We start from the raw sequence: 57671 nt of genomic DNA, 5'->3' as shown, positions 1-57671 counted from the left end.
TATTTTTGGTCTTCGCCTCTTATGATGGAAGTATAAATTTTACGCCTTAAAAGATTATTTTCAATAAAATTTCCACAAACATGTGGTAAAAAAATGATACACAGATCATACACCTTATTTTTAACGTTATTAAAAATTAATTACCCCCCTGATACCATAAAATATAATAACCTGAAATTCAAAACATTACCACACTAACAACCTTAATAGTGTAGCTATGTCGTATGTCATTTTTTGGAAATTTTCATCATTATTGGATATGTTTGTGATGTGAAAAATATACATCGAATCAAAAAGTAAAAATTTAAAATAAGCCAGCAATTTAATCAACTTAACAGTCTCCCTCTGCACCCAGAATTAAATTTAATAAAAAGTAAAAAACAGAAAAACATCAATGGTGAAAAACTGCAGAGGTGAGATTTTTTCAAGACTAAACAAGTAATATCAACCCAAAACACTAATGAAAAAAAAGAGGCCTAATAACACACTACTTTTATGATGATACAGTATCTTGAGCATAAAGATATTTTATAACATTATTTGTTTAGCTAAAAGAGACTGCACTCTATGTTGCGGTCTCTTATTTTTTACTGACAAAAAGCTCCCGTCATTAGAGATATTGATAAAAAAAACAACTGTATACGTAAATACAGTTGTTTCGAGAGATATTTATACCGGTATTCCGGGTACGATTTATTTATTTCCAATAGTTCCAGACTGATCCGTCAAATACCGCCAATGTTTTACTCGCCGTATCATAACACATCATTCCGGGATATGGATTTTTCACATTAAGATGTGGTGTATTTATCCGGGGCAGGATCATGGCTTTATTGGCCGATTCAAGCACCAATACCCCATCTGCAGTACTGGCTGGCTCTCCTATAACAACCCCCTTCCCTAGCTCTGGTGTCCCGTTTACAACAACAGCAGTTGAGCTTCCTGCATCCGATAAAGGCTTCCATACATCATTTTCATATACTTTAACTTTATTATCCGATGTATCAAAAACAAATGTTCCATTAACCAGTGATCCGGTAGCAGCTCCTGATGTAGCCGGAAGGATCAATCCTTTTGTATTCCCGGGTACATTATTAAAATCCAGAACTGTACTTCCACCATCAACGGTCTGTTTACCTATAGCTACCTGAGCAAATGATACATTAAAAAAGATCAGAGCGGCTGCTATACTTATATTTTTTATATTTTTCATTCGATTGTCTTATTAGGTTAATCATTACAGCTTCTTTCCACACACTTCCACTCAGTGCCGTTGTATAATTTTATACACTTGTCCTGAATGTCATACAACAGCATTCCCTCTTTCGGTTCTGCAATAGCATCTCCGGGTTGCGGTGTCTGGCTTACATGCTGAACTCTTGTCACCACAAATCCTTTGTCTTTTGATTCCATAGCCAGAAATCCGTTAGGAATATTCTCAGGCCATGAGTTGTTTTTCTGTTGTACTGTGATTCCGAATTTAGTAACGCCATCCGGAGTTCCTGTTGCTCCCGGTTTCGTACAGAACCCATCAAGTTCATCAATAATTGTAGGTGCATTACCACAACTATTTTTATCATCAGATAATCCTTCCGGCCAAAGTGACGGACAGGTGGCGGATGTAGCGTTTGGGCCACAGAAACTTGCGTTTCCCATACCAAGTCCTGTCACATTTCCCATAGCAATAGCCACAATCTGACTATCATCACTGATAATAGCATTTCCACCGCCACCACTTACATCAGCTTTCGCAATACAATAAGCTTTTCCGGTAGGAATTCCCACATATTCAACAGAGGGGTACGTGGTAGACTGCTGTGTAAATGTTCCACAGATTTCCACTACACTGTTTGTTCCCATCTCTATGACAGAAGTGGATCCCGGAGAGTTTCCAAAAAATGTAGGATCTTCCTGAACTACGGAACCTACAAGAGATAAAAATGATTTGGTTCCCAATTTAATTTTTGAATTCTTTTGGGAATTAAAGGCTCCTACTTTAACGGTACCTGTAGATTTCACACTTGCCCCATCACCAATCTCCAGAATTCCTTCAACCTGAATACTATTAGACTGCAGTTGCCCGGATTGAATGATCAGTGTTGCTCCGTTTGGAATACTAATATTGGTACTTACATTAAGATTCCCATTAAGACAATATGTAGTACCGGCAAACATGGGCTGTCCCGTATAAGCCGTACACTGTGCACTGGCTGCACCATAGAAAACAACCATTAATAAAAATAGTATTTTTTTATTAATAGGGCAAAAAATTAAGTTATTCATATATTTTTAAAGTATTTTAACAAATTATTCACGGTTTAAGGATAAGTTTTTGAAATTTCAACATACGGGAAATCTAATAAACAATTAAGATACCAAACAAGTGTTTAATTTTTTTATAATTAGACAATCTTTGAACAAGACAACTATTTCCAAACACGGCCAAAAACATCTGCAATCAGCTATACTACAATAAATTAATTCTTTTAAAAGTCATTTATATGTAAGAGAAATTTTATAATATTTAAAATTTAAATGTTAATTTTCTTATATAATTTAATCGTGTTTAATAAACAGAATTCTGTATTTTTAATAGTATTATTTTCATATGCAAAAGTTGAGACAAAGCTTTCAATACACTACTCTACACAGATACTACACCCCCGACTTTCTCTTTAAATACAGCATTCAGGAAAGAATCTTTTTTTATTTGATCAATCAGTCTGATTGTAAAAACAGAATGACCCTGACTTAAAAAAATTGCATTAAAAAACGTAAATTTGCACCATGAATAACGATACCATTTGTGCATTGGCCACTGCCAACGGAATAGGTGCTTTAGGCATTATCAGAGTTTCAGGAAATGAAGCTTTACCTGTAGTTCAAAAAAGTTTTCCGGCTAAAAAGCTGGAGAAGCAGAAATCCCATACTATTCATTACGGTTATTTTATGGATGGTGAAGAAGCTATTGATGAAATTATGCTTTCCATTTTCCTGGCACCAAAAAGTTTTACTACTGAAAACTCTGTAGAAATTGCTTTTCACGGCTCACCACATATCGGAAAACGTATTCTTGAAACCCTTATTAAAAATGGGGCGAGAATGGCAAAAGCGGGAGAATTTACGCTTCGTGCTTTTATCAATGGAAGAATTGACCTTTCGCAGGCAGAAGCTATTGCAGATGTGATTGCTTCCGAAAATGAAGCTTCCAGAAAAGTCGCTATCAACCAGCTAAAGGGTGGAATTACCAATGAAATATCGTTATTAAGAACTGATCTTTTAAATTTTGTTTCTTTAATTGAGCTGGAACTTGATTTTGCTGAAGAAGATGTGGAATTTGCAGACAGAAGTGCTCTGAACGGGCTGTTAGATAAAATTGAAGTCAAATTAGATTCTCTGATTGAAAGTTTCCAATACGGAAATGCTATTAAAAATGGTACTGCTGTTGCCATCATCGGAAAACCCAATGCCGGCAAATCTACCCTTCTGAATGCTTTGCTGAAAGAGGAAAGGGCTATTGTAAGTAATATTGCCGGAACCACAAGAGATACTATTGAAGAGGTGCTTCATATTAAAGGTCATGCTTTCCGTTTGATTGATACAGCCGGTTTGCGTGAAACAATGGATGAAATTGAAGCTATTGGAGTAAAAAAGGCTAAAGAAAAGGTAGAAAATGCCAATATTTTAGTTTATCTGGCTGATGCTGCTACTGAAGATTTTTCTGAGGATATAGACATGATCCAGTCTTTATTAAGAGAAGATCTGAAATTAATTATCTGTGCGACAAAGATAGACGAGGTTAGTCCAGCAAAATATGAAACGGTAGAAGATATTTTCAGAAACGCCATTTCTCACGAGTTTGACTTCATCAAGATCTCTGCGGTTGAAAATCAAAACATGCAGGATCTTAAAAATGAGTTATCATCTTACGTTGAGCAATTAAAATCGGAAGAAAATAATGTGGTGATTACCAACCAACGTCACTTTGAAGCTTTACAGAAGTCTTTGGATGCTGTAAATAAAGTAAAAGAAGCTATTTCTTTCCAGATTTCTACAGAATTGCTGGCTTATGAATTGAGAAATGCTTTGGAACATCTTGGTGAGATTTCTGGTGAGGTTACGAATGATGAAGTATTGGGGAATATTTTCTCGAAATTCTGTATCGGGAAATAGAATTCACAAATAATGTACAAAAAAACTTAGTAAAACTGGAAATTTTTGAAATACAAGATTTAGAATATTCCATAACCATTAAAATAAAAAACTGAGATTACGGCCCCAGTCTTTAGAATAAATCCTTTTATAGTAAATTGCATTTTTACATAGTGGGAAGTTCGTCTATTTTTGGAAAACCATTTTCACCATAGCGTTCCGTTTCCAGCAATGAAACGGATTGCCATCCCTTCATGAAAAATCCCATCCCTTCTATTAAATTCATAACATCATCATTCCATCTTCCAAAATCAGGAAGACTTGATTTCAATACCATAAACTCACTCATATCAACGTCATGCAGACGTATGGTTTCTTCCAATGCATCTTCCTTGGATAGCTGATAATGATGCTGCAAAGCTTTTACAACATTAAAGTAAATATCACCACTTTCCTCATCTTTCAATAAAGACTGTACATCATTGAAGTATCCGATAATTCTGGTAGTGAGAAGGTAGAGTCTTTTTGATGGTTGGGTGTCTGTAAATATCCTCCGGTAATGTAACCTCATTTTGAATTTCTATCGTCTCTATAAATGCGCAGATCATCAGATTCCTTACTCTAATATTGAGCAGATTACCGATAGATGGAAAAATCCTGTTTTTCTTATAAAGTACTTCCATCTCTACACCGTCGAAATACTCATTCAAGGTATCGGCAAACCGGTCTATGGAGGTTGATGGAATAAAGTACATAAACTCCCTGCGTATTGCATCCAGCTGATAACCAAGCGGCAAAAGAGATTCCTCAGGACCTGTTTCACCTTTAAGAATGGCAATTGATAGTCTTTGGGCATTCCTTACCTCAGCAGGTGTAGCCATTTCATACATATCATCGTTATACATAGACCACAACATAAATCGTCCCAAGGGAAGAAAACGTTCAAAGCTTTGGGTTTTAGGCCACCAACGGGCAAACATGAACCCTGTTTTCGTACGTTTGTATTTTTCCCTTGTTGACGCTGGTATCAAATCCCTCAGCTCACCATCAATCCATTGGTTATCTGTTATTTCTTGCAACCGGTTGGCAAATGGACTGATCAGATCAGGAAATGGGTAGTTGAAACGTTCTCTAAGAATTGTTTTGATTTTCATATTATATTTTTTGGTTATTATGCTGTTCAAAATTTGCAATCATATTTTTGAATCATTAAAAAACAGCCTTGTTAAAAAACTTAACAAGGCTGTGGTATTAAAAACTTTCAGTTAAAAAGCTTTGTTTGAATTTAGTCAGGACATGCCTGGATAGAGATACAATGCCATGCCATAGAAGTCTCACCCTCTTTCTGAGTGTATATCTTCATACATTTGTTGGTCGTATCATATACCATCATTCCTTCAATAAAGCTGGCTGCCGGGATACCCACCGGATTGCCGGATGCATCAAATGCAACCCTGTTAGGAACGAAACCTTTGGTCTTCGCTTCCAGAGCAAGCCAGCCTCCTTTTCTTACCATAGGCCAGTTATCGGAGCCTGCTCCTGCTCTGCCTAATGCGGTAATTCCTACTTTAGTGTCCAGTGTGGTTCCTGTTAAGATACCCGGCTTATAGCAGAATGGCACAATACAGGCCGAAACAGAAGCATTCTGGGCACTTCCAATAGCCTGACCGGTATTAGCAATGGTAGGAATTCCATTAGCGTTTACGGTATTACCAAGGTTCTTGATAACAGGCCCTGCAGTTCCGGTATAGCCACTTCCTGTATTACCGCCAGGCATTGAAGAATCTACAAGATTGGCTGTAGTGAAGCCTCCTGCACCTTCGATGGCGTCAGGACACCCGTCTCCGTCAGAATCCAGATCAAAATAATCAGGGATACCATCGCCATCGGTATCGCAAGTCTTATGAGCAAATAAACTATAAGCTACAGCATCACCTGCTCCAAAATTATTACTCGTAATGGTAAAAGACGTAACCAGCCCATTGCCAACACCTCTCAGTAGAATTCCTTGGTCATTTACGGCTCCCAATGAAGAAATAGTACCGGCTGTCTCATTATAATTCATACTGTTCATTGCTGTTGCACCGAAATTAGTTGTCGTATCCTTTACAAGCCATCCACTTGCATTACCACCGTTTATTTGCACTGTGTAGATTGCTCCTGAAGAGTTATTTGGAGAAGCACCATCTACATCGTCTATATAAAAAGCGAGTTCTTTTGCAGGAACCCCTGTTGAGAAGCTATAGGTAATGCTTACAGAGTTATTGTTATGAGACTTGTAAATTCTTTGTGTAGCACCATTACTGTTGATATAAAAATGATCATGACCATCATTAAATCCTGGTGCAGTTTGCAGCGATGTACCTACTGAAGTTACGGTCAAATTAGAGGCTGTATCTCCTTTCCATGCTCCGCTTTCATTTTGAGCATAATATCCTCCGCAGTTTTCATCAAGATCCAAAATACCGTCATTGTCACTATCCTGATCACACATATCCGCAATACCATCTCCGTCAGAATCCGGACCGGTACAAGAGCCTGGAAGTGCAACTAACCCACACATATTCACAAGACCTGTATTATATGTGTATTTTTGGAAAGAAGGAATACCGGTTGTACCATTTCCTATAGTTCCATAACTACTTTGCCCTACAAAACCAAAATATGGATTGCCATTTTTATAATTCATGGCAAACAATCCTCCTGTTTCTACAGCAATGATTTCATCATTTAATCCCATTCCGTCTGTATTGGTTGTATTACCCGGCATATAGGTAGGGCCATAACCTGATGAATTATTCGTAATAGCCTGACCTAATTTATATGCGTGATTACTTCCCCAGCCCCATTGTTTTCTATCGCTGGTCAATACATTTATTGATGGGAATGAATCAGCAAAAGCAGAATGTTCACCCGGTGATATCCATGTGATATTACCACCCAAAGTGTGACCACCAGAGGTAGCTGTTACCTCTTTCCATACATTGCTGGCGGTTGTAGTACCATATCCCAGAATTTGATAATCATTTCGCCCCATAGCAAATAGCTTTCCATTGGTCGCCAAAAGAAAATAAGAAGTATTTCCTGCCATTCCGATCATTTTTGGCGTTATCCCATCAGGAACAACTACTTCTGTTGCAAAAAGTCGATCTGTTCCGGAAGAAGCATTATCGGTACCGTCACCAACGTAAGTGTGTTGTCCCCACGTGTAAAGTTTGCCTTCAGAAGTCAAAGCGAACTTAGCATTATTACTGCCACGTACTGCCACCACATTGTCCAGCGTTTCTGTGGCAGAGGTCATGATACGGTGCCAGATTCTGGTGTTGGCAGTAGTCGCCGGCATACCATCTCCGTAAGCATATTGACTTGCAATACTCGACAGCATCCAAGCTTCACCTTTACAGGTTACAATAGCTAGTCCAATTTCATTACCAAACATCATCTTCACGTCCGTTGGTGCAACCCCAGGAGGCAAACCATCTGCTTTACCATTAACTGTTACTTTGCTAAATGCAGGTGTACCCTGATTTGTATCTTTATGAACTAAATTAATAAGGTAGCCTCCGCCTCCCCACGTGTAAAGCCCGTCTGTAGTTAATAATGCCGAATTTGTAAGGGCATGATTACCTGTAATTGCAACTTTCAAAGGTGTACCAGTATAGGTAAAACCATTTGCCGGTGTAATAGCCGTCGGAACTAAAAGATCCAACGATAAATTTGAATTAGAAGGAGAAGTCTTAGGTGATGCTACATATCCCCAAATCTTAAACGTACCGTCTTTTTCTTTTGCCATAACTGCAATATCTGTTGCAATCAGGTTATCATATTCTATGGTATTGGGATTATTTGCATTAAGGAATGCATTGTCGTTACAACCGCTTACACAAGAGTCTGTAAGCAGACCTGCAAAGGTAAAGAACTGCCCGTCCGCTAATGTTACATTTGCAGTATTATATACCACACCATTTACAGTAACCTCTGCAGCCATTGGTGTAAAGGTGTCAGTTGCTTCAAAACTTTCATCCGGAGACTGTACCAGATATAAATTTTTCACTCCTTTTGGCCATGCAACCGTAACTGTACCTACGTTTCCGGAGTTTTGTACTTTCCAAATGGCTTCGAAACGGTGATTGACTGCACCATTAGGACCTGTATAAATCAATGATGTATTTGTCATAAGCTTTTGCGTCAAACCATTATCACCAGTCATCAGGTATTGTAGGTTGTTTGCCAGATCTGTACTGTTATCAGCATTTGTATTTGCAAAACCTGTGGTAGAAATAACCAGCTTTTGTGATGCGTTTACACTTCCTGACTGTTTCTGGTGTAATGCGGAAATATTGTCTCTTGCAATACCGAAAATGTTGTTATTATATCCGCTGTTAAGCGTTCTGTTCCATACAATATCACTATTTGAAGCAAGATAATTTTCTGCTGAAGTAACGCCGTTCTTTACAGCAAGATAAGTGTTTACTCTCGACTGCTCATCAGGTGTCAATAATTGTTTGTACCAAATAACTTCCATAATATCACCGGAGAAGACCCCTGCTCCCGTCCCATAGGTACTGTAACCTACTCTTAGATTCGGACCGTCAAACTGGAATCTGTTGGCGGTACTGGCGGCATTCGAAGTTTCATATAAACCATTTAATCCTAACTTCATTTCACCGCCTGCATACACTGCTTCACCCCCACTTGCTATTCCGTTGGTAGCACTGGCAGAAAATACACTTGAAGTATTTAAAACAAACGGTGTTGAAAAATTCTTACTCGTTGCTGTAGCTTCGTACTCATAAAAATTAGGGTATCCTAATCCGCCACTAAGCAGCATGGCAATGGAAGGGTTTGATCCATAACCGGCACCACCGTTTGTGCCTATACCTGTGATACGACCCGTAGCAGCAGTAGTTGGTCTTACTGCAGAAAATATGGAATAAGAAGTAAGATTAGTTCCGCCGTCCGGATTTAACTGTGTATTTGGATTGTGGAAATTTTTAGTTGCGCTGTAATCTGTGGTATAAGGATGGAAATTGTGTGCTCTGTCAGCAAGTGAAAGTGTCCATGTTCCCGCAGCAGGAATGTCATCAGCATTTGCAGAATGATCTTTCCACGCCGTAGCAATATTTCCCGGGTCATCTGATCTTACCCAGAAACCTGAACCAACAACACCTCCCGGAGCATAAGCAAATCCGGCAAATGTAAAATACTGACCATCGCTTAAATTAACTGTTGCTGTGTTATAAACGACCCCGTTTACAGTAACTTCAGCAGTCATAGAGGTAAAGATATCCGTATCATCAAATATTTCATTGGATGACTGTACCAAATGAAGATTTGAGGCTCCTTTAGGCCAGGCTACGATTACCTGACCAACAGTACCTGTATTCTGAATTTTCCAGATCGATGCAAAACGAATGTTGGTTTCTCCTCCTGGCGCTGCAGCATTCAACAATGGAGTAGTAAATGACTGTTGCAATCCGTTATCTCCTACAATAAGGAATTGTCCGTTTGCTAAAGTATTGGTATTTGCTGCATTTGTATTTGCCAAAGAATTTCCTGCACCTATTATCAGCTTTTGGTTGCTGTTTCCACTTCGGGATTGTTTTTGATAAAGTGCTGAAATATTATCTCTTGCAATACCAAAAACGTTGTTATAATAGTTATTGTTAGCAGATCCTCCCCAAACAACGACACCTGCAGAACTGAGATAGTTTCTGCTTTGTTCTTTACTCAGTGTTTTTCCGTATTTGATGGCAAGGTAAGATTCTACTTTATTTACTTCATCATCGGTTAACTTATTGGAAAAGATAATCATTTCATTCTGTTGTCCGTTCAGAGGTACTCCGTCTGCACTTCCACCGATCATCAGTACATTACGTGTAGCGGCGGTATTTACATTTGAAATTCCGGTATTAAAAGTCTGATGAAATCCGTTTAGGGTAATATTAACAGCATTGGTTCCTGCTGTTCCTGCTCCGTTTTCCCAGGTTCCACCACCAATATAAGAACCATTGACCGTGTAGGTACTTTGAGCGCCAAATTCAGTAATTACCGGATAGAATAAAAATTTGTTCCCTGTATAGCTGTATAGACCCGGATCATCTGTTGTATTTGAGGCCCCTGCCGCTCCAAATCCAAACATTGCTGCCAGACCTGTTGTATTCCCTGCAGAAAACAATGCCCCCTTACTTCTGTCAAGGATATATCCTGTGGCATCTGCCGGAGCATACTGCAGCCACTTTTGAGTTCCGTCGTAACTTACTGTCGGGTTGAAGTTAGCCAGTGTAGCTGTGTTTGAAAACTGAGGGCGGTATGCTACTGTAGATTGGGATAATGGGAAAGGTTTATTATTAAACTCATTCCATTGCTGTATTGCAGCATTATCAGCAGCTGCAGTTGCACCATTATCCGAAAACAGGTTTGCAGAACCGTCTGCTCTGTACCATGCAGCAGCAGTTACCCCTCCGGGAGCAAATTCGTATCCTGCCAATGTGAAGAATTCACCATCTCCTAAATTAACTGTTGCCGTATTGTAAACAACTCCGTTTACAGTAACTTCGGTAATCATCGGTGTAAAATTATCTGTATTGTCAAATACTGAATCCGTTGACTGTACCAGGTAAAGATTAGCAATTCCTTTCGGCCAGGCTACCGTAACATTTCCAACGCTGCCTGTATTTTGTACTTTCCAGACTGATTCAAAACGGTAATTTGTTTCTCCATTTGTTCCTCCTGTATAAACTAACGGTGTGCTCAGCGCCTGTTTTAAACCGTTATCCCCCACAAGAAGGAATTGGCCGTCTGTAAGGGTATTGGTATTGGCTGCATTTGTATTAAATAATCCCGTTCCGTTCCCAATGATGAGTTTCTGATCCTTATTCTCACTTCTGGATTGCTTTTGGTGTAAAGCGCCGTTATTGTCACGGGCAATACCAAAAATATTGTGTTGATATAAAGCATCAGAATTCCATACAATACCATTGGTAGAGTTGAGATAATTCCCGGAAAGTGTTGTACCATATTTAATCGCTAAATAAGACTCCAGGCGGTTTTTTTCCTGGTTGGTAAGGATGTTCTGGTAAATAAGAACCTCATTAAGCTGTCCATTGAGATATCCCCAATCAGTATCACCACCTATTCTGAATTGTCTTGCCGTATTGACTGTATTGACATTTCTGAAATTGTTACCAGAATAAAAGGTATGTGTTCCATTCAGTGAAACTGTGGCTGCACCATATGTTGCGGGACTGGTTGTACTTGCTCCGTTTTGCCACGAAGAACCTGCTACAAATGAGTTTTTGTAGGTGAATGCATTTGTTGAAACAGGAGTATAATTACTCCCATTTTCAGCATACATCAACAAATTAAACTGACTGTTATTCGACGTATGGAGACCTGGATAGTCCATATCATCATTAAATCCGATTAATCCCGACCCTAATGCTGTTCCTAAAAAATCTGAGTTCATGAAGCCTGCAGAATAGAAGCTTCCTGAGGCCCGGTTTATAATTTCGTTTCCGGTTCCGGGATCACATTCCATCCAGTGGCTGCCTGTCCTTGTAAATGTTACTGTCGGATTAAAATTGGCCAATGTTGTGCTATTGGAATAAACCGGTCTTCTTGCCGCTGTTATCTGTACAAGATTTCTTCCGGTTCCCAAATAATCATTCCATTGGTAAACAGAAGCATTATTGGCAGCAGGCGTGGTTCCTCCATCAGAGAAAACAGAGGCATCTGCTCTGTACCATGCCGTGGGAGACGCTACCCCCCCGGGCGATTGCCCCAGCACAAATAATGTGGGCAGAGCCATACAGATGGTTAATAAAATTTTTTTCATAAGTATATCATTAATAGTTTTTAATGGCTTGTCATGTCGAGTTAGGAATATTTGAATCACATACTCCTGAAAACTAAGGTTTCCAGAAGGTCCATACTGTTCCGTTATACACTGCAAGTTGTTTTTTTATGGTATCATAAGCCATCATTCCAGGGGCGGGGTCGATGATGTTGAGGTGTGGACTGGCCATTTTGGGTAATATCATGGCCTTGTTGGCATCGGATAAAACCAATATTCCTGGAGTGCTGTCTGTAGCAGCTGCTGATCCGATGACTGATTTCGCAGTTGTAGATTCAGTTTTGTTGGTCTGGATTACAATATTGGCGGTTCCTGTGTTGTCCACACTCAAATCCGTCCATGTACCGGAATCCTTTAGGTATTTTACTTTGTGGTCGGTCGTATCATAAATGATTGTACCATTTTCAGTGATTCCTGCCAGATTTTCCACATAAGGCAAAATGAGTCCGCGATTTTCTGTATCTGCAAATTCCAAAGATACAGAAGCATTAGTGACGGTCTGTTTTCCTATGGCAATTTGAGACTTTACAGTGCCCGTTGCAGCAAGTATAATTGCCATGGGCAGAAGTAGTTTTTCCATGATTTTTAAATAGGTTTATGAGAATGAATGTGCTCTTTCTTTAAATTATTATTTCCAAAATGATGGCCTATTTCTATAGATTCATTTCCGATCAACGTCAATGCATTGCAGTTTTGTCTTCTACCATTATATACACGGAGATGGTCCAGAGTTCCAACTGAAAGAATAAATGCAAAATCTTACCTGTTCGCATCAGTTGAATTGGCGAATTACAGAATAATCATGAGGAAATTTTATTGAATAAAAAGCGATCTGAAGACTTCTTAGGCGATAGTCGAATATAAGACAGGTGGAGGCCTGTTGAAATTTTGAAATAATCTAAAACTTGAAAGAGCCTGGCTTTTACTGAATTTCTTCAGAAAGACATCACGAAGACAGATCAGGACCGGCATTGTGTCAGCAGGAACAGGCAGAAAAAATTTCATGGTATGATTGTCGGGTCTAACAATCTGCATATCACCATCAGAAACAGCCAGTAATGATGATTTTTCTGATGAATCTCCCCTCCTGAAAATTATTTCTGTTCTCTTGTTATTATTAACAGGCTGAGAAATGATTTCTTTTTTCTTTTGTTTTCTTTTATTGGATGTAAAGCGTACCTTTTTTTTGGACTTTTTTCTTACCTTGTCTTTTGTGACATGTGAAACATATACTTTTTCCATCCCTGAAATTATAGTACCTTCTGAAATAAATAAGGAAGTGGGTGGCGTAGACAGTTCCGATGAAGTGGTTTCATGTGTATAGGCAGCCGAAATAATCTGAAAGTTGACGAACAGGAATAACAGTAAGAATAATCTTCCCCCTACAATTGAATGCAGAGAGAAGGGATGGTTCATCATGTTATTTAACCTATTTTACAATTTTACAATACTTATAATCAACCATTTAATTTCATTATATTTTTTTAAGCTCAGAGTATAAATTTCCCAAATAGGTATTTGAATTTTGATATTCATATTTCATTAAATATACATAAATGATAATTGTAAATAATATTAAACCAAGTAAGCCTGATTGTTGAAATACATCATGAAAAATGAAAACTGCAAAGTAGAAGCATAAAACCTTCTCTTATTGATGAAACTGTAAAAAATACTTCTTAAGCTTGAAAATTTGAGACTTCAAAAATATCTGCAAAAGGATTGAGTCTTACCCGGATGGCTAACACCTAAGTATCTTTCACGTGGATATGGACCAATACTGCTTTTAATAAAAAAGAGGTATATCAATGATAAATGTTATCATTTTTTAAGGAAGTTGACCTATATCTTAATTATATTAGCGTAGTAAAAAATTGTCAGATATTAAAGAACAACTGCCATAACTTTTCACAAGAATCAAATATAGCAGAAGGTCATTATTTTAATATTCAAAATGATTTAATAATAGAACGAAAAGATAGAAAAAATTAAATTACTGAACAGTTCTTATTTGAATTAGACAGACATTTAGCAGATCTGCAATCTGGTGAGGTTGATATGGCTTATGAGATTAATGACTTTGCCAAATTGTTATTTATCAATCCCAATCACCTTAGCGATACCGTAAGTGCAGTTTTAGGAAAATCTCCCTGTGCACTGTATGAAGAAAAACTTCTTGATATTGCAAAAGAATTTATCATTCATACCGAAACTCCCATCAATGAGATAGCTCTAAAGTTAGATTATGATCCATCTAATTTTACAAAATTTTTTAAACGACATACAGGAATGACTCCTGTTCAATTAAGGAAGTCGTTTCATAAAAAATAACCCTCATCGTAAAAGGGTGCAGTTATCCATCAGGGATGGTGTTTTTCTATTATTTATTTCACTGATGATATAAAATAGTCATCAATCTCTTTCACAAAAGGAATCCGAACCCGAAGTTATCAAAAAAAACACTAATCATCAATATTTTTGATACATCCGAGCTCGGATAGATTTTGGATCATTCTTTTTAAGAATCACCAGCCTATGACCTCTCTATCTCTGAAGAATCCGCCGGTTGGACCATCTTTTGGTAAAGTTGCTGCCCAAACTATTCCATCAGCGCCTTCTATAACAGGCCGGGCCCCATAAGCTTCCAACCCGGGAGTAGTGGCTACAAATCCCGGGCAAACAGCATTTATTTTTATTTGATCTTCCTTCAGTCTCTTCGCTAATTTCACAGTGAGTCCGTTGAGTGCCAGTTTAGAAATAGCAAAAGCCGGAACATCCGCATGATAGTTTTCCAAGCCAAATATGGGATCACTAAAAGACCCAATGCCAGAAGTTACATTAACAATAGTTCCATAGTCTGCCAATTTCAATAATGGAAAAAAGCTCTGTATCATTCTCAATGCTCCAAAAAGATTTAAATCCAGAGCATCTTTCATAAAATCTAGATTCACAGTTAAAACATCATTGTCCTGATCGAAAAAAGCCCCGGCGTTATTAATCAGTACATCCAGTTTTCCATATTGTTTTATAATGCTTGCCACCAGCTTATCAATACTTTCCTGACTGGTAACATCCAATTGTGCAGCATCTACATTGAGCTTTTTTCCAAGAGTATTCACCGTTTCAATGTCACGGGCTGTAATAATTACTGTTAGCCTCAATTCTTTTAACCGTTTAGCTGTTTCATAACCTAAACCTGTTTCTCTGCTTACACCGGTAATAAGTGCAATTTTATTTTCAAACATTTTTATTATTTTTCTTATACTAAATTGATATTAAACAACTTACATACCTATCCAATATTTCAATGTGAATATTCAGCAAGATTAAAAAGGACCGTTAGAATGTTCAGCATTGTCTGGGAATACGGCTACAGCCTGCCATTGCTCGACAATTAATTCATTGACGTCAATTCTCAGGATATCCCAAAATGTATGGATCTGTTCACGAATAGTTCCTTCTGACTGTATTGCAACAAATTCACCTTCCGCAACTATTCTATGAATCGTTATATATTCTTTTTCATCATTTTTCAAAGCTTTTTTAAGGGCCTTTATTCCATCTCCAATGGAAGGATTATGCTGAATAACATTCGGATGAACGGATTAATCAAGTTTATTTAGATTCCTGTGAATGAGGATTTCCGTCACATATTTCTCGCCAATTCGTTTATCAGTTTCTGTAAGTGCCTGATTTTTAATTTCCGTCTCGCCATCCATTAGATGAGTAAAAATTCTTCTGTGTATTGATCTTCTACAGAACAAAAAGGAAATAGTATCTCCCGGATTATAAGATTTATTTAAGTTTTGCAGCAAAAGTCTGAGCTACAATCTTACCATCTCTTACGATATAAGTATCTGTTGTAAAGTCTGTTTTTGATGTTTCCCAGGTTAAATACGCTACTTCACCAACTATTGTAACCGTTTTCACTTTTAAAGTTGCCGTCACTGCAGGAGGAAAGTAATCTTTATATGTTCTTTCAAATTGCTCACGAATTTCCTTCAATCCTTTTACGTATCCTTTTGCATTTACTCCTTCTACAATGATTACAGCATCTTCGGCATAATCTTTTAAGGTTTCATCAACATCTCCTTTACGGAAGGCCATCATATGATGTTCAAATACCTTTCTGGTAGTAGCGGAGTCTACATGGGATTTTGATTGTGCTTTTATATTGCTCCCTCCCAGAAGTACCAAACCACCTGTAATAATAGTAGACAATAAATAATTTCTTGTTGTCATCATAAAAATATTAATTTATTTAATTATGAAGTAAAGGTATAACCAGATGGCTCCAAAAAAATAGTATCCTTTTCTGTTTTTTGATACAGCAGATAGAAACCAAGCTTCCTGAATCAAAACACAGACTTCCACCAAGGTGGTCTACCTGCTTAGCTTGGCAAGTAATCGGCTATTAGCAATTATCGCTAAAAATGTAAAGTTTAACAGTAAATGCGTTCTCAATAGAAAAATAGCCGATAATAAAAACTCAAAAGGCTGATCTTCCGATCAGCCTTTTGAGTATATACATTAAGTACCATCATTTATAGAGATACCTATTATTACCAGATCTTTATTCTGTCTTTTGGTTCTTTGTACATTTTATCACCGGGTTTCACATTGAATGCTTTATAGAACGGTTCAAAATTCATTAAAGGACCCAAAACACGCCAATAATCCGGAGAATGGGTATCAACGTTGATAAGCTGACGGGACAGTTCATCGGTCATTTTTGTACGCCATGCATTTCCCATGGCTAAAAAGAATCGCTGATCTGGTGTAAAGCCGTCAATTTTCTTATTTCCTTTTCCCTGCTCTGTCATTTTAAATGCATCATATGCAATGGCAATTCCTCCAAAATCAGCAATATTTTCTCCGGTAGTCAATTCACCATTCACATGAAGGTCATTAAGAATTGTAAAGCCACTGTAAAGTTTTTGAATTTGTTTTACCTTTTCATTGAACTTCGTTTTATCCTCTTTAGACCACCAGTCTTTCATATTTCCGATCTTGTCATATTGGGAACCCTGGTCATCAAACCCATGGGTCAATTCATGGCCTATGACCATTCCAATTCCGCCATAATTGATGGCATCATCAGCATCTTTATCAAACATCGGGTATTGTAATATGGCCGCCGGGAAATTAATATCATTCAGATAAGGATTATAAAACGCATTTACAGTAGCCGGTGTTGTGATCCACAAGGTTTTGTCAACAGGTTTTCCTAATTGTGATAATTGAAATTCGAAGTTATCACGGTTACAGGCAATCGTATTTTCAAAATATTTGGTTTTATCAATATTTACTTTACTATAATCTCTCCATTTATCAGGATATCCTATTTTCCGGCCGATGGCGTTCAGCTTTTCTTCTGCTGTTTTCTTGGTTGCATCACTCATCCAATCCAATTGCTGAATACGTTTGGCAAACGCTTTGGTCAGATTAGAAATAAGCTCGTCCATTCTTTTTTTCGCTTCCGGTGGAAAATATTTTTCGACATATAATTGTCCTAAAGCATCGCCCAGCCCTTTATCAGCAGCTATTCCCATAAGTTCCCATCTCGGCTTTTGTTTCTTTTGCCCAGACAGTACTTTTTTATAATCAAAAGAGGCTTTTTCAAAATCACTGCTCAGCAGATCTGCATAAGAATTAAGGGAATGCGCTTTCAGGTATAGCTTCCAGTCGGAAAGCGGAACCGTTTTCAGCATGGTATTCAGCTTATCATAATAGGCAGGCTGCTCCATATCCAGTGATTCTACTTTTGCCCCTAAAGTTGCAAAAAACTGATTCCAGTTTAAATTGGGCTGGTCCTTTTCTATTTTGGACAGGGTTACTTTGTTATAATTTGCAGCAACATCACGAAGCTCAACATTTGTTTTATGGGATGATGCTAAATTTTTCTCAATATTATAAACCGTTTCTGTATTTTTAGTCGCCGTTGAAGCATCAGAGCCGGTAAGCCTGAATAACGAAGTTAGATAGCTTTTATAAGCATCCTGAACAGTTTTGGTTTCTTTATCATTTTTGAAATAATAGTCTCTGTCAGGAAGCCCAAGCCCTCTCTGTGTCAGCCATGCAATATTCATCGCACTGTTTTTCTGGTCAGCATACACCATAAAACCAATGAGGCTTTCTGTACCGTTCTTTTCTTCTTCAGCGACAAACTTCATAAGTTCCGGTACGGATTTGATGGCATCTATTTTTACCAGCAATGGTTTCATCGGCTCAATCCCACGTTTGTTGATGGTCACCGAATCCATTCCGGAAGCATAAAAATCACCTATCTTTTGCTGAATACTTCCGGTTTTCCCCTGATTTTTTGCTGCATCTTCCAGAACAGTTCTTATTCTTTTCTTTGTTGAATCTACAATATCATAAAACCCACCGATATAAGACTGATCACCAGGGATTTTCGCCGTTTTCATCCAACTTCCAACGGCATATTCATAGAAGTCATCGCCCGGTTTTACCGATTGATTCATATATTTCGTCTCGATATAATGCTCACGGGAGGCCTCAGTTTTATCTTGTTTACAGGAAATAAAGCAACAGGCCGCAATTCCCAATGTTGCCATTGTCAGATTTCTTATTTTCATACGTCTGGTTAATAAAGTTTTATAATAGTATTTCGTAAATTCTCTAAGCTGTCAAAGTTTTCAAAATTGTTATAATTTTTCTAACAGCTAAGGTATTTTCAAATTTATCAAAATATTACATATAAAATAGATAAAACAATAAGATCAGGCAGATCATAATTAAAAACAGAAGTTGTTTCAACCGTTTTCCAGAGAAAAATACCTATTTATTACTCAGATAATTTCATGAAGATAAAGAACTGCCTAACAAATTAAAAGCAGTCTGTATTCCCCATCATTTTCTACAGGCGCCCGGTGTACACAAGGTAATGACGGCTGTTCCGGATGATCTACCGCCAACCGCCATAGATGACCTGAGCCTAAATTGACAGGTTGGGAATCAGGATTTGCCTGATAATGCAGATCAAAATAATTTTCCTTCAGGAATGCTTCAAACTCACTTTCCGGTCCATCATGAAGCATTTTCAGCTTTTCCCGGATCTCAGGAATTAAGATTTTCTGTACAGTCTGATCATTAGGAATAATATCGCTCGCTGCACCGTGATAAGTGCATAAAAAAGTATCTGTGCCTATGGGTGAACGGTCTACATGATAGGAGTACACATCTGTTGAGATGAAATCAAATTCATCATCCCGTTCATAGCATTTAAGCAGATTAAGAGAAGGCTGTGCTCCGAAATCAGTCAGTAATTGAAGATCATTTAAGATAATTTTCCTTGCGGTGTTTCCGTTTTCCGATAACTGTAATGCTAAAAGATCTTCCCGGGAAATTTCTGTAATATTCTCATCTAACTGAAGTTTCGACACGATTTCTTTAAAATCTCCGTCCAGATTCCTGTACCAGCAGGCAGCATTCATCATCCCCTGGAAATGGGTATTCACAAGTTCAGAGAAAGTAGAAACTACTTTTACCTGATGGCTGTCAGAAAATGTATCGCTCATAAGGGTAATGTATCCGGATAGTTTAATATCTGCAAAAATAGTGAACAATCGGATAAATACAGGATTAAAATCATTTTCAAAAAAGGATTACAAAAATACAATACATCAATTGTTTCTTCAAAATATAAAAAAACAGCGCTCCCCGAAGAGAACACTGCACATATAATAAAGGTTATTAGTTTCAATTCTGTTCAGATCTTTATTTCTTCAATATCTTTTCCGTTACTGTTGAAGATCTGGTTTTAAGTTTTATATAATACACGCCTGTCTGAAGAGATGATAATACAACCTGCTCCTGCATCATGCTTAAAACTCCCTGCTTAACCAGCTGCCCCGTTGCACCGTAGATCTCATAAGAAACCAACGGTTCTTTACTGCGTATATGAAGAACATCCTGTACAGGATTAGGGAATAGCTGTATTCCGGCCTGAGCAGAGGTTTCTTCTACAGACATCTGGCCGCATGCCGATTGAGCATATTTTGTGAAAAAAGACTGGGATTTATCTCCTATTACATTTACAGGCATCGTATTGACTCCATCATTAGGATCAGTAAATAACTGAGCATGAAAAACCCCTCCCAGAATATAGTTGCCATCATGGTCTACTGCAATAGCCGTAAACTCATCCTGAGAATTATAACTGCTGTAAATTTCCGCTGCACCGATCACAGCACCTGTGTTTTTATTGAAACGTACCAATAAAGGATCTGCCAGATCTCCGTTGGGACGTGTCATGGCATGGCTTCCCCAGATATCATTCCAGCTTCCTTTGGCAAACGCCAGCTCATTTCCGTTAAGGGCCAATACTCCTTTTACGGTACGATAGGCTCCGTATGTGGTAATTCCGTCAGCAATCTTAGCCCACTGCACCGCTCCGTCTGCATTAAGACGCATCACGAAAGGCACCTGGCCTGTATAGTTAGGCAAAGGAAAAGTATAGTTTCCGAAAGTTCCCGCAGCTGTTCCGGCAAAATAACGTCCGGAAATAAATATATCTGAAGACTCCGAATCTTTGATAAGAGAATGAATTTCATTATCCACAATTCCCGGTACATAGCCATCCAGCTCCCTGCGCCACAATTCTGCGCCGGTTGTTCCATCAAATGCCAGTAAGTATCCGTCTTTTGTAAACGGAATATTATTGTAGGAAAACGCTTCATAATCAGTACTGGATTCACCATACATTCTTCTTCCCGCCAGGTAATAACGGTTCAGACTTTCATCATAAAGTAAATTTACTTTTCCGTCATCTCCCCCTGTGCTTACTCCTCCTGTAATAGGAAGGGCCAATGGGGTCCCGGGAATCATATTTCCATTATTATAACTGAACTTTACCAGATAATATTTATAGGTTGACGTATAGGTTGAAGGAACAGTAATCATTCCATCCAAATGAGTACCTGCTCTGAATCCCATAACCGCATGAATATTTTTGGAAGAATCCATATACATCATCTGAACATCACACTGTCTGCTTAAAAAATTAACATCTCCCTGTAAGGATTTGCTCCATGCCAGATTACCGTCAGATGTATTATATTTCAACAAATAAGCAGATTTATACCCCGGATCTACCGTATCCACATCCACATAGGTAAAGGGAGGAATGGTATGGGTATCATCAAAATGTATAGGCACCGCATTAGGATCAGTAGCTTCCGCCTGACTATAAAGAGTGGCCATCACATACAATCCACCGTTATTATCCAGCTCAATATGCCATGCATTTTCACCCAATCCGGACCCTCCTATAGTTCTTGTCCATCTTATATTCCCCTGGCAATCCGTAGAAAAAAGAAAGAGATCACGAAGCCCATAGTTTGTAACAGATGTGCCGTTCAGATTCTGATCCTGGCTCCATACCGTTGTCAGATAATAAGTATTGTTATTGTTATCCACAGCAATATCCCGGATCGATTCATCATACTGAATATGAAATCCCGGATCGGCAGAACCATTGGCTCCACCTACCTGCTTTGCCCACTGCCACTGGTACGTTTGGCCGAAAGATAATAAAGGAAGTAGTAGAAGTAATTTCCAGATTTTGTTTTTTAATTGTATCATAAAATTCATTTATTTTTCACATATTATAAAAAACAGTGTCCTCCGAAGAGAACACTGATTTATACATTACTAATTTTTAATTAGTTTGCCCTGCATCGAGGTATCTCCCGTCTGTACAATAACAATGTAAACACCTTGCAGCCAGCCTGAAATTTCTACATCCACTTCTCCGGAAGATGCTTTCATTTCTTTACGGAATTTGACATTGCCCATGGCATCAAAAACAGTAACTTGTTTAGCCTGCAGTTTTTCACTGCCTGTGTTATACGAGATTTTCACTCTTTCCTTCGCAGGATTTGGTATCATTTTCAGAGAAGAATCAGAAGTTACTTTTAATGTTCTCTCTGTTGCTTTACCGGCTTGTCCATCTACTTTTACAGCGAACTTACATTCTCCGTTGATGAATAAGATCTCATCCCAACCGGAGTAGTTAACATTCGGATAGAAAGTCAGCGGATTGGCATTCATATCATATGACCCTCCTGCCGGAATAGTAATCATAGACGGCAGATAGCTACCAACCCCATTACCACTTGATATGGTAAGCGTTACCGCCTGTCCTGAACTATTATAAATCACACCGTAAACGTTGAAGTGATCTCCATCCCATTTCATGTAAAGGTCACCCTCCATTCTACATTCTGTAGATACACCACATTCTTTACCAGGGAAATAGTTCAATGGTCCTGAAGTATACTGACATCCGAAATGATCGATCTGTAAATTGTAAGTTCCTGCAGAACCAAGATAATACGGATTGATAAAGGCATTATTTCCACCCTGAACATTGCTTCCGAAGTACTGCCATTCATGGTGATCAAAAATTCCTTTTGGCCCTATTACATAACTCTTTCTGTAGCATTCATCATAGCAGCCTGTAGGGAATACCCACATCAGACTTTCAAGACTCAATGGTACCTGTGTATTGCCTACCACCTTGCATCCGCTTGGTGCAGTATACGTTACCTGATAAGCACCTCCTTCATTCACGGTGATGCTCTGGCCAACCATTCCGTTGCTCCAGTTATAATCTCCTGCGCCGCCTGAAGCCGTTAATTTCACTCTATAAGGCTGACAGCTTTGTAAAGTATAAGTAATAGACACTGCCGGTGGCGGGCTGCTCACTGTAACGGTAAAGTTTTTAGTGCTCATACATCCCGATGTTCCCGGAGTACGTACTTCCAGAGTATACACGTAAGTTCCTGCAGCTAATGCTCCTGTATTATAGACGATCGGAGCAGCAGCAGAAGACCATGGTATCACTACTGAACCTCCTTTTTTCCACTGATATTCAAGAGTGTTATCCGTCACAATACCATTCAGGGTTGTTGATGATCCGGCACAGATATTCGCTTTACCTGAAATATTCACATATGGAAGGTTTTTCAGAGTTACCGGTACCAGTTTAGAGCTCATTACTTCCGTTCTGCAATTGTCTGCCGAAATCAATATCGGCCAGTAGTTTCCGGACTGGGTCGGAATAAAAGTCGCAGAATTTGGAGCTCCTGCTACCTGCTGTGAACCATTCATCCAGATATAGCCTGACGGAGCAGCTCCTGAAGGTACAAATGTAATTGCCGGGCTACTTCCGACACAAGCTACAACAGACAGAGGATTAATACTTCCGTTCAAGTTAGCTGCTACTACATTAATAGGTGCATTGGCAGACTCAAAAACGCATCCCTGAGGAGTTTTGATTCTTAACTTTATATTGGTAGGACCACTTGTATTAATAGCAATAGCAGTGGTAGGGCCTGAAGCTATTATAGAAGTATTGGAGAACAGCCATGTATAGGTATTCGCAGGATTATATCCGACAGGAGTCAGATTAATAACTTCTCCTACACATACTTTAGAAGGACTTGTAAAGCTTAGGCCTGGAACCGGCGGTATCGTAATAGTCTTCGTCATACTGCATGACGGGAATCCAGCAGCCACCATGGTCATAGTGAAAGTATAGGTACCCGGTGCAAGATTAGTATAAGTAGCTGTTTGCCCGTACTGATCAGGCTGTCCGCCTCCGCTGAACGTATATGATATCGCTGAGGTGATATTGAATATTGTAGAAGTATTGTGCAGTTTTAGCGTATAGCCGTTACTGCCGTTACATACCAGACTTTCGTTAAATTTAGCTTCATACTTTTTCTGTACTTCCACAGCTTTGGTATACCAGCATGAACCGAATCTTATCCTTACAAAAACGATATGAGCAGCCGGCATAGTGGTTTTATACACTGGGAGAGACGTTCCCTGACCTGAATCCAAGGTCAGAATAGGATCTGATTCCCATATAATCTCATCCGCAGTTCCTATGTAAGACAGATTGGTTACGGTAATTTTGTTACATTCTACCCATTTTGGTGTAAAGCTGATCTGAGGATCTGTTCCTGTACAGCCACTACCGGTAGAGCAGGACTGTCTCACTCTTACCTCCTGGGAATACACTACACAGGTATTGATATCTGTAGCCTGAACCATATAGGTTCCAATGGCATTAGGCCCTGAAATCGTATACGAATTGCTGGTAGCCCCTGGAATTTGTACTCCGTTTCTATACCATTGCCATGAACTAATCCCCGTAAGCCCTGTAGAACTGTTGGCAGTAAGAGTATGCGGGTTCATGGTAGCAGGATCGCAAACCACTATATTATATACCGGTGAAATCGTAATGATCGTTTCAGGCAGTACTATAAAGCTGGCTGATGCTGTAGGGGTATAATTACATCCGTTCGTTCCTGCATACGTTACGATAACCGTCTGGGAAATATTTCCCCCGGTATTATTCTGAATATAACTGTTATTCGGGAAGGTATAACTTCCGGAAATATCAAATACAGCTGAATGGGTTGTTCCGTTGGCAAAAGTGAAAGTTACACTGCTTGCAGACGTAATTGTTCCCTGATCAACCGTAAAGGTAAGAGGTGAACCTAAACATATTTTTCCAACATTCATAAATTTAACTACCGGAAGCGGTTGTAAAGCGATTGGAATTTCGATTGTTTTTACCGTTCCGCATTTCGTTATTTTTAATTTAAGAGTTGAAGTGCTGGTAGTGGTAATTTCGTTGAAATTTACAGTAATATTAGCTGTTCCCTGTCCTGCTACAATACTTCCGAAATTAGAACTTCCAAAGCTCCATTCCATTGAATCAGGAGTAATTCCATTCAGATTTGCACTGAAGGTCTTTGTACTGCTCGGGCAGAAAGGCCCCGGATTAGGATTAATGGTAATTGTATTAAGATCAAGCGGTACTACAGTCCTGGAAATAGGAGTTGAAAGACATCCTACCGGACTACTCGTCAATTTGTTACGTACCGATATTACATATTGTGAAGCACTGGCATTAAATACGATGGTCACAGAAGCTCCTGAGTTGCTTCCCTGGATCGTTCCGTTGGTTACTTCCCATACAGGTACCACTCCCGGATCAACCGAATTAAGCTTAAAAATATAAGGCTTACCCGGACATACTTTTTCTTCCCCAACAATTGGCCCTGTAGGCGGTTGTGGATTTGGTAATACTTTAACCTGAATCGGGTTGCTTTCACAGGCTCCCCCTACTTTTGTTGCTGTAACGGTATAAGAACCTGCTGTTGCAAAATTATAACTAAATGTTCCTGTAGTAGGAGGAGATGTGTATACAGAGTTTCCTGTAACCACCTTCCATGTAACCGGTACATTAGGATTAGCATTAAATGACTGGGATGTACCTACACAGATTTCATCCGCTCCTCCACTGATCAGTACAGGTGCTTCTACTACAATATTAATATAAGTCTGTCCGCTGCATGACAATAATGTATTGAAATAGTCTGCAGTAAGCGTATAGGTTCCAGGCTGGTTGGCCGTAAAAAGAACTTCATTTCTTTGCTGATTATAGTCCAGTATAGCCGTTCCCGGTCCGGAAACATTCCATTTCACACTGGTAGTAGGCCATTGAGGAAGTCCGTAGATATACTGTTTACCCGTACATACAATCGGCTCTCCTTTGATTTTACCTTTCTTTAAAATCACGGGGATCTTAATCGTTGTCCATTCAGGACAGCCACATTCAGACTGATACATTACGTAGCCAAAGCCATCTGCCGGATCTACATTATCCCACACTACTTCAATCTCACTTCCATTATTGTTGACAATGGTTCCGCCAATCACTTTCCATTTTCCCGGACATCCGTCCTGTACATTGTACTTCTCAACGCTTCCTTCACATACTACTGAAGCACAGTTGATCTGTACAGGAGTAGATTTGAGTACCTCAACCGGCATCTTAACGCTGCTTGAACAGCCGCATTTATTAGTTACCGTTAATCTTACCGTATAATTTCCCGGATTGACATAAGCATGAGACGGCTCAAAAGCTGTAGAGGTTGTACCATCCCCAAAGTCCCAGAAATAATTAATAATTTCAGTACCGCCATTCTGATAAGAAAGATTTTCAAAATAGATTGTTGTATTCCGGCATACTGTAGACTTCAGGTTTTTCATTTCAAACTTGGCCACCGGGCTGTTGATTTTTTCGATACAAATGTTCTGATTTTCAACAGTTCCGTCTGTATACGTAATCGTTGCCTGTACAGCGCCACTGCCAGCAGCGCCCCAATTTACCACAGCCTGGGTATTTCCGGTACCGGAAACCGTTGAGTTTCCTCCTGAGATATTCCATTGTACATACGAGATATTCTGGCCACTTACAATATAGGTAACCGTACTGCCTTCGCATACCCTGAGACACTGTGATGAATTGATAAAGGAAAAGGTAGTACCGTTGTCGTCATTACCTCCTTTTTCTCCCCGGTATTCCTGGCATCCTACCTGGGAATTCCATGTAATTCGAGCTGATTGTGCTTGTAGTGCCCATGGTACTAAAAGCCAACATAGTAGTAGCCATCTGAAGATGTGCTGCCTACTGAAATAGGTGTTGTTTTTCATAGTTATTAAAAAAAGTGTTATTAATTTTAACCCAAATTAATAAAAAAAATAACACAAAAATCATTTAACCGTGAAAAATATTACGAATTTACAAACTGAAGCTCAATAATTTAAATAAATATAATACCATATTTTATTTCACTTGCATTATAGTTAATAACAGAAATCAGCGTTTAATTCAGGCAACAACATTATTTTTTAATATATAATTCACTTTTATGATTTTAAATTAAAATATAAACCAAAACCATATTTTTATTTAATATATTTCTAAATAATTAACGAAATGTAAAATATTTTAATTAAATAACCAATAAAGCAATATATCATAACCCGGTTTGAGTTATCAGAGAGAATAATTTAAAATTCAGCATGTACAAAAACAGATATTTTGAGGAAGAATTGTCTGCCGAAAGCGAAATACTTATCTTTGTTTTCTATGGCTTATCCAAACATTGATCAGAAAACCTTCCCTATGAAAAAAAACAGCTTTTTATTTTCCGCAAAAGGAATTGTTCTTGCAGCTTTTCTCTCCTTACATACAACCACTTATGCTCAGAAAACGACTGAAATTTCAACGATTTCTGAAAAAACATTAAACAGTATCCTGGAAAAAAACAGAACCTATTACACCCAGGGAAAAGTAGCAGATTATATTCCCGAACTTGGGAAAATGGATGCCAAAGCTATTGCTTTTTCAGTGGTGGATAAGAACGGTAAAATATTCAATACCGGTGATGTAAATAAAAAATTCACCATGCAGAGTATCTCCAAGATCATCGCTTTAATGGTAGCGGTGAATGAAAAAGGAGAAGCCAATGTGTTTGATAAGATGGGTTACTTCGGATCAGACAGGCCTTTCAATCATTTTTCCAATCTTGAGACCACAGGCAAGCCGCTTAACCCGATGATGAACGCCGGTGCGATCCTTACCACTTCCTTGATTTCCGGAGAAGGTGAAAAGCCATTCCTTAAAGTTCTGGACATGGTAAGATATATTACCAAAAACCCAACCATTGAGTACAGCAAATCAGTCTATGAATCTGAAAAATCTACCGGACACCGTAACCGGGGTATGTTTTATATTATGAAAAACAGCGGATTGATCACAGGAAATGAAGATCAGCTGGATAATTATTTCAAACAATGTTCTATAGAACTTGCTGCTGAAGACCTGGCAAAAATCGGATATTTCTTTGCCAATCAGTGCGTTCGTTTTGATGGAGATTCCCAATATAAAAATGCCGAAGTTGCCAGACTGATAGAATCTCAAATGCTGACTGCCGGAATGTATGAATTCAGCGGTGAATATTCCAGAATGGTAGGATTACCGAGTAAATCCGGAGTTGGAGGTGGAATTACCGTAAGCGTTCCGGGGAAAATGGGTATCGGGGTATTCAGTCCTGCATTGGATCAGCATGGAAATTCACTGGCGGGTTATCACATGATCCTGGATCTGGTAAAACAGTACAATCTGAGTATTTTCTAAAAAGATTACTTCTCATAAAAAAAGCTCCGAAAATATAGTATTTCGGAGCTTTTTTATATTTACGATCGACATTAACGGCTATGAAATACTATCATATAAAATCGTCTTACAATAAATTACAGGACTGATAAGTAAAAAAATAAGATTAACAAATTGAAAATTTTATTCTGCAATTTTGGTTTCTGAATTTATAGGCTAATATTTTAAAGTATTGCAGAAATTTAAAAAGGAAAACGGCATAAAATAAAATTATAATAACAACAAATCATAAAATGATATGTATAAAACAATTTTTTTATTGCTGTTAAAATTATCAATTTCTTAACCTACCTGTGCAAATAATTCACAAAAAGCATTTCTCTATCATCTTTGTATAGTATTACAATTCAGCTTCATGTGAAATAAATTGGGATTTTTATGATTTTCGCAAGACCTGTTCAGCTAGGTTTAGCGCCTATATCTGCATATTATTTTTTTGTAATATTAAAAAAAACAAATCTCTTCTTTTTGAAATATTTTATTTTTTATTTCTATCTTTGCTTAACATTTCTTTAACTATAATTCTTTATAATTATAGTTACTTGGATTGTGCCGCCTTGTTTATAATGAATAAGAAAATAAACCGTATACTTTAATAGCGTTTGAATAATCAACATTTATTTGTTAAAAAATTATTACTAAATTGCATTTATGATTAAACATATATCATAATTTTATTATTTTTATTCACTCATAATAAAAAAACACTTGATATCCCTGTAGGATTAGAGTTTTATTATGAAACCAGATATTATTTTCAATACTATAGATGAGATGAAAAACTTGACCAACGCCAGGCCGAAGCCTTATGAAGAGCTGAATACCAAACTTACCCCAGAAGATTTCCGGGCTGATAGTACTTTATTGAAAAATAATTACCAAAAATACTTTATAATTAAAGATATAACAAGAACCAATTTTATTCGTTCATAGCAGGCATCAGCTCTATCTATCAAAGAGTTGCTGTTTGTGGTGAAATTTTTTACTAACATATCAACGCCATGAAAAACTTAACCATTATTGGACTAACGCCTTTTGAAAGGCCGGATGTCAATCTTATGCCTAAAATGCATCAGGCGGGTATATTTCCTGTTTTAAGCTTAGGGCATGAATTGTCAACTGCCAGGGAAGCTTTGAGCCTCCTTGACCAATCTGATATACCTTCGTATGGTATTCACATTTCTAACGAGATTTTTTTGGCACTTCAATTTCCCGAGAAAGTGACATTTGCCATCCTGCCGTCCGGAATGTCAATCAAACAGAACTCAAACCTGGATATAATCTGTCAGGTAACCAGTTTAGAGGAAGCAAAACAAGCGGAACAATCAGGAGCAAAAGGAATTATTATTAAAGGAAATGAAGCGGGAGGCCAAATCGGTTACGAATCTACATTCGTATTGTTCCAACGTATTATCAATGAAATCAAAAGCATTCCGGTTTGGGTACAGGGGGGAATAGGACTCCATACTGCCGCAGCCGTGAAAGCTTTGGGAGCAGCAGGTATTGTACTGGACAGTCAATTGGCTTTATTCCCTGAAAGTTCTGTTCCAAAGGACATCAAGGATTTATGTTCTAAACTTAACGGAACTGAAACCAAGATCATTGCCAATCACAGAGTATTGGTAAGACCTAACTCACCTTCATTACCGGATGATATTACTGCTGAAGATCTTAAAAAATATTTTACAGATCTTGACATCAGTAATAGCTATATCCCAATGGGCCAGGATATTTCCCTGGCAACAGACCTGTATGAAGAGTTCAGAACACTGAAAAAGCTTGCATTTGGACTTAAAGAAGCCATGCATGGACATCTGAAACAGGCAAAAGCTCTTCAGGTTATTGATCAGAACAACCCATTAGCACAAGAACTGGGATTAAAATACCCAATCGCACAAGGACCGATGACCCGAGTAAGTGATGTTCCCGGATTTGCCAATGCAGTAGCAGAAGCCGGAGCATTACCTTTTGTAGCCTTATCTTTATTGAAAGGAAACTCTGCGAAGTCTCTGGTAATGGAAACCAAAGAGCTGGCAGGTAACAAAACATGGGGTGTAGGTATTTTAGGATTTGCTCCTCAGGAATTAAGAGATGAACAAACCTCTTACATTCTTGAAGCTCAACCACCTGTCGTTTTAATCGCAGGAGGAAGACCGGCACAGGCTAAAATATTTGAAAAAGCAGGAATAAAGACATTCTTACATGTTCCATCTCCTGCCCTATTAGATATTTTCCTTAAAGAAGGAGCCAAGAGCTTTATTTTTGAAGGCCGTGAATGTGGTGGCCACGTGGGTCCATTATCCAGCATGGTTCTTTGGGAAAAACAAATTGAAAGAATATTAAAAGAAGACCATCCGGAAAATATCAGTGTATTTTTCGCAGGGGGAATCCATAACGATTTCTCAACGGCATTCGTTTCCATCATGGCTGCTCCGTTAGCTGCCAGAGGGGTAAAAGTGGGTGTTTTAATGGGAACTGCTTATCTGTATACTCAGGAAGCTGTACAAACCGGAGCCATTCAGGAAGAATTCCAGCTACAGGCAATGCAGGCTAAGGATACTGTTTTATTGGAAACAGCTCCAGGCCATGAAACCCGTTGTTTAAACACAACATTTGCCAACCACTTCAATACAGAGAAAGCTAAACTTTTAGCAGCCGGAACTGACAAAAAAGAAGTTTGGGAAAAGTTGGAAAAACTTAATGTAGGCCGTTTAAGAATTGCCGCTAAAGGAATTGAACGCCAGGGAGATCAACTGGTAAATATTCCTAAAGATGATCAGTTAGACCTTGGAATGTACATGATCGGGCAGATTGCCACCATGCACAATAAAGTCCTTACCCTTGAAGAACTTCACCAAAACGTTAGTATCGACAACTACGAATACATCCAAAACGCTGAATTATCAGAATTACCAACATCCAGCGAAAAGCCATTAGATATCGCTATCGTAGGAATGGAATGTATTTTCCCGGGTGCTAAAAACCTGGATGAATTCTGGAGAAATATTATTTTAGGAAAAGACAGTGTGACTGAAGTTCCGGACGAAAGATGGAATAAAGAACTTTATTACAAACCGGATTCAGATGAAGCAGATGTATCGCATTCAAAATGGGGAGGTTTCATTCCAAAAATTGATTTTGATCCATTAGCATTCGGTATTCCACCACAATCTCTTGCCGCTATTGAACCTACACAATTGCTTACACTATTGGTAGCAAAACGTGCGATGGAAGATGCTGGATATGGTGAAAAACATATTAACAGAGAAAACATTTCTGTAATTATTGGTGCTGAAGGTGGTAACGACCTTGCCAATAGCTATAGTTTCAGAGGATATTACAAGCAGGTCTTCGGTGAGCTTCACGAAGAAGTGAAAGAAGCGTTCCCACATACGACTGAGGATTCTTTCCCCGGTATTTTGGCCAATGTGATCGCAGGTAGGATTACGAACCGTCTGGATTTAGGCGGAAGAAACTTTACCGTAGACGCAGCTTGTGCATCATCTTTAGCAGCCCTAGATTTGGCTTGCCAGGAACTTGTATTAGGAAAATCTGATATGGTTCTTGCCGGAGGTGCGGATTTACACAACGGGATCAATGATTACCTGATGTTCTCCAGTACCCATGCTCTTTCCAGAAAAGGAAGATGTGCCACTTTTGACAGTGAAGCAGACGGAATCGCTCTTGGAGAAGGAATTGCGATCCTTGTTCTGAAAAGATATGAAGATGCTGTCAACGATGGTGACCGTATTTACTCTGTAATCAAAGGAGTTGGCGGATCCAGTGATGGAAAAGCCCTTGGATTGACTGCTCCTAGAAAAGTAGGTCAGGTAAGAGCATTAGAACGTGCTTATACTCAGGCTGGAATCAGTGCTGCAGCTGTAGGGTTGGTAGAAGCTCACGGTACCGGAACTGTTGTTGGAGACAAGACAGAATTAAGTGCTTTAACGAATTTATTTAGTCGTTCAGGTGCATTACCGGGGCAAACGCATTTAGGTTCTGTGAAAACTCAGATCGGACATACCAAGTGTGCCGCAGGATTAGCAGGTTTAATCAAAGCTTCTCTTGCTGTTTACCATGGTGTAAAACCTCCTACCCTTCACCTTAAGAATCCAAACGCTTATTATAACGCACAAACCAGCCCATTCTCTTTCCATGCTGAAACTGGGTTATGGACTGAAAAGAATCGTTATGCAGGAATCAGTGCTTTTGGATTCGGTGGAACTAACTTCCACACGGTTATTGCAAACCATCCGAAAAAAGATGACTCAATTGCAATGCAGTCTTGGCCTTCAGAATTATTTGTATTCCGTGGGGATACTTATGAAGAAGCTAAAGGACAATCAAGCCAGATCAAAACATTATTGGAAATCAATGATGAGATTCCATTAAAAGATATTGCTTACAGTTTAAGCATCAGTTCAGAAAAACCAATTCAGTTCAGTATTGTAGCTGATACTGCTGTAGATCTGATGATGAAGATTGAATTAGTATTGCTAGGGATAGAGACTAAAGATACTTTCACTGTCAGTAAAAAAGAAGGTAAAGTAGCCTTTACATTCCCTGGACAAGGAAGTCAGAGAATCAATATGGCTCGTGATCTATTCGTAGTCTTCCCGGCTATGCGTCAGATTATCGATAACTATCCTGAGCTTGAAAAAGTAGTTTTCCCTTCTACAACATTCAATGAAGCGGATTTAAAACAACAAAAAGAAACCATTAAAGATACCCGTTTAGCACAACCGCTTTTAGGAATTGTTGATCTTGCATTAGCTAAATTCTTAGAATCATTAGGAATTATTCCTGATATGCTGGCAGGCCACAGCTATGGTGAATTACCGGCTTTATGTTTCTCAGGTGTATTTGCAGAAGATCAATTGGTTGATTTAAGTATTCAGAGAGCTCAATCTATCCTAAACTCAGTAGAAGGTGGTGATCCGGGTTCTATGTTAGCTGCAAGTGTTACTCACGAACGTTTACAACCGATTATTGCTAAGGTGGAAGGATGCTATCCGGTTAACTTCAACGCGCCTACTCAATGTGTTATCGCTGGAAGTACAGAAGCTATCAATAAACTGCTGGAAGTCCTTAAACAGGAAGGTATTTCTGCTAAAAAATTAGAAGTGGCATGTGCATTCCACAGCCCGTTATTAGCAAAATCTAAAGGTTTATATGCTGATGTATTAAAAAACGTTCCTTTCCAGGAAATGCAGATCCCTGTATGGTCTAACACAACAGCAAACGTATATCCTTCGAATCCTTCTGATATCAAAGAAAGATTGACTGACCACTTAGTTCAGCCTGTAAGATTCGTAGAGCAGATGCAAGCGATGTATAATGACGGAGCAAGAATTTTCATCGAGGTAGGACCAGGAAAAGTCCTTACAGGATTGGCAAAATCATGTATTGAAAAAGACCAGTTGACTTTATATGTTGAAGACAGCAGCCGTAATAAATTCACTCATTTATTGTGCATGTTGGCACAGTATTTAGGAACCGGGCGCAGCTTTAATATTGAGAAACTTTTCGATGGCCGTTTCGTTCAGCTAGTGGATATCAATCAGCCTGAACTTTATAAGAAAAGCCCTGCCATCTGGCGTGTTAACGGACAAGCTGCACATCCGACAACAGGTTCATTGCCTGCTAATGGTGCACTCCCTATCATAAACCCAATTCCCATGAACAATTTTACTACTCATAATACGCAAGCGCCTGCACCGGAAAGCCTATCTACGGCAGAACGTATGCTGCAGGAATATTTAAACAGCATGAAATTAATGATACAGGCACAACGTGATGTGATGCTTTCCTTTATGGGACAGAATCCTCAGGTGAACCCGATGCCTGTTTACAATACACCAATGCCGGCTCCTGTCCCTGAACGTACCATTCCGGTACAAGCAGTTCAGCAGGAAAGAACTGTGGCTGTTGCTGCTACTGCTGTTGCTGTAAAAGCTGCTCCTACAAGAGATATCAAAGCTTTATTACTACAGGTGGTAAGCGACAAAACAGGATATCCACAGGAAATGCTGGGTATGGAAATGGACCTTGAAGCTGATTTAAGTATCGACTCTATCAAAAGAGTGGAAATCATCGGGACACTTCGCAGTGAATTAGGAACTCTAGCCAACGGAAATACCAATGAAGATATGGTGATGGAACAATTGGCGGCTATCAAAACGTTAAGCGGATTAGTTTCATGGCTTACTGAATTCTCTGGGGCTGAAGCTACAACCGCTCCTGAAAAAACCGGAATAGTTGCTGAAGCAGTTTCAACGCCACAGGCTAAGTCTGCATTATCATTGGAAAACCTTCAAAACGATATTTTAAATATTGTAAGTGAGAAAACAGGGTATCCGAAAGAAATGTTAGGCCTTGACTTAGATTTAGAAGCAGACCTTAGTATCGATTCCATCAAACGTATGGAGATCATTGCAGATCTTAAAAACAAGATCGGTTTCGGTGAAAACCTTGAACAGGCTGATGATGTGATGGAAAAACTGGCAGCCATTAAAACCCTTCGTGGATTGGCAAGCTGGATCAGTGAAATGAGTGGTGAAACCAATGAAACAAAAAACGAAGTAAAGGAAGAAGTAACTTCTGAACCAACTAACAATGTATTATCACGTCTCCGTTTTGACATCACGCCTACTGATGCTTCTTCAGTACAAAATACGGAAGTTCTTCAAGGGAAACGTTTCGCCATCACTCAGGATGATACCCAACAAACCTCAGCCATCAAGACTGAATTGGAAAAACACGGAGCTATCGTAGAATTGGTAGACGCAGACAAAAATCTTTCACATGTTGACGGATTAATCATGCTAGACCTGTTCTCAGCAACAGATAAACCAAGCATCATCGATCATGTTGATTTGATTAAAAAACTTGATTTTGATAAAGCAAAATGGGTGTATTTAATCTCTGATATTGCTGCTCATATTCAGGAAGTAACTGATGTAAGTGTTTTACGTCATCATCAGGGTTATCCTGGACTTTTCAAAAGTTTGGCGAGAGAATTCGATCATACGACTTGCAGATTCATCAGCTTAAGCACTCCTCAGGAAGTAGATCAGATTGCTGATATTACTTTAAAGGAAATCTTAACCAACGATAAACCTGCTGAAGTTATTTATAAAAACGAGCAAAGACATAAGGTAGACATTATCCCTTCCCCATTGTCAACAAGTTTAAATGAAGCTCACATTCAGTTGGATCAGAAATCAGTAGTATTGGTACTTGGAGGTGCACAGGGAATCACTGCAGAATTGGTGAAACACATGTCTCAGGCTTATCCATGTACTTATATTTTGGTAGGAAGATCAGCAGACCCAAGAAATGAAGCTTCTGCAAAAGAATTCGAAGGCATGAAGACTAAGGAAGAAATCAGAGCTTACCTGATTAAATCCGGAAAATTCACTTCTCCTGCTGAGATTGAAAAAGAAACTACAAAAGTTTATAAAAACAACCAGATCCTACGCACAATCCGTGATATGGAAGCGCTTGGAAATACTATTATCTATCAATCATTAGACCTTTGTGACGAAGAAGGATTACGCAATTTAATCAGCAGTATTTATGAAAAATACAGCCGTTTAGATGGAGTGATCCACGGAGCAGGTCTTTTAGAAGATAAATTATTTAAACAAAAGACAACCTCTTCTTTCGGACGTGTATTCGATACCAAAGTAAAACCACTTCGTGTATTGGCTGAACAACTTCGTACAGACTGCCAGTTCGTTGTTTTATTCTCAAGTATTGCATCCGTATACGGAAACAAAGGTCAGACAGATTATGCTGCGGCTAACAGTGTACTGGATGATTACGCTAACGCTCTGAATAAAAGACTACAAGGAAAAGTAATCTCCATCAACTGGGGACCTTGGAAAGGAGCAGGAATGGTTTCTTCCACCCTTGAATCTGAATACGAACGTAGAGGAATTTCCATGATCCCATTGGATGAAGGAAAAGAAATCTTCCTTAACGAAATAAAATACGGAACTGAAAGCCAAGTGCTTATCATGTCAGGAAATAATTGGTAACCCTCTGTATACACTAAGCATGAAAAAAACAGATGTTGCTGTAGTTGGACTATCCTGCGTCTTTCCCGGGGCGCAGGATGCCCATACTTTTTGGCAGAATATTGTCAATAAAGTAGACTCTACCCAATCCGCTCCGGCAGATAGGATAGATCCGGTGCATTTTAGCGATGCCACCAACCCTGTCGATCGTTTCTATTGCAAACGAGGCGGGTTTATTCCTGATTATGAGTTCAACCCTACCACTTTTGGAATTTTACCCCTTGCCGTGGAAGGAACAGAACCCGATCATTTACTGACCCTTGATTTAGTTCAGAAAGCTTTAGAGGATGCCGGAGTATTTCAAAAGAATACTTCCCTTGAAAAGACAGGAATTGTCATCGGGAAAGGAAATTATACCGGGCCGGGAGCTACCCGTGCCATTGAAATTGTAAGAACCGGAGAACAGATTTCCTCTTTATTGCAGGAATTGCTGCCCCAGGTATCTTCCGCTGATATTGAAAAAGTAAAACACGCTTTCCAGGAGCGAAAAGGACGTTTCGCTGCTGATACTGCCATGGGATTAATTCCCAATCTGGTAGCTTCATTGGTAGCCAACCGCTTTGATCTTGGAGGTGTTGCTTTTACCGTTGATGCCGCTTGTGCCAGTGCTTTAATTGCCGTAGATCATGCCGTACAGGAACTTCAGAGAGGACGTTCCGATATGATGATCGCCGGAGGTGTACACACCGGACAAAATGCTGCTTTCTGGAGTATTTTTGCTCAATTAGGTGCTATGTCCCGCCAGGAACAGATCAAACCGTTCAGTATGGATGCTGATGGATTACTGATTGGAGAAGGTTGCGGCTTCGTCGTGCTAAAACGATTGGAAGACGCCGTTCGCGATCAGGATAAAATCTATGCGGTCATTAAAGGTGTAGGCGTAAGCAGTGACGGTAACGGAACCAGCGTGATGAGCCCATCTGTAAAAGGTCAGTTGAAAGCTTTAGAACAAGCCTGGATCAATGCTGATCTGGATAAAAATAAATTAGGTTACCTTGAAGCCCATGGTACCGGAACTCCGCTTGGAGATAAAACAGAACTTCAGACCTTAGCACAGTTCTTTGGGAAAGAAGAAGCTGCTCCGGTAGCTGGAATCGGTTCTGTAAAGTCCAATATCGGACATGCTATGCCGGCTGCCGGAATCGCAGGACTAATTAAAACCTGTCTGGCTTTACATCATGACACTTTACCACCAACATTGTACTGTGAAAATCCTACTGCAGACATGCAGAATACAAGATTTGAACCTGTACAGGAAGCAAAAAACTGGTCAAAAACCGGATTACCAAAAGTAGCAGCGGTAAACGCTTTCGGATTTGGAGGAATCAATGCACACGTTGTTCTTGAAGGCTATGATATGCCGAAAAAAGACAAAGTATTGCTATTGGCAAGACCTACGCATGCAGAATTGGTTTCTGCATTACAAAATAATGATACCACTTTAGGAGAAGGAGATTTCAGAGTAGCCATATTCGATCCTACGCCTGCAAGAGTAGAAAAAGCCCTTAAAATTGTTTCTAAAAACCTGATCTGGAAAAACAAACAGGACATTTGGTACACTTCTGCCCCATTATTAAAAGATGGTGGCAAAGTTGCCTTTGTATTCCCTGGTTTAGATGGTCTGGCAAAAGGTGAAGTAGACAGTGTTAGCCGTTATTTCGGATTAACAGCGCCTATAGAAACTGAAGGCGAGGGGCTTTTAACTGATGCTTTAAACATCTTCAACAACTGTAGTATCCTTGATAATTCATTGAAAAAACTGGGGATCATCCCAGACATGAATGCAGGACACAGTTTAGGAGAATGGCTGGCAGGATATTCATCAGAGTTAGCAGAAGCCAATTCTGTAAAAGCCTTAATCGATGTATTGAATCCTGAAACTTTTGAACTAAAAGATTCCAAATTCATTGCCATTGGAGCCGGAATTGATGTCGTACAGCCTTTTATCACTGAAATTTCAGACCTGTATATTTCTAATGACAACTGCCCTAATCAGGTGATTCTTTGTGGCAGTAATGCCGCATTGGATGAATTGGTTCCATTATTAAAATCAAAACAGATCTTCCATCAGGTACTGCCGTTCCAGTCCGGGTTCCACTCTCCATTTATCGCTGATAAACTGGATGTGATCCTTGCGGGAATGGAAAAAGCACAGTTCCAGAAAACGAAGATTCCGTTATGGTCTGCAACCACTTTAGAACCTTATCCAGCAGATCAGGCAGCGATCAGAAAACTGAGTGCTGAGCATTTGGTAGAACCTGTTCGTTTCCGTGAACTGACAGATAAATTATACGAGGAAGGAGCCAGAGTATTCATTCAGGTGGGTACCGGTGGTCTGATCGGATTTATTGATGACACCTTGAAAGGAAAAGCATTCAGCACCATTCCTTCCAGCGTTCCCGCCCGTTCTGCATTGGCACAGCTACAACGTGTTGTTGCTTCGTTATTTGTAGAAGGAAAAACCATTGCTCTTGACTTCCTGGAAGTTCAGCAACAATCAAAAAAAGCATCAGGAAAAGGTATTAAACTGGAATTAGGCTCACCTATTATCCGAAACTTTAAAGAAATAAAAGCCTTAGCTCAAGCCTTTGAAACACCAAAACAATATACTGCCTCAGCTTCAGCCATGACTGCCAAAAGTGGGCATCCGCTGGTACAGGCATTTCAGGACAATGTTAATGATATGATCCGTATGCAGGAAGAAGTATTGACTTTATTCCAAAACCGTCCGGAGATTACCATTCCACGTCCTGCTCAGGTGGCTCCTGTAGCACAATATACTGCTCCACAAGCACCAAGAAGTACAACTTTCACAAAAGATCTGTACGTAACGCTGGAAAGCCATCCGTATCTGATCGATCACAGCTTATTGAGACAGCCTAAAGGATGGGCTCATGTAGCCGATATGGAACCGGTAATCCCCATGACCATGATCTTTGAACAGTTAGCAGAAATTGCAGAGGCAGAAATCCCGGGAACATTGGTTCATAAAATTATGAACGTAAGTGTATTCCAGTGGATGAACGTAGCACAGCCTTTTGAGAAAACCGTGAAAGGACAATGGCGTGGAGAAAACCATGCGTATCTGGATATTGAGAACTTCGCCAATGCAGAAGTAACCTTAAAATCCGGCCCGATTACTACCCCAACGTTCAATCTTTCCATTGGTGATCTTTTACCGATTGAAAGAACCCCTGAAGAAATCTATGACATGCATATGTTTCATGGAGAAAAATACCAGGGAATTACTGAAGTTTCAGCGGTTGGAACCAAAGGAATCATAGGAAAAATCAAAGGAAATGGCGGAAAAGGATCTCTATTGGATAATGCCGGACAGTTATTCGGACTTTGGTTACAGCTTACTTTAGTGAAAGACCGTATCGCCTTCCCGGTGAAGATCAGAGATATTGAATTCTTCGGAGACATGCATGATCAGGAAGGTATTTTTGAATGCACCTGTATGCAGACTGAGCTTAATGATGAGTTTGCCATTGCTAATATCGTTCTTAAAAGAGACGGAAAAGTATGGTGCGCCATCACAGGATGGCAGAACAGAAGACTGGAAATTGATGCCGCTTTATGGAATATTTCCATGTCGCCATTGCATAACCGACTTTCTGAAGAGATTGCTCCGGAAGTATTTTTCTTCCACCAGGCCTATACCAGAGTCGCTTCATGGGATTTTATCCTGAAAAGGTATTTCAACCAGACGGAAAAACAGCATCACCAGCAATTATTACCCAACAAGAAGAAAAACTGGATGGTAAGCCGTGTGGCGGTGAAAGATGCCGTGAGAAACCTTCTTCGTCAGGAAAAAAATTATGCCTGCTTCCCAATCACGTTTGAAATCCGTTCCGATGAAGTAGGGAAACCTTACCTCATCAGTGATTTTACAGAAGACATTCATATTTCACTCGCTCACAAAGGAAAAGAAGCTGTGGGAATTGCGAGATATGGCAAATCTGTAGGAATTGATATGGAGCTCATGGAAGAACGCAGCGAAGGATTCTATGATTTGGTATTCACAGACAACGAATTAGCCTTATTAAAAGGAAAAGATCAGGCAGAATGGACCACTCGTTTCTGGGTAGCGAAAGAAGCCTACGGAAAATTCTTAGGAACCGGATTGAAAGGAAATCCAAAAGCCTTTGAAGTAGAACAAATAAAAGATGATCACTTGTGGATCAACAATATTGAAATCAAAACTATTAAACATAAAAATTATATTATCGGATGGACACTGTAAACGCAACATTAAAAATGAACCACGAAGAACTTTTTACTTTATTAAAAGGTTTTATTACTGAAGTGATAGGGGCTGAATTTGTAGAGGAGATGGACATTACTCCGGAAAGTTCATTCACCAAAGATCTTGAAATGGACAGCATCGAGATTGTCTCTTTCTCTGAAAAGATCAAGGCGCATTTTGGCGATCAGATCGACTTTACAGGTTGGTTATCTTCTATGGATCTAGACCAGCTTATTAATCTTGACCTTAGTATGATCATCAATTATATCTACGAATGCCAATAATCACTGTCAATAACAGACAAGTTCATATACAGGAACTCAATAAAGGAGCCGAACAAACCGTGGTACTCATCCACGGTATGTTCAGTAACCTGTCCATTTATTATTTTAATATTGCCCCTGTTCTGGCAAAACATTTCCATGTGGTGATGTACGATCTGAAAAGTCACGGTATGAGTGAACGCTTTTTGGATGGGTACGACCTTGAAAACATGTCATCCGATCTGATAGGTTTAATAGATCACCTTCAACTGGAAAAAGTACATCTTGCAGGCTATAGCTTCGGCGGTCTTATTGCTTTAAAAACAGCATTAACATATCCTGAACGCATTAATCAACTCGTGGTGATGGAAGCTCCGGACCCGCAGGACGAAAAAGCCCGTAACATCATTGATGAATACAGCAAGGAATTTCTTGAGCATTATGTAGCCAATTTTACAGATACCACCAAAGTCCAGATGGGCAAAAGACAAATGGAAAAGAACCATCGTATGTATGAGTTTCTGTTTAATCAAACCAGCATCAAAGCAGATATGATTAAGGAAAAGCATTTCCTTGGTGAAGCTGATTTTAACCAATTGACAGCTTCCACTTTATTGCTTTATGGTGCTGATTCCAACTGCAGACCTACAGGAGAATGGCTGCAGACTCAAATCGGTTCATCCGAACTTGAATTAATCTCCGGCGATCACAATATTCCGATTCAGGAACCTCAGCTTATTGCAGAGACGATCGCTCAGTTTTTATCTAATATTTTAACGAAGAACCATGGCTAAATTTGCATTTATAGTTCCACCCTTGACAGGACATGTCAATCCTACCCTAAGCATCGGTGCTACTCTGTTGGAAAGAGGGCACGAAGTAGCCTGGATCAGCCTTGACCCGACTTTAGAGGCTAAACTTCCCGAGGACGGAAAATTACTACTGATCCAGTACGATCAGACCGACGCAGAAAAGAAAGAAAGCGAACAGTATCTCGATATTATTTCCAAAAAAGTAGTCTACGGAATAGACAGCGTGAAGTTCCTTTACGAAGAGGTTCTTATTCCACTGAACAGACATTGCTATAACGGAATTATTGCTTTATTAAAAACATATCAACCCGATCTAGTCATCGGTGACCATCAGTTATTTGCGGCTCCGGTAGCGGCAAAAGCATTAGGAATTCCTTGTGCGACTTCCGTTACCGCTCCGGCTGCCATTAAAATCATGAATGAACTGCCTAAAGTTCACGAATGGGAGGTGAATCAGATCATTGATCTGCAAAAAGAATTAGGTTTTAATGAAGAGCGTTCTCTTGCAACTTCAGATCTTTTAGCTCTTGTTTTAACTTCAAATTATTTCTTTGGGGAAATGGAAGATCTGGAACCTCAATATCAATTCACGGGCCCCGTTCTTACCGAGCGTCGTATTTCTTGTGAGTTTGATTGGGACAGACTGAAAAATGTTACCAACAAAAAGATTTTAGTGAGCATCGGAACTACTTTCGATCACGAACATAAAAAAGCATTCTTCCAAAAGGTTGTGGATGCTTTTAAAGAGGAAGATTTAACCGTTGTTGTAGTTTCTGATCCACAGCTTTTCGAGCAATGGCCGGATAACTTTATGGTGTATCAGCAGGTTCCTCAATTGGATCTGTTACCTCATCTTGATGGTGTGGTTTGCCATGGCGGCCACAATACCGTTTCTGAAACCTTATCCAACGGAATTCCTTTAGTCGTGATCCCTATTGCGTATGACCAGTCGCACGTTGCAGGACGTGTGGTGCGTACGGAAGCAGGGGAAAGACTTAATTTCAACAGATTTAAAGCCAATCATCTGAGAGAGGCAGTACAACAAATATTAAATAACCCGAGCTATCGTGAGGCAGCTCAAAAAGTAGGACAATCTTTTATGGAAGCAGGAGGAGCATCTACAGCCGCTAATTTATTGGAAGAAGCCATTACAAAAGCTTCAAAACCAGAAAAACCATCTAAATTTTTATTCGTTGTTCCGCCGTTTTTCGGACATGTAAGCCCTACATTAAGTGTGGGAGCCAGTCTGATTGCCCGTGGCCATGAAGTAAAATGGTTCGGAATTACGCCTTTAGACAGCAAACATATTCCGGAAGGAGGTTCTTACTTCTACCCTGAAGAAGATCTTATTCCGTATCAGGAAGAAATCGCCCGTATTTTAAAAAGACAGGATGATGGACCAGCGTGTTCAGGTCCTGAAGTGATGAAATTAGCGCTAGAAGAAACGTATGTTCCTTTCGCTAAAATGATGATGCCGGGATTAACCCGATTAACAGAAAGCTGGATGCCTGATGTGATCGTGAATGACTGTATCACTTTCGGAGGTGCGCTTTTCGCTCACAAACACAATATTCCTTGCGTAACTACTACCCCTGTTCCACCTGACGTTATGGGAGACACTGAAAAAAGTGCCCCTAAAATCTGGGAATGGCAGCAAAACCTCATCAAAGACCTGCAAAAAGAAGTAGGCATTCATGAGGAAGGTATTTACATCCATTCACATAAACTGAATATGGTATTTACATCACAGGCCTTTGCCGGTTTTGATACGGTACCATCGCATATGAAATTTGTAGGCCCTGTAAAAGGTCGTCCAAACGATGCTCCTTTTGACTGGGATAAATTAAATGCTTCTACCACTCCAAAGATCTTCGTATCACTGGGAACGTTGTTGGTAGACATCAGAAAAGCTTTCTTCGAAAAGATTATCGCAGCATTTAAAGATCAGCCGGTAACCATTGTAGCTGCTACTCCACCGGAAATCTTTGAAGAATGGCCGGAGAACTTTATCGTAAACAGCTTCGTGCCTCAATCTGCGGTGATGCAGAGGATGGATATGGTGATCTGCCACGGTGGTTTCAATACAGTAAACGATACATTCCGTAACGGATTACCGATGTTGATCACCCCTATTGCTTATGATCATTTCCATATTGCGAAATTAATTGAGCAGGCAGGCTGCGGAATCAGCATCCGATACAAGAGGCTTCGTGTAGAAGCTCTTCGTGAAACTGTTTTTGAATTATTGGAAAATCCTAAATACAGAGCTGCCGCTCAGGAGGTTCAAAATACTTTCAATCTTGCAGGAGGTAATGATAAAGCGGTAGAACTGCTGGAAAATTTTGTACAGGAACATTCCACTTTAGCATCTGTCTAGCTTATGAAAAGAAGATTGTTATTTGGCGAACGAATGTTGCTGGGAGACGGAACAGAACCGTTCAATGCGGTGATCCCTTTCAGGCTCAGAGGTACCTTTGCATTGAAGGATATCCAGCAGGCTTTGGCTCAGATCCAGCAAAAACATCCGTGGTTAAGAGCCCTTATTGCTCACGATGATCAAAATATCCCCTGGTTTGATGTTCCTGAAAACCCGATCTCCATTCCGGTGCGAATTATTGCCAGACAAGGAGAAGATCAGTGGCAGGAAGAATCCAGAAGGGAATGGAATACTTTATTCGATCCTAAAAAATTACCTCTTATCCGGTTTGTCTGGATCAAGGGGGAAGACGTTTCTGACATGCTTTTTGCGTTCCACCATTGTTTATGCGATGGTGGTTCTGCAATGGCTTTTCTTTATGAGTTTTTAAAAGTACTGGATGATCCAAAAGCCGATATTGGGATAGAAAACCCAATTTTAGGGATTCAGGATGTAGTTCCGGCAAATATTTTAAACAGCCGGAAGAAAAAATTAAAAGCCAAATTCATTGGAAGATTAGCGGCTACAGCCATTAAGGTGATTCCTACCGGTAAAAAATCTATTGACCGTCAAAATGATTATTTAATCAGTTGGAAAGTAGATGAAACCGTAAGTCAGCAACTGATTTCCTATTGCAAATCCAATGGTGCTACCGTGAACACATTCTTAAGTGCTGCTTTGCTTCAGGCTTTCAAGAAAGTAAAAGGAACCGGAGCCTTCAATAAAGTGTCCTGTCCTGTAGATATCAGACGTTTTGCTACCCAGGTGAAAAACGATCATATTTTTGCCTTTGGGCTGATGATCGTAGTTTCCGCCAATGAAAAGCTGAGCTTTATAGAAAATTTACATGCGATGCAGGCTTCTGTAGAACGTAAAACCTCTAAGCTTGACCCTTATATTACCATGATGGTGATGGAATCCGGACATGATGCGTTGAATAATTTCACCAAGCTTTTAAAGAATGGGAAATCGTCTAATGACTGTATGTTTTCCAATCTGGGACGTATTCAGATTCCTCATGAGTATAAAGAATTTAGTGTAGATACTATTTTCAGTCCGTCAGTCATTGGGCCATTAGGGAATACGACAACACTGGTAGTTTCTACTTACCGTGGAAAAATGGATTTTTCATTTGTGGGAAGTGAAGGATATTTACCGTATACCGATGCCCTTGCCATCCGTGATGAAATCATGAAGATCATTAAAACCCAACTGGAATATATCGCTGTATCATGATCAAAAGAAAACTAATGATGGTGGAAAGGATCATGTATGTAGATCCCGAAACGCCCGTAAACTGTGTATTTGCAGCCAAAATAAAAGGAGAAATTCCGGAGCAGAATTTTAAAACTGCTCTGGAAAAAATCCAGCAGAAGCATGCGCTATTAAGAGTGGTTATAGACTCTAAAACTGAGAAATATCCCTTTTTTATAGAAGAAAAAGAGATTGCTCCTATCCCACTCCGCATTGTAGAAAGAAAAACAGACCAGGACTGGCTGACGGAGTCTCAAAAAGAATGGAAAATCTTATTTGAGGAAGAGAAAACACCACTAGCCCGTGTAGTCTGGGTAAGGGGACAGGATGTTTCTGAAGTCTTTTGGGCCATCCCTCATTGTATTTCAGACGGAACCACCGGAGTAACATTAATGAAGGAACTTCTTCAGCTTTTAGATAACCCAGCTTTAGAATTAGAACCTTACGAGCCTTTCTCTTCCGTGGATGAATTTCTCCCTTCCAACTTTAATGTAAAAAGTAAGAAATTCAAAGCCAAACTTTATCTGACCTTTGCCAGGTTCTTCTTTATGCTACAACAGAAAAGCAAAAAGAGAAACCTTGGACAAGATTATGTTCTTCACCAAAAACTGGATCCGACCACCACGGCTCAGATCACTGAAAGATGTAAAGCCAATGGCGTTTCCGTTCATGCTTTGCTTTGTTCTGCCTTCATGCAGGCATTCCGGGAAGTAAAAGGGAAAGAAGCCAAAGGAAAAGTGATCAGTCCGGTAGATGTGCGTCATTTTATTCCGGAGATCAAAGAAGATCATTTATTTGCTTTTGCCCCAACGGTTGACCTTGCTATTAAAAAAGGAAGTTCCGACTTGTTGAACAATGCCAAACAGATTAAAGAAGACCTTGTTCAGAAAATAGGAAAAATGGAAGCCCGCGAACTGTTGTGGATGGGTGAACAGATGCACCCGATTGTTGACCGTATGATCTCCATGCTTAAATCAAGCAATGGCGGCCATGATGTAACCTTATCCAATATGGGCAGGATCAACATCCCAAACGAGTACAAAAACTTCAGCATTGAAACCATTTTCAGCCCAACGGTAGCTTTCCCATGGCTGAACTCAAATACTTTGGTAACAAGTACGTACAACCATCAGATGGATTTTATATTTTTGTCCAACGAAGACTTCCTTCCCAAAGCGGAAGCCGCCAAAATAAAAGAGAAAGCCATAGCGCTAATGACCACCTCATGAAATTGAAATTTAAGCCGAAGCCGCCTAAAAAGCTCAAAAAAACTACCCTCAAACGCTTTCTCATGAAGCGTACGATTTATTATGTCCTTCCGAATGTATTTTTCAATTTCATCATCGCCTATGCCAGCTTCAAAGAATTAGGCTACACCCATTTTTTCTCCGGCGAACAGAACCTCGCCCGCCTTACCTTACCCATGGCCTTATTTCTCCCTGTTGTCCTCACCATAGACATCATCAAAAGAGTAACCGATGCCGCCGGACAAGGCGCCATTGAGTTTACCGTAGACGAACAGTTAAATATTAAAAAGTTAATGACCAAACTGAGTATTCTGCATGGAGTGATTACCTGTTCTTTGGTGCTAGCCATGCTTTTTTTAGGGCAGTATAATTTTTCTAAGGATTATAAGCTGGATGCTACAGCAATGGCTGTTGTTGTGGGAACGTTGGCTGGAATTTTGTCTGTGGTGTTTGTGTATTTGCCGGTGTGGAGATTGAGGAGGTGGATGTGTAGGAGAACGCAGACTGTGACTGTTGACTTAAATACATAGTTTATTTTAGTAAATCACTCTATTTTTAATATAAATCTCTATCTTTGATAGTATCATATGATATTATCAAGGATATGAAACCTCCCTATACCATTACAGATACCATTTTATTTTTAGTAGCTTCTATTTCTGAAAAGATAGGAGAAATCAATGCTTCACATCTGTATAAACCTGTCACTGAATTAAGGAAAAAGAACAGGATCAAAACCATTCAGTCTTCCCTGGAAATTGAAGGAAATACCATTACGGAAGAGCAGATAACCGCTTTACTGGAAAATAAAAGAGTTATTGCTCCTCAAAAAGATATTCTTGAAGTTCAGAATGCAATACAGGTATATGAAGAAATCAATCAGCTGAACCCTTATCATTTAAAAGACCTGGAAAAAGCGCATTCTATTCTGATGAAAGGACTGGTTGATCATCCCGGTAAGTTAAGAACCACTAATGTGGGAATCATTAAAGGTTCAAAAGTAGAACATATAGCACCGGGAGGCGCCATGGTAAAAGGATTAATGAAAGATCTCTTTGCTTATCTGAAAAAAGACAAAGACCTGATTTTAATTAAAAGCTGTGTCTTCCACTATGAGTTTGAATTTATACATCCTTTTACAGATGGTAACGGAAGAATGGGCAGGCTCTGGCAGACCTTGATTCTGATGCAGCAATATCCTGTATTTGAATATCTGCCCATAGAAGCTCTCATCAAACAAAGACAGACCGAATACTATTATACCTTATCAGAATCTGATAAAAAAGGCGATTCTACTCCTTTTATAGAATTTATGTTAGGAATTATCCTCGAATCTCTACAGGAACTTCTTCAGTCTCAAAATAAAACACTGTATACAGAAGACCGAATTTTATTATTTAAAGAGAAAGTAAAACAAAATAAGTTCAGCAGGAAAGACTATATGCAGAACTTCAGAAGCATTTCTGCTCCCACCGCAAGCAGAGACCTGAAATGGGCTGTTGAACAGGGTATTTTATTAAAATCCGGAGAACAGAGACTGACAGAATATTGGTTTAAAGAATGATGTTATAATGCTTATGATTTTGGTTATCTGCTAGTGGAGACTGAGCAGGTGGGTGTGTAGGAGGATCATAACAGTATAAATCAATTCAAAAGTAAAGGCTAAAATGATTAATCATTTTGCTGTTTAATTATTTATTAGTAATTTCTTCCTTCTTGATACTCGTATACTCTAAATCATGCTCTTCATGAAATATAACAAATAAACCAAGTAAATCAAAAAGTACGATTATTGAAATTACAATTGTTTTCAGTAAACTTCCATTTTTATAGTTTTCGTAGGCTAATCTTAAGTAGCTATCCTCTAATACAAGAGCCAAAATAAATAACAGAATTGTGGTAAAACAAAGATACTTTCTATTCTCTCTATTGCTAGCTCCATTTTTACAATCTTTATAAAAATTATACATCGTCTGATTGTTAGTTTGAACTGCCTTATTAAGAATCTCCGAATAACTATAATATTCTTTTTTATAATCAAAGTCATTTTCTCTAACAAAAACTTTAGGAATGAATAAACTTATGAAAGCGAAGAATCTGTAAACTATTGAAGAAGTAAGAATGAATATTATATGAAAAATAAAAACTATAAGTATATCACTAATATTACTCATAGTAAAAATTTCTTCAACTGATTTATTTAAAAAGAGTACAGCTACAATATCAGCCGATAAAAACCAACTTGTTAACAACAATAACCAATAGAAAAGTTTATCATAATCACTAAAAAAATTAAATAGTCCGTTTATCATATTAATTGTTTTTTAAATTTTATCTTCAAGATGTAATAATTTTATTTATAAATGAATAAACAAATATAATATCTAACATGTCTTTTTTATTATGGAAACACATAACAAAGCAAAAATAGAAGAGAAATAAATAGCTATATTTGATCGATTTTTTGATGAATATTAAGATATGTAAAAATACAAGGATATTAGAATCTTATAATTTTTTATAAGAATTTGAATACAAAAACAAATCTAATATTCAAATTCTATTAACCAACACAAACTCAAATGAACAAAAAACTCTTTTCAGAACGTGACATATGCACAAAATATATTACTCCTGCTTTAGAAAATGCAGGTTGGGATAAGTTTAAACAATTCAGAGAAGAAGTAAATTTTACAGATGGAAGAATTATCGTACAAGGTAAATTATCTACCAGAGGTAAAAAGAAAAGAGCAGATTATATTTTATATTATAAACCCAATATTCCAATAGGAATTATTGAAGTTAAAGAAAATAACCAAAATGTAGGATCTGGAATGCAGCAAGCACTAAATTATGCTGATATTCTTAATCTTCCGTTTGTTTTCTCAACTAATGGAGATTCGTTTTTATTTCATGATAAAACAAATACGCAAAATATTGAAACTGAAATTCAAATGGAGAATTTTCCATCTCCTGAAGAACTTTGGAATAAATATTTAGAATATAAAGAAGTAAAAACTGAAGAAGGAAAACAAATTGTAGAACAAGATTATTTTTTTGATGGTTCCGGGAAGACACCCAGATATTATCAACAAAATGCAATCAATCTTACGTTAGAAGCTATTGCAAAAGGACAAAACAGAATCTTACTTGTGATGGCAACCGGAACAGGAAAAACTTATACTGCTTTTCAGATTGTTCATAGATTATGGAAGTCAAAATCGAAGAAAAGAATTCTGTTTCTTGCCGATAGAAATGCATTAATAGACCAAACTAAAAGAGGAGACTTTAAACATTTCCGAGATAAAATGACCATTGTTCAAAAGAGACAAGTTGATAAATCTTATGAAGTTTATTTAGCTATTTATCAAGGATTGACAGGTAATGAAGAAGATAAAAATATATTTAAGCAATTTAGTCCTGAATTCTTTGATTTAATTGTAATTGATGAGTGTCACAGAGGAAGTGCAAATGAAGATTCTGCTTGGAGAGAGGTATTAAGCTATTTTAAAACAGCTACTCAAATTGGGCTTACTGCCACACCAAAGGAAACAGAGGAGGTGAGTAATACTGAATATTTTGGAGATCCAGTGTATACTTATACTCTTAAACAAGGAATTGACGATGGTTTTTTAGCACCTTACCAGGTTGTTAGAGTAACAGTAAGTGTTGATGCAGAAGGTTGGAGACCAGAAAAAGATAAAACTGATAAACAAGGAAATACTGTTGAAGATCGTATTTACAATAGAAAAGATTATGACAGGAATCTTGTGATTGATGAACGAACAGAAAAAGTAGCAAATAAAGTAACTGAATTTCTAAAGAGTACTGATAGATTTAATAAAACAATTGTATTCTGTAGAGATGTGGATCATGCGGAAAGAATGCGCTCCGCTTTAGCTACTTTAAATACTGATCTAGTTGCACAAAATCATAAATATGTAATGAGAATTACAGGAGATAATGATGAAGGCAAAAGGGAATTAGATAATTTTATCGATCCGGAACAGACATATCCAGTTATAGCTACAACTTCTGAATTAATGACAACTGGTGTAGATGCTCAAACTTGTAAGTTAATAGTTTTAGATACAGAAATTGGATCTATGACTAAATTCAAGCAGATTGTTGGACGTGGTACCCGTGTAAACGAAGAATTTGGAAAGCTCTACTTTACAATTTTAGATTTCCGAAATGCTACAGATTTATTTGCTGATCCTATGTTTGATGGAAACCCTGAACGTATAAAAATTATTGATGAAGATGAGAAGTTAGATGGAAATTTTGAAGGTGAAAACGATTCTAATGACCAGGAATCGAGTGAACCAATAGATAAGAATAACAAAGCTTCGGATCCAAATAATGAGGATCCATATACTGAGAAGAAGACAAAACCTTCAAAAGTATATGTGAATGGTGTAGATGTTTCTATTCTTAATACAAGAGAGTTGTATTTTGATAAGAATGGGAAACCAGTAACTATCAGTTTGAAAGATTATTCGAGACAGTTAATTCAAGAGCAGTTTTCAACTTTAGATAATTTTCTGAATATATGGACAAACTCAGAAAGAAAAGATGCCATTATTCAGGAAATTCATGAACAGGGAATTCCTGTGACTGATCTTTTAGAAGCAGTGAATAAAGAATGTGATCTTTTTGATATTATCTGTCATGTAGCATTCGATCAAAAACCGCTGACTAGAAAAGAAAGAGCAAATAACGTTAAGAAAAGAAATTATTTTTCTAAATACGGAGATCAGGCAAGAAAAGTTCTGGAAGCATTAGTTGACAAATATGCTGATGAAGGAATTGAAAATATTGAATCAATGGAAGTTTTAAAATTAAAACCCATTGATCAATTAGGAACTCCGAAAGAAATAATCAAAAATTTTGGAGGAAGAAATGAGTACTTAGATGCTCTTAAAGAATTAGAACAAGAAATTTACTCAATTGCTTAGTAAGCTATTGAGATTATATAAAAGATTAAATAGAAAATGAGTATATCAGGGATAGTAGATAGCGTCCGAAAAATCATGTGGCAGGATTCTGGTCTAAATGGTGATGCACAACGTTTAGAGCAGTTAGGTTGGATGCTTTTCTTTAAGGTATTTTGTGATAAAGAAGATGAGTTAGAACTGCTATATGAAAATTATGAATCTCCAGTTCCGGCACAATATCATTGGAATAATTGGGCCGCAGATGATGAAGGAATAACAGGTGATGAATTATTGAATTTTATTGATAGAGATTTATTTCCCGCTTTAAGAGATTTGGATTTAAGTACGGGAAATAGACGTGCACTTATTGTTCACGAAGTCTTTGCTGGAAATAACAACTACATGAAAAGTGGAATTAATATTCGTAAAGTTTTAAATAAACTCAATGAAATTGATTTTAACTCCACTAAAGACCGTCATGCTTTTGGTGATGTATATGAAAGCTTACTAAAAGATCTTCAATCGGCGGGTAAATCTGGGGAGTTCTACACCCCTCGTGCTATTACACAATTTATAACCCATGTTCTTGATCCAAAATTAGGAGAAAAAATCCTTGATCCGGCATGTGGAACAGGAGGCTATTTAACAGCTGCAATTGATAGTATTTCTAAAAAAGTTGAGTCTGTTGAAGACAGACAACTTTTACAAGACAGTATTATTGGTTGGGAATATAAACCACTTCCCTATTTATTGGCTACAACTAATTTAATTTTACACGATATTGAAGTTCCCAATATCACTTATAGAGATTCATTAGATCAATCTTTAAGTGAATATAAAGAAAAACAACGTGTAGATGTTATCTTGGCCAACCCTCCTTTTGGTGGAATTGTGGCTAATAATAATGAAAACAATTTTCCTCAAAATTATCGTACAAAAGAATCCGCAGACCTTTTTTTAATTTTAATGATTCATTTATTAAAAGTTGGCGGTCGTGCTGGTATTGTATTACCAGATGGTTCTCTTACAGGGGATGGAGTAAAGCAACGTATACGTGAAAAGCTATTAAAAGATTGTCGTTTACATACCATTATTCGTCTACCCAACTCTGTATTCCAACCATATGCAACAGTGGCAACCAATTTATTATTTTTTGATAAAGTACATCATAATAATGAAGCGGCTGACTTCGCAACACAAGAAGTTTGGTATTATGAGCATCGCCTTCCAGAAGGGCAAAAGTCTTATAGTAAGACAAAACCTATAAAAGAATCCGAATTTGAACCTATCAGAGCATGGTGGGATAATCGGGTAGAAAGTGAAGTTTGTTGGAAAGTTGATATTAAAACATTACAGAAAAGAAATTTTGACTTAGATATTAAAAATCCTCATAAACTAGAAGAGACAATAGAATATTCATCCAATGAATTAATTGAAAAACTTTCTTGCTCTTTGGATAAATCAAATATTTTATTACAAACACTTAAAAATGAAATCAGATAATGAAAAAGTTTGGTGATTTTTTAAAAAGAAGTAAAATTTCAATTGATTTAGATGATAGTTTAGATTATAAAAGAGTTACCATTAAAATAAAGCATGGTGGAGTCTCTTTAAGAGATATAGAAATCGGAAAAAAAATTGGAACAAAAAAACAATTTATTTTAAAAAAAGGGCAATTTGTACTATCTAAAATAGATGCACGTTATGGTGCTTTTGGAATTGCTCCAGCTGAAGTAGACAATGCTATTATTACAGGCAATTTCTGGGCTTATGATGTTGACCTTAGTATGATTGATATTGATTGGTTTAATCAATACACAAACTCCAAAGATTTTTATGATGTTTGTGAAAGAGCAAGTTCGGGTATTACTCATCGAAAATATTTATCTGAAATACAATTTCTTAATAATGAGGTTAATCTCCCAAGTTTACAAGACCAAAAAAAAGCAGTTAAAAAAATTAATAATTTAAAAGCCTTTGGAAATAATCTCTCAAAAGAAATCAATTATCAATTAAATTTAATCAAAGATATTCGTCAAGCATTTCTTCGTGAAGCCATGCAAGGAAAATTAGTAAGTAATGAAACTTCTGATGGAAAAACAGGAGCAGATTTATTAGCTGAAATACAAGCAGAAAAAGCTCAATTAATTAAGGAAAAGAAAATTAAAAAGCCTAAGCCACTACCTCCAATATCAGAAGGTGAAATACCATTTGATATTCCTGAAAATTGGACATGGTGTAGATTGAGAGAGATTACAAAATATTCAGAGGCAGGTACAAGCTTTAAATGTCAAGAAATTCCTATAAATAATCAAGAGTGGGGCGTATTAAAAGTTAGTGCTGTTTCTTGGGATAAATTTGATGAAAATGCTAATAAACTTTATTCTAAACTTCCGCCAGAAGATTTAAGAGCTAAAGTTAATAAGAATGATTTCTTAATTTCTCGTGCAAATACATCAGAGTTAGTTGGTAAAAGTGTCATAGTGAATAAAATAGCAAGAAATTTATTACTAAGTGATAAAATTATACGATTTCATTTTTTTGATCAAATTAATAAAAGCTATGTTAATACAGTGAACAATTCTTATACTTCCAGAATATATTATTCATCTAAAGGAACAGGAAGTAGTCCATCAATGAAGAATATTACTAGAGAAGTTATGGAAAATCTTATCATTCCACTTCCACCAATAGAAATTCAAGAACGCATTGTAGCGAAGTTGGATGAGTTAATGGACCATTGTGATGCTTTAGAAGAACAAATAAAACAAAGCCAGCAAACTAATGATTTGTTGTTACAACAAGTTCTAAGAGAAGCCTTGGGAGAAAAGAAAGGAGAATTTACAGAGTTACAGTTAGTAGATGAGCCCACTGAGCAATATATCACAAAGCAGTTTACATCTAAAACATGCGACAAAAATGATATGGCTGTCCTTACTGGATATATTATTAAGGAGCTTAACACCGAAGATTTTGGAAGGGTAAAGCTTCAGAAAATGCTTCATCTTGTGGAATATCATTGTCAACTGGAAACTAATTTTAATTATTATAAAAAAGTTGCAGGCCCACATGCTGAGGAATTAAAGGAATCAATAGAGTCTATTCTCCAAAGGAATCGCTTCTTCGATATTAAAAAAGAAAAACTCGGAAATAAAGAAAAAGTAAACTATACCGCATTAGCAGGGGTTTCACAAATTGATAAATTCTTTAATTCGGACTTCAAAGAACAAAAGGAGAATATCAATTTTGTCCTACATAAATTCAGGAATAAAACATGGGAATTCTCTGAAATGATTTCCACCATGTATGCTGTTTGGAATAATCGATTAATAAAAGGAGAAATAATTGATAACGAAGAATTGAAAAAAGATTTTCTCGCTTGGGATCCTCAAAAAATAAAATTTCTTGATAAACTAGATTACAGCATTGAATGGATTAAGAAAGAAGGTTTAGTGCCTACTGGATTTGGAAAATATATAGACAAACAATAGAAAAAGGTTCAGCATACGCTGAACCTTTTTCATATTTTAAGTTATCCCTTCTCAATCAACCTCTCCAGTCTCCCCATCATCTCATCCTTCTCCTTCAGCATCCTTTCATAAAGCTCCATCTTTTCTTCATGCATTTTAAGAATAGCTTCTACCGGATTGAAAACAGGGTGTATATTAATTGCTGAAGCCCCGTCTTTGAAATCAGTAAACGTATTAGAAATAATATTCACCGCCTGCTCCTCATCAAAATTCTGAAACGCTTCCACCGGAATTTTCAATACTTCAGAAATTCTTTTCAGTAAAGGGTCTTCAATAATTTCTTTCTGTTCCAGCAGAGAAACTTTCTTCTGGTTCCAGTCGTCCCCAAGGTCAAGAGCCAATGCTTCCTGCTTGATGCCCAGCATTTCCCTGAATCGTTTTACATTGCGGCCCTGATGTATTTTATGTTCCATGATAAATCAACATTTATGAGGTTTAAATATAGAAAAATATTTAGAAAAAAGCGGCCTAAAAAACAATATAATAAGCTCTGGAAGCGCCCCTCCTCTCCTATTTCACCATTTCATTCATTACACACTCTTTTTTTCTTCAAAACCCCATAAAAAACAAACCCCATTATCCGGTTTTCATTTTCTGATGAACACGTCCTGAAAATCTTACAACAGTCTATTTTTCTATGCCTTATGCTTCCTATATTTGATAACAGTAACAACCAAAAAACACAAAATCATGGCACTAGACAATTTAATCAGTGTAAGCTTTTCAGAAAGCGATTTACAAACCATCGACAAAGCAATTCAGGACATCCAGACCACCCTTACAGGGAAAACCATCAACCTTACTCCGGATCAGAGACAGCAATACGGCAGAATTGCAGAACAGAACAAGCTCTTCGTGAATAAAGCCAAAACCTATATGGAACAGTATGCCCAACATGTTCCGGGCTTTCTGGACAAAGCGGAATTCGACAGGGATTATATAGCCAGAGAGCAGGTAGAACAAAGGTTACAATTATTAGATTCCATCACAGAGCAACTGTCTGATACCAAAGTATTATTAGATCATGACAACTACCACAATGCTATCAGTTTTTACAGAAACCTTAGATTTTTATCTGAAGAAAATGTTCCGGGTACCAATGTTATCTATGAGGATATGAAGCAGTTCTTTATAACAGCTCAACAACCCCAGACTCCCCCACCATCAGCCACCAATAATGACATCCCGCAAAGCTAATATTAAAATAACAGTTATATTACAAAGCACGTTTTCACGTGCTTTTTTTCATGTTATCCCCCTTCACCCTGCCTTTAAAGTCCCTCTAAGGATTTGCACAAGTGGCTCCAGCCCCTTAAACAACGGCCTACAGGCCTTTCACAAGCCCCGATACCCCGTTATGCAACCCGTGATACCCCCTTAGGTAAGGGGGTATCGGCACTTCCCCAAGGGGGTAAAGACTCTTCCAAAGTGCCTATAGATGGGTGTTGAAATACCTGGAGACGCTTTGGAAGTGGCTAAGCCCTCTTTTAATGGCTGTTTTTCATTATATTTTATGCTTTTCCGTAAGTAAAAACTAAAGAATTTTCTTATTATTGCCACCATTAAACAAACATTCTTCAATCATTAATGATTCAAAGCAATACAACTAACTATGAACACCTTCGGAAAAACCATACGCCTTTTCTTTGTAGATGGCACCCCAAACAGTCTCACTACCGCAGAACTCAGCAACTGGACGGGAATAGGCATCAGAGTTCCCCGTATTAAAGTAAGAGAATTCAGCAATCGTACAGAATTTAGAAAACCTGGGGTGTATATACTGATTGGTAAAGGAGATAATAATGAAGACGCAGCCTATATTGGAGAAGCGGAAGTAATTGCAGACCGCCTTGCAAGTCATATTGCCAATAAAGAATTTTGGAATGAAGTGTTATTCTTTGGGAGCAAAGATCAATACCTGAACAAAGCAGGTGTTAAATACCTGGAAAACCGTTTGTATGAACTGGCTATCCACGCAGAACGCTATACTATTAATCAGAATGTCCCTACCCGACCTGAACTTTCCGAAGCAGAACAGGCAGAATTGGAAGAGTTTTTATCCAATGTAAAAATATTGACGGCTTCACTAGGACATAAAATATTTGAGTCCGTGGAAGAAACTATTGAACAGAATGAAAACCATCAACTGGTATTATCCTGTAAAAATGGAGCCGGAGCCAACGCCAAAGGAAGTCCGTCCACAGAAGGTTTTGTTGTATACAAAGATTCTCTTTTGATGGTTACTGAGCAACCTTCATTAAATGATGGTATTGTATCGGAACGAAATAAAATGATTTCAGACGGGATATTACTATTGGAAAATGGATTCTATAAACTTACCAAAGACTACATTTTCAATTCCTCCTCAAGAGCAGCATCAGCTACGTTGGCAAGATCTGCAAGTGGGCCTTTAGAATGGAAAACAGAGGCGGGAATACAACTTAAGTATTTGGAAATATAGTTTGAATAATATGATTTGGATTCCTACGAAATGATAAAGTATATGAATAAATAAAAACGCTCTGTTTATCATTCCGCAGGAATCTACACTCGCATATTGGATATTTTATTTTGAACCATTAAGAAGAATTAAGAGGATAAAAATATTAAGGTAAGCTTCGCTTTAAGATACGATCTAAAGAAAATCCTCGATTTCCACCTTAACTTTCCTTAATAACTTCATAATTCTTAATGGTTTAACATATAGTTTAACCACAAAGACACAAAAGGATTAAACACTTAAGTTATTTTAAGTAACAAACTTTACGCATAAGAAGTACACTTAAGGTTTTGAAAATCTTTGATTTTC

33 protein-coding genes are annotated in these 57671 nt (G+C 38.2%); 17 read left to right on the top strand and 16 right to left on the bottom strand.

From position 1 onward, the window contains the following. Positions 1-697 precede the first annotated feature (697 nt). Together ACTJJF_RS00925 and ACTJJF_RS00920 are read right to left on the bottom strand one after the other, a co-directional pair. Positions 698-1213, bottom strand: a complete 516-nt coding sequence (locus ACTJJF_RS00925; protein WP_440698365.1) for a hypothetical protein — start codon at positions 1211-1213, stop codon at positions 698-700. Positions 1214-1230: 17 nt separating this feature from the next. Then, positions 1231-2283 (bottom strand): hypothetical protein, encoded by a 1053-nt coding sequence (locus ACTJJF_RS00920; protein ID WP_212648979.1) that lies wholly within the window; start codon positions 2281-2283, stop codon positions 1231-1233. A gap of 504 nt (positions 2284-2787) precedes the next feature. Here ACTJJF_RS00920 and mnmE point away from each other — a divergent pair. Further along, positions 2788-4173 (top strand): tRNA uridine-5-carboxymethylaminomethyl(34) synthesis GTPase MnmE, encoded by a 1386-nt coding sequence (gene mnmE / locus ACTJJF_RS00915; protein WP_440698364.1) that lies wholly within the window; start codon positions 2788-2790, stop codon positions 4171-4173. 145 nt (positions 4174-4318) lie between these two features. Here the strand turns inward: mnmE and ACTJJF_RS00910 are convergent, their stop codons facing one another. From ACTJJF_RS00910 to ACTJJF_RS00890, 5 genes are all read right to left on the bottom strand, one after another. Then, positions 4319-4723, bottom strand: coding sequence for a terpene synthase family protein (locus tag ACTJJF_RS00910; protein ID WP_440698363.1), 405 nt, complete (start codon positions 4721-4723; stop codon positions 4319-4321). Next, the gene (locus ACTJJF_RS00905; RefSeq protein WP_440698362.1) at positions 4632-5336 is read right to left on the bottom strand and encodes a terpene synthase family protein; all 705 of its coding nucleotides are present in this window, start codon (positions 5334-5336) and stop codon (positions 4632-4634) included. Before ACTJJF_RS00905 ends, ACTJJF_RS00910 begins: the two co-directional genes overlap by 92 nt. A gap of 101 nt (positions 5337-5437) precedes the next feature. After that, complete coding sequence (locus ACTJJF_RS00900) at positions 5438-11989, bottom strand: hypothetical protein (protein WP_440698361.1); 6552 nt, start codon at positions 11987-11989, stop codon at positions 5438-5440. Between the two features lie 73 nt (positions 11990-12062). Continuing rightward, complete coding sequence (locus tag ACTJJF_RS00895; protein WP_440698360.1) at positions 12063-12587, bottom strand: hypothetical protein; 525 nt, start codon at positions 12585-12587, stop codon at positions 12063-12065. A gap of 263 nt (positions 12588-12850) precedes the next feature. Continuing rightward, on the bottom strand, positions 12851-13426 hold the full coding sequence (locus ACTJJF_RS00890) for a hypothetical protein (protein WP_440698359.1): 576 nt from the start codon (positions 13424-13426) through the stop codon (positions 12851-12853). 639 nt (positions 13427-14065) lie between these two features. Here ACTJJF_RS00890 and ACTJJF_RS00885 point away from each other — a divergent pair. Next, entirely contained in the window at positions 14066-14338 is a 273-nt protein-coding gene (locus ACTJJF_RS00885) for a helix-turn-helix domain-containing protein (protein WP_440698358.1), read from the top strand. 194 nt (positions 14339-14532) lie between these two features. On the opposite strand, the gene ACTJJF_RS00880 is transcribed toward ACTJJF_RS00885, so the two are convergent. The 7 genes from ACTJJF_RS00880 to ACTJJF_RS00850 form a co-directional block, all read right to left on the bottom strand. Beyond that, positions 14533-15252 carry an SDR family NAD(P)-dependent oxidoreductase gene (locus tag ACTJJF_RS00880; protein WP_440698357.1) on the bottom strand — a complete coding sequence of 240 codons (720 nt, stop codon included), beginning with the start codon at positions 15250-15252 and terminating at the stop codon, positions 14533-14535. An 81-nt stretch (positions 15253-15333) separates the two neighbouring features. Beyond that, complete coding sequence (locus ACTJJF_RS00875; RefSeq protein ID WP_440698356.1) at positions 15334-15543, bottom strand: hypothetical protein; 210 nt, start codon at positions 15541-15543, stop codon at positions 15334-15336. 259 nt (positions 15544-15802) lie between these two features. After that, positions 15803-16252, bottom strand: coding sequence for a nuclear transport factor 2 family protein (locus ACTJJF_RS00870; RefSeq protein ID WP_440698355.1), 450 nt, complete (start codon positions 16250-16252; stop codon positions 15803-15805). 317 nt (positions 16253-16569) lie between these two features. After that, the gene (locus ACTJJF_RS00865; protein ID WP_440698354.1) at positions 16570-18606 is read right to left on the bottom strand and encodes a M13 family metallopeptidase; all 2037 of its coding nucleotides are present in this window, start codon (positions 18604-18606) and stop codon (positions 16570-16572) included. Between the two features lie 243 nt (positions 18607-18849). Then, positions 18850-19548 carry a DUF1826 domain-containing protein gene (locus ACTJJF_RS00860; protein WP_440698353.1) on the bottom strand — a complete coding sequence of 233 codons (699 nt, stop codon included), beginning with the start codon at positions 19546-19548 and terminating at the stop codon, positions 18850-18852. A 199-nt stretch (positions 19549-19747) separates the two neighbouring features. Next, the gene (locus tag ACTJJF_RS00855; RefSeq protein ID WP_440698352.1) at positions 19748-21613 is read right to left on the bottom strand and encodes a T9SS type A sorting domain-containing protein; all 1866 of its coding nucleotides are present in this window, start codon (positions 21611-21613) and stop codon (positions 19748-19750) included. Positions 21614-21682: 69 nt separating this feature from the next. Beyond that, positions 21683-26545 carry a PKD domain-containing protein gene (locus ACTJJF_RS00850; protein WP_440698351.1) on the bottom strand — a complete coding sequence of 1621 codons (4863 nt, stop codon included), beginning with the start codon at positions 26543-26545 and terminating at the stop codon, positions 21683-21685. A gap of 475 nt (positions 26546-27020) precedes the next feature. On the opposite strand from ACTJJF_RS00850, the gene glsA reads away from it, so the two are divergent. From glsA to ACTJJF_RS00800, 10 genes are all read left to right on the top strand, one after another. Continuing rightward, positions 27021-28034: a glutaminase A gene (gene glsA / locus ACTJJF_RS00845; RefSeq protein WP_440698350.1), complete on the top strand. Its 1014-nt coding sequence runs from the start codon at positions 27021-27023 to the stop codon at positions 28032-28034. A 1040-nt stretch (positions 28035-29074) separates the two neighbouring features. Beyond that, on the top strand, positions 29075-36115 hold the full coding sequence (locus ACTJJF_RS00840; RefSeq protein ID WP_440698349.1) for an SDR family NAD(P)-dependent oxidoreductase: 7041 nt from the start codon (positions 29075-29077) through the stop codon (positions 36113-36115). 19 nt (positions 36116-36134) lie between these two features. Beyond that, a complete protein-coding gene (locus ACTJJF_RS00835; RefSeq protein ID WP_440698348.1) occupies positions 36135-40400 on the top strand; it encodes a beta-ketoacyl synthase N-terminal-like domain-containing protein in 4266 nt (1421 codons plus the stop codon). Then, complete coding sequence (locus ACTJJF_RS00830) at positions 40388-40687, top strand: acyl carrier protein (protein ID WP_002977699.1); 300 nt, start codon at positions 40388-40390, stop codon at positions 40685-40687. The genes ACTJJF_RS00835 and ACTJJF_RS00830 overlap by 13 nt, the downstream gene beginning before the upstream one ends. Beyond that, entirely contained in the window at positions 40678-41460 is a 783-nt protein-coding gene (locus ACTJJF_RS00825) for an alpha/beta fold hydrolase (RefSeq protein WP_440698347.1), read from the top strand. The genes ACTJJF_RS00830 and ACTJJF_RS00825 overlap by 10 nt, the downstream gene beginning before the upstream one ends. Then, a complete protein-coding gene (locus ACTJJF_RS00820) occupies positions 41453-43855 on the top strand; it encodes a glycosyltransferase (protein WP_440698346.1) in 2403 nt (800 codons plus the stop codon). The genes ACTJJF_RS00825 and ACTJJF_RS00820 overlap by 8 nt, the downstream gene beginning before the upstream one ends. Positions 43856-43858: 3 nt before the next feature. Continuing rightward, positions 43859-45130, top strand: a complete 1272-nt coding sequence (locus ACTJJF_RS00815; RefSeq protein ID WP_440698345.1) for a condensation domain-containing protein — start codon at positions 43859-43861, stop codon at positions 45128-45130. After that, positions 45127-46377 carry a condensation domain-containing protein gene (locus ACTJJF_RS00810; protein WP_440698344.1) on the top strand — a complete coding sequence of 417 codons (1251 nt, stop codon included), beginning with the start codon at positions 45127-45129 and terminating at the stop codon, positions 46375-46377. The genes ACTJJF_RS00815 and ACTJJF_RS00810 overlap by 4 nt, the downstream gene beginning before the upstream one ends. 62 nt (positions 46378-46439) lie before the next feature. After that, entirely contained in the window at positions 46440-46925 is a 486-nt protein-coding gene (locus ACTJJF_RS00805; RefSeq protein ID WP_440698343.1) for a hypothetical protein, read from the top strand. A gap of 74 nt (positions 46926-46999) precedes the next feature. After that, positions 47000-47959 (top strand): Fic family protein, encoded by a 960-nt coding sequence (locus ACTJJF_RS00800; protein WP_440699219.1) that lies wholly within the window; start codon positions 47000-47002, stop codon positions 47957-47959. 127 nt (positions 47960-48086) lie between these two features. Here the strand turns inward: ACTJJF_RS00800 and ACTJJF_RS00795 are convergent, their stop codons facing one another. Next, on the bottom strand, positions 48087-48707 hold the full coding sequence (locus ACTJJF_RS00795; protein WP_440698342.1) for a hypothetical protein: 621 nt from the start codon (positions 48705-48707) through the stop codon (positions 48087-48089). A 270-nt stretch (positions 48708-48977) separates the two neighbouring features. Between ACTJJF_RS00795 and hsdR the strand changes: the two genes are divergently transcribed. The 3 genes from hsdR to ACTJJF_RS00780 are packed head-to-tail and all read left to right on the top strand — an operon-like array spanning position 48978 to position 54823. Further along, positions 48978-51353, top strand: a complete 2376-nt coding sequence (gene hsdR, locus ACTJJF_RS00790) for an EcoAI/FtnUII family type I restriction enzme subunit R (protein ID WP_440698341.1) — start codon at positions 48978-48980, stop codon at positions 51351-51353. 36 nt (positions 51354-51389) lie between these two features. After that, positions 51390-52835, top strand: a complete 1446-nt coding sequence (locus ACTJJF_RS00785; protein ID WP_440698340.1) for an N-6 DNA methylase — start codon at positions 51390-51392, stop codon at positions 52833-52835. Further along, positions 52835-54823, top strand: a complete 1989-nt coding sequence (locus ACTJJF_RS00780; protein WP_440698339.1) for a restriction endonuclease subunit S — start codon at positions 52835-52837, stop codon at positions 54821-54823. Before ACTJJF_RS00785 ends, ACTJJF_RS00780 begins: the two co-directional genes overlap by 1 nt. 41 nt (positions 54824-54864) lie before the next feature. On the opposite strand, the gene ACTJJF_RS00775 is transcribed toward ACTJJF_RS00780, so the two are convergent. Next, positions 54865-55275, bottom strand: coding sequence for a helix-turn-helix domain-containing protein (locus ACTJJF_RS00775; protein WP_440698338.1), 411 nt, complete (start codon positions 55273-55275; stop codon positions 54865-54867). A 277-nt stretch (positions 55276-55552) separates the two neighbouring features. Between ACTJJF_RS00775 and ACTJJF_RS00770 the strand changes: the two genes are divergently transcribed. Both ACTJJF_RS00770 and ACTJJF_RS00765 read left to right on the top strand, forming a co-directional pair. After that, the gene (locus tag ACTJJF_RS00770) at positions 55553-56059 is read left to right on the top strand and encodes a hypothetical protein (RefSeq protein ID WP_440698337.1); all 507 of its coding nucleotides are present in this window, start codon (positions 55553-55555) and stop codon (positions 56057-56059) included. Between the two features lie 415 nt (positions 56060-56474). Beyond that, entirely contained in the window at positions 56475-57323 is an 849-nt protein-coding gene (locus ACTJJF_RS00765; protein ID WP_440698336.1) for a GIY-YIG nuclease family protein, read from the top strand. Positions 57324-57671 lie beyond the last annotated feature (348 nt).

The organism is Chryseobacterium sp. 22458, assembly GCF_052044975.1.
GTDB lineage: Bacteria > Bacteroidota > Bacteroidia > Flavobacteriales > Weeksellaceae > Chryseobacterium.
The sequence above is the reverse complement of the archived record's forward strand: the minus strand, read 5'-3'. Positions and strand labels throughout refer to the sequence as shown.

Coding starts and splice junctions, on each gene's coding strand:
- ACTJJF_RS00880 (WP_440698357.1), bottom strand. CDS start 15,252: ATGTTTGAAAATAAAATTGCACTTATTACCGGTGTAAGCAGAGAAACA.
- ACTJJF_RS00855 (WP_440698352.1), bottom strand. CDS start 21,613: ATGATACAATTAAAAAACAAAATCTGGAAATTACTTCTACTACTTCCT.
- ACTJJF_RS00780 (WP_440698339.1), top strand. CDS start 52,835: ATGAAAAAGTTTGGTGATTTTTTAAAAAGAAGTAAAATTTCAATTGAT.
- ACTJJF_RS00800 (WP_440699219.1), top strand. CDS start 47,000: ATGAAACCTCCCTATACCATTACAGATACCATTTTATTTTTAGTAGCT.
- ACTJJF_RS00820 (WP_440698346.1), top strand. CDS start 41,453: ATGGCTAAATTTGCATTTATAGTTCCACCCTTGACAGGACATGTCAAT.
- ACTJJF_RS00925 (WP_440698365.1), bottom strand. CDS start 1,213: ATGAAAAATATAAAAAATATAAGTATAGCAGCCGCTCTGATCTTTTTT.
- ACTJJF_RS00885 (WP_440698358.1), top strand. CDS start 14,066: ATGGCTTATGAGATTAATGACTTTGCCAAATTGTTATTTATCAATCCC.
- hsdR (WP_440698341.1), top strand. CDS start 48,978: ATGAACAAAAAACTCTTTTCAGAACGTGACATATGCACAAAATATATT.
- ACTJJF_RS00835 (WP_440698348.1), top strand. CDS start 36,135: ATGAAAAAAACAGATGTTGCTGTAGTTGGACTATCCTGCGTCTTTCCC.
- ACTJJF_RS00825 (WP_440698347.1), top strand. CDS start 40,678: ATGCCAATAATCACTGTCAATAACAGACAAGTTCATATACAGGAACTC.
- ACTJJF_RS00840 (WP_440698349.1), top strand. CDS start 29,075: ATGAAAAACTTAACCATTATTGGACTAACGCCTTTTGAAAGGCCGGAT.
- ACTJJF_RS00765 (WP_440698336.1), top strand. CDS start 56,475: ATGAACACCTTCGGAAAAACCATACGCCTTTTCTTTGTAGATGGCACC.
- ACTJJF_RS00890 (WP_440698359.1), bottom strand. CDS start 13,426: ATGATGAACCATCCCTTCTCTCTGCATTCAATTGTAGGGGGAAGATTA.
- ACTJJF_RS00770 (WP_440698337.1), top strand. CDS start 55,553: ATGGCACTAGACAATTTAATCAGTGTAAGCTTTTCAGAAAGCGATTTA.
- ACTJJF_RS00830 (WP_002977699.1), top strand. CDS start 40,388: ATGGACACTGTAAACGCAACATTAAAAATGAACCACGAAGAACTTTTT.
- ACTJJF_RS00795 (WP_440698342.1), bottom strand. CDS start 48,707: ATGATAAACGGACTATTTAATTTTTTTAGTGATTATGATAAACTTTTC.
- ACTJJF_RS00810 (WP_440698344.1), top strand. CDS start 45,127: ATGATCAAAAGAAAACTAATGATGGTGGAAAGGATCATGTATGTAGAT.
- ACTJJF_RS00805 (WP_440698343.1), top strand. CDS start 46,440: ATGAAGCGTACGATTTATTATGTCCTTCCGAATGTATTTTTCAATTTC.
- glsA (WP_440698350.1), top strand. CDS start 27,021: ATGAAAAAAAACAGCTTTTTATTTTCCGCAAAAGGAATTGTTCTTGCA.
- ACTJJF_RS00900 (WP_440698361.1), bottom strand. CDS start 11,989: ATGAAAAAAATTTTATTAACCATCTGTATGGCTCTGCCCACATTATTT.
- ACTJJF_RS00910 (WP_440698363.1), bottom strand. CDS start 4,723: ATGAGGTTACATTACCGGAGGATATTTACAGACACCCAACCATCAAAA.
- ACTJJF_RS00850 (WP_440698351.1), bottom strand. CDS start 26,545: ATGAAAAACAACACCTATTTCAGTAGGCAGCACATCTTCAGATGGCTA.
- ACTJJF_RS00815 (WP_440698345.1), top strand. CDS start 43,859: ATGAAAAGAAGATTGTTATTTGGCGAACGAATGTTGCTGGGAGACGGA.
- ACTJJF_RS00920 (WP_212648979.1), bottom strand. CDS start 2,283: ATGAATAACTTAATTTTTTGCCCTATTAATAAAAAAATACTATTTTTA.
- ACTJJF_RS00870 (WP_440698355.1), bottom strand. CDS start 16,252: ATGATGACAACAAGAAATTATTTATTGTCTACTATTATTACAGGTGGT.
- ACTJJF_RS00860 (WP_440698353.1), bottom strand. CDS start 19,548: ATGAGCGATACATTTTCTGACAGCCATCAGGTAAAAGTAGTTTCTACT.
- mnmE (WP_440698364.1), top strand. CDS start 2,788: ATGAATAACGATACCATTTGTGCATTGGCCACTGCCAACGGAATAGGT.
- ACTJJF_RS00895 (WP_440698360.1), bottom strand. CDS start 12,587: ATGGAAAAACTACTTCTGCCCATGGCAATTATACTTGCTGCAACGGGC.
- ACTJJF_RS00865 (WP_440698354.1), bottom strand. CDS start 18,606: ATGAAAATAAGAAATCTGACAATGGCAACATTGGGAATTGCGGCCTGT.
- ACTJJF_RS00785 (WP_440698340.1), top strand. CDS start 51,390: ATGAGTATATCAGGGATAGTAGATAGCGTCCGAAAAATCATGTGGCAG.
- ACTJJF_RS00775 (WP_440698338.1), bottom strand. CDS start 55,275: ATGGAACATAAAATACATCAGGGCCGCAATGTAAAACGATTCAGGGAA.